This is a genomic window from Bradyrhizobium sp. (assembly GCF_030654605.1).
GTDB lineage: Bacteria > Pseudomonadota > Alphaproteobacteria > Rhizobiales > Xanthobacteraceae > Bradyrhizobium.
Genome location: NZ_JAURXB010000178.1, coordinates 1 through 43,446, shown reverse-complemented (window position 1 = coordinate 43,446; position 43,446 = coordinate 1). Strand labels below are relative to the sequence as shown.

Sequence of the window (43,446 nt, the reverse complement as noted above, 5' to 3'; positions counted from 1 at the left end):
AGCCGCCGAACCTTAAGGGAAAATTCAGTCCAGGTTCCTAATTGTCCTGTACGCGCGATCAATGGCGATTGCGGGACTGGAAGCCAACGATGGCCAATCACGTTACTCCGAGCGGTCGCGAGACTTTCTTCCCGGCATCCGAACTGATCGTCTCGAAAACCGATCTGAAGGGACGCCTGACCTACGCCAACGGATTGTTCTGCCAGATCGCCGGATATCGTGAATCCGAACTGATCGGCCAGCCGCACAGCATCATCCGGCATCCCGACATGCCGCGCAGCGTGTTTCGCCTGCTGTGGGACACCATCGAGGATCGCCGCGAAATCTTCGCCTTCGTCAAGAACATGGCCCGCAATGGCGATCACTATTGGGTCTTTGCCCATGTGACGCCGTCATTCGATGTCACGGGCGCCATGATCGGCTACCACTCCAATCGCCGGGTCCCCGATCGCGAGATGCTGGAGACGGCGATCATGCCGCTCTATGCCGAAGTGCTGAAAATCGAACGCAGTCACGTCAATGGAAAAGAGGCGCTCGCGGCCGGGTTCAAGGCCCTGACCGAGTTCGTCGCCTCGAAGAAAGTCGCCTATGAAGAACTTGTATTCTCTCACAAGAGCGCTGCTTAGCATTGCGGTCGCGATCCTCGGATCGATCGCCGCATCGGCCTTGCATCTGTGGGGCTACCAGGGCGCGGCTCTCGGCTTGCAGGCCCTGGCGGTTGCCTCGTCGGGGCTGGCGATGCTCTGGATCGTCAAGACCTCGCGCCTGACACGACAGGCGCAGGAGGTCTGCAAGCGGATCGCCGCGGGCGACTTCGAGGCGCGGGTTCTGTCGATCCCGGAGCACGACAGCCTGACCGGGCTGCTTCGGGTCATCAACGACATGATCGACGGCTGCGATGCCTTCGTCCGCGATGCGACCGCGGCGATGGACGCCGTGCATCACAACAAGTATTACCGGCGTATCCTGCCTGGCGGACTTCATGGCGCGCTGCTGCAGGGCGCAAACACCATCAACGACGCGACCGTCAGCATCGAAGCCCGCATCAGGCAATTCGAGCGCCAGACCTCCGAGCTGGAGGGCAGCGTGGGTTCGATCGTTTCCGCCCTGGACAATGGCGCGACGGAAATGAGCGGGACGGCGGCAAATCTGCGCGCCGGCGCATCGTCCACCCGCGAACGTATCAACTCGATTGCCTCGGCGTCCGGGCAGGCGGCTTCCAGCATGCAGTCGGTCGCGTCGGCGACGACGAGGCTGGCCTCGAATGCAAACGGCGTCGGCGCCGACATTCTGCGTTCCGCCGAAATCGCCGGACGCGCCGTCGAGCGCGTGGGCGACGCCGCCGGCAGCGTCAATGTGCTGAAGGATGTCGCCTCGCGCATCAGCGAGGTCGTCAAGTCGATCAACGCCATCGCCAGCCAGACCAACCTGCTCGCGCTGAATGCGACGATCGAGGCGGCACGGGCGGGCGAGGCCGGGCGCGGTTTCGCCGTCGTCGCCCACGAGGTCAAGGCGCTGGCGACCCAGACCGCGAACTTTACCGCCGAGATCGAGTCTCAGGTCGGGCAGGTGCAGTCGGCCGCCGACCGCGTCGGTCTGTCGATCACCGAAATCGGCACCGTGATCACGGAGGTCAACGATATTACCGGCAAGGTCGCCGAGACGTCCAAAGCGCAGGCACAGGCGACTGCCGAGATCGCGCACAGCATCGACAGCGCGTTCGCGGTCGTTGGCGAAATCGCCACCACCATTCAGGCGCTGGCGCAGACTGCGAAAGACACCGAGCAGCTCGCGACGTCGACCATGGCGGCATCCGGCGACGTGTCGTCGCAGTCGGGTCTTCTGACGCAGGAAATCAGAACCTATCTCGATCATGCCCGCGGCAATCTGGTCGATCAGACCGGGTCGGGCGCGGCGCGGCGGATCGTGCGCGCGGCCTGATCGCCGTTGCCACAGGCGCGACGGCTCGCGTCGTCGCTGCTGGCGAGTATCGCGCGCATTGGCTCGGCGCGCGCTGCCGCGCCGGTCAGCCGAAGCAGAAAAAGCCGACCACCCCTGCGGCGATAAACCCGGTACCGATCGCCGTCATGAGGGTGCCGAAACGGATCGCCGAATGCAGGTTCGAGGCCTGCACGGCGCGCTCCGTGCGGCGCGCATAGCCGTGGACGATGACTTCCTCGTTGAAGGCATTGTTGGCGTCGAACCCGCCGGAGAGGCCGACGCAGATCAGCAGCATGCCGAGAATGACCAGTCCGGCAAAGCCCAGGAAGCTCAGCAGCAGCATCGGCGGCAGGCCGACCAGAAAGATCGGCAGCAGCGGCAGCACGATCAATGACTCGGACGTCCGGGATCGCATCGGATCCTCCATCTGGCCGTCAACAACGGCCGGTGCGGAGTACGGATGCTGCAACATATAGCACAAATCGAGGCGGCAGCCCGCAGTAATTACACGGCCGCCATGCCGGAGCGGATTTCGGCGCGCAGTTCGTCGATCAGCTTGAGACCCTTCTTGGTCTCGATGTGCCAGAAGGTCCAGCCGTTGCAGGCACCGGAGCCCTGCGCCACCGCGCCCATGCGGTGGATCGAGCCGACCTTGTCGCCGAGCATGATGGCGCCGTCGGCGCGCACCAGAGCGCCATGGCGCTTCCTGGCATCGACCAGCTTTGTGCCGGGCGAGATCATGCCGCGCTCGATCAGTTCGGAAAACGCCACGCGGGGCGCGTCGCGCGCGGTCATGAACGGCGCCAGGGTGGCTTCCGGCAGCGGTTCGATGGCGGCGATGCGGGCTTCCGCCGCGGTCGCATAGGTCTGGTCGCGCTCGAAGCCGATGTAGCGGCGGCCGAGGCGTTTGGCCACGGCGCCTGTCGTGCCGGTGCCGTTGAACGGATCGATCACGAGATCGCCGGGTTTCGAGGATGACAGCAGCACCCGCGCCAGCAGGCCCTCGGGCTTCTGGGTCGGATGAACCTTCTTGCCGTCGGCGCCCTTGAGGCGTTCGTCGCCGGTGCACAGCGGGATCAGCCAGTCTGAACGTGCCTGCACGTCTTCGTTGGCGGCCTTCAGCGCTTCGTAGTTGAACGTATAGCCCTTGGCCTTTTCGTCGCGCGCGGCCCAGATCATGGTTTCGTGGGCATTGGTGAAGCGGCGGCCGCGAAAATTCGGCATCGGATTGGTCTTGCGCCACACGATGTCGTTGAGGACCCAGAAGCCGAGGTCCTGCATGATCGAGCCGACGCGGAAAATGTTGTGGTAGGAGCCGATCACCCACAGCGTCGCCGACGGTTTCATGATGCGGCGGCAGGCCAGCAGCCAGGCGCGGGTGAAATCGTCATAGGCGGCGAAGGACGCGAACTTGTCCCAGTCGTTGTTGACGGCGTCGACATGCGATTCGTCGGGGCGCTTGAGGTCGCCCTTCAGCTGCAGATTGTACGGCGGATCTGCGAACACCAGATCGACCGAACCTGCGGCAAGCTTCGACATCTCGGCGACGCAATCGCCTACGACGATACGAGCACTCGACTCGGACTCAAATTGTGTGCGGGGCGCCCTTGCAGACGCCCCGCGACGCGACTCAACCATGACTCAATTACTCTGACTCAGGCGACGCTGTCGGCGACGCGGGACTAAACAACCGACTGGCGGTACCTTGACGTGCCGAGGTAAACACCGGGTTATCGAGTGCGCGTATTGCGTGCGTCCCGGATGCGATTGATGGCTAGGCAATAATTGCCGGGCGGGTTATTGATTAATGGAATGGAAATTTTACCCGACTGCCGCGTTAGGTGTTGGCGAGTGCGCCGCCAGCCAGCTGGAATGAGGAAATACCGCCATGCGTTACGATGACTTCCGCCGCAGCGACAATGTCGATGACCGTCGCGACGACGGTGGCGGCGGGATGGGCGGCGGCGGCGGCATGGGGCTGCCGATGGGCGGCGGCGGGCTCGGCATCGGCACCATCATCGTGCTCGGCATCGTCGGCTATGCCCTCGGCATCGATCCGCGCATCCTGATCGGCGGCGCCGAAGTTCTCACCGGCGGCAACCAGTCGCCGTCCTACCAATCCGATCGCCGGTCCGCGCCCGCCAAGACCGGCGCGCCGACCGACGAGATGGGCAGCATGATCGCCGGCGTGCTCGGCGAGATCGACGATCGCTGGGACGAGATCTTCAAGGCCAGCGGACAAACCTACAAGGGCCCGCGCATCGTGCTGTTTCGCAACGCCACCAATGGCGGGCGCTGCGGCATGGCGCAGTCGGCGATGGGGCCGTTCTATTGCCCGCCCGACAAGCAGATCTTTCTCGACACCGCATTCTTCCGCCAGGTCGAAACCAAGTTTCGCGGCTGTTCGGGCAACGCCTGCAAGTTCACCGCAGCCTATATCATCGCCCATGAAGCGGGACATCACATCCAGAACCTGCTCGGCATCCTGCCGCGCGTGACCCGGCTGCAGCAGCAGGTCGGCAGCAAGGCGGAAGCCAATGCGTTGCAGGTCAAGGTCGAACTGCAGGCCGATTGCCTGTCGGGCGTCTGGGTCAACCGCGAGGAGAAGAAGCGCCCGGGCTTCGTCCAGCCCGGCGACATCGAAGCCGCCTTGCAGACCGCCGCCGCGATCGGCGACGACACGCTGCAGCGCCAGTCCACCGGCAGGGTGGTGCCTGACTCTTTCACCCACGGCTCCGCCGCGCAGCGCAAGCAGTGGTTCATGACCGGCTACCAGCAGGGCACGGTGACGTCATGCAATACGTTTGGCGCGGGGGTGCTGTAGCGCGAGTAGCTCGTGCCCCGGACGCTGCGCAGCATGCAATGATGCGCTGCAGAGCCGGGGCCCACGTTACGTCGCGCTTCCAGATATGGGTCCCGGCTCTGCGGAGCAGCGTGAAGGACGCTGCACCGCGTCCGGGACACGGAGGATAGAGCGCAATGTCCATCGACGAAGCAAAGACCTTCATCCCGCTCAACATCGCGGTGCTCACCGTTTCCGACACCCGCTCGCTGGCGGATGACAAATCCGGAGCCACGCTGGCGGACCGGCTGGTCGCCGCCGGTCATACGCTGGCGGCGCGCCTGATCATCGTCGACGATGTCGACGCGATCCGCATCATCGTCAAGCGGTGGATCGCCGACCCCGGCATCGACGTCATCGTCACGACCGGCGGCACCGGCTTTACCGGCCGCGACGTCACGCCGGAGGCGATCGAGCCGTTGTTCGAAAAGCGCATGGACGGCTTCTCCATCGCCTTTCACATGCTGAGCCACGCCAAGATCGGGACCTCGACGATCCAGAGCCGCGCCACCGCCGGCGTCGCCGGCGCCACCTATATCTTCTGCCTGCCGGGATCGCCGGGCGCCTGCCGCGACGGCTGGGACGGCATTCTGGCCCCGCAGCTCGACTATCGCACGCGGCCCTGCAATTTCGTCGAGATCATGCCGCGGCTGGACGAGCATCTGCGCCGGCCGAAGGCGCAGGGCGCGTCGGTGTAGTCCTTCGCACTGCGTGTCTTTCTCCCCTCCCTCCACGCGCCCTTGCGCGTGGCGGGGAGGGGTCGGGGGTGGGGGGTGTCTCATCAAACTCGCCGCGAGTCGTGTGCAAACTCGCGAGTTGTATGTGCGGATAGACCCCCCACCCCCGACCCCTCCCCGCCGCTTCGCGGTGGGAGGGGAGAAGAACCGTCATCGCCGCCGGATCGTCTTCTTCAGCAACGCCCACAGCGCCCCCCCACATATCCCGCCAAGCTTCATCGCGGAGTTGTTTGGCACGTTGCTTGTGGAACACCACTGCATTCCCCCGTGAATGCGCCGCGGGCCATCGCGACGCATCCCGGTCACAGCTCGCGCTCCCAGGTCTCGCCGATCAGATCCTGCCCAAAACTGCGGTGCGGCTCGGTGCCGACCAATACAAAACCCTGGTCCTGATAGATCTTGCGGGCGGCGACCAGAATGCTCTGGGTCCACAGCGTGATCTTGCGGTAGCCGCAGGCTTGCGCGAACGCGACGCATTCGCCGACCAGCCTTGTGCCCAGCCCCTGTCCGCGCCCGGCCGGATCGACCAGCAGCAGCCGAAGCTTGGCGATATCGTCGCTGTGTTTGACCAGAAATACCGAGCCGACCGGGACGCCATCGAGTTCGGCGATCCAGCAGCGCTCGCGCGAGGCGTCGAACGAGGTCAGGAATTTTGCCGCGATTTCGGCGACCAGCGCCTCGAACGAGGCGTCGAAACCGTATTCGCCGGCGTAGAACGCGCCGTGGCTCTGCACCACCCAGCCCATGTCGCCGGGGCGGGGGTCGCGAAGGATGGCGGGCGGCGGCGCGTCGGTGGCGCCGAGCAGCCGTTCGATGGTGGCCATCGCCGCGACCAGCCGGTCGCTGTCGCCGTGACGCAGCGCCGCCAGCATGGCGCCGACTTCGTCCTTCATGCTGCGTTCGAGCCTGGCAAAGGTCTGGCGCCCCTTTGCGGTCAACGCGAGCCGGTATTGCCGGCGGTCCGACGCCAACGGCTTGCGGGTGATCAAGCCGTCTTCGTCGAATTTCTGCACGATGCGGCTGAGGTAGCCGGGATCGAGCCCGAGTTCGATCCCGATCTGCTTGGCGGCCGCGTCGTCCCGGTGCGCCAGTTCGTACAGCACCCGCGCCTCGCTCAGCGAGAACGGGCTTTTCAGCAGCTGCTGATCGAGCACGCCGAGCTTGCGGGTATAGAACCGGTTGAAAGCCCGGATAGCTGAGACCCGGTGGTCATTGGAATCGGCTGGGGACATGGCGCACCTCGATACTTGCCATTGTCAAATAATTATTTGACTTTGGCAAGTAGTTTGAGGGCCGCCTCCCGCTTTCGTCATGGCCGGGCTTGTCCCGGCCATCCACGTCTTCCTTGTTGAAGTGAAGCCAGGACGTGGATGCCCGGGACAAGCCCGGGCATGACGAGCCTCATGGGCAGCTAGCGACTCGCCGATCCCACACGGCTTGACGCCTATGCCACCATGATCCGGCTGCGCAGCAGGGTGCGCGAGGAGCGGCCGAGCTGGCGCAGCAGCCTGGCCTCGGAGCGGCGCGCGTCCGGGGCGTAGCCGCCGAGCCGGTCGTAGTGATCGCGCGCGATCAGCAATCCCTGTTCCGCCGACGGTCCCGCGATCATCCGGGCGATGAATTTGAGCCCGTCGCGCAGGCCGGCGTCGGTATAGGGCGAGCGGGCATACCGAAAAATCCCGGCGCGGGGACGGCCGCTGCTGGAGACGCCCTGGACGAACTGGGTGGTTTCCTCGATCCAGCCGGAGTCCAGCACCGCGCCGGCGTGCAGGAACATCAGCCACGGTGAGCGCGCCTGCCGGGCGCCGGCCGCCAGCGCCGCGGCGTGCGATCCCTGAAAGGCGAGGTACCGGCAGCCCGCGACATCGGCGACGCGCTCGATCACCCCGTTGCCGGCGCGGTCGACCAGCAGCACCTCGCGCACCACCCCGGCCGCGGCGCCCGGCACCAGGGCTGCAAGCGTGGCGACAGCCGGTTGTTCGACGCCGTTGGTGGGAATGATGACGCTCAGCATGGACGTCTCTGCGATGCCTCGATGAGGGGAACGCCGCACTGTTATCACCTTGTCACACTCAAATCAGCCAGCCTGTTGCAGCATTTTGCGGCAGGCGCCGATCGCGCCGCGTGTATGTGAAATCGCTTTGGCTGTGGATGGCTGAATTTAATGTTCTTGCTTTGTTCTGTGCGACTGCTATGTTCTCGACATGAGCCGAGCATCCTCACATGCCCTCAAGCACCCGCCGGTCACGGCGCCCTCCGAGCCGGCGGGTGTACCTTCTCCTTTTCCCGAACTCGCGGTCGCGATCGAGCGCGAGCGGCGGCGTGGCCGCGGCGCGCAATCCAACTCTTCCGGCCGCTTCGAGGCCGAGGCACGGGTCGCCTTCGACGACGGCTGGCAGAGCCTCGACGATTTGCCGCCGTTCAAGACCACCGTCGCGCTCGACACCGCGCGAAAGGTCATCACCCGCAACGACTCGCCCGATATCGGCTTCGACCGCTCCATCAACCCCTACCGGGGCTGCGAACATGGCTGCGTCTACTGCTTCGCCCGGCCGACCCATGCCTATCTCGGACTGTCGCCCGGACTCGACTTCGAGTCGAAACTATACGCCAAGCCCGACGCGCCGCAGCTGCTGGAAAAGGAACTGGCGGCGCAGGACTACGAACCGCGCATGATCGCGATCGGCACCAACACCGATCCCTATCAGCCGATCGAGCGCGAGCGGAAGATCATGCGCGGCATTCTCGAGGTGCTGGAACGAACCGGCCATCCGGTCGGCATCGTCACCAAATCGGCGCTGGTGACCCGCGACATCGATATTCTGGCGCGGATGGCGAAACGCAATCTCGCCAAGGTGGCGCTCTCCGTCACCACGCTCGATCCGAAACTGGCGCGCACCATGGAGCCGCGGGCCTCGACGCCGGCCAAGCGGCTGGAGGCGCTGCGGCAATTGTCGGAGGCGGGCATTCCGACCACCGTGATGGTGGCGCCCGTGATCCCCGCGCTGAACGATTCCGAGATCGAGCGCATTCTCGATGCCGCCTTCCATGCGGGCGCCCGGGAAGCGAGCTATGTGCTGCTGCGGCTGCCGCTCGAGGTGCGCGATCTGTTTCGCGAATGGCTGATGGCGAATTATCCCGACCGCTATCGCCACGTCTTCACCCTGATCCGCGACATGCGCGGCGGGCGCGACTATGATTCGCAGTGGGAAACCCGGATGAAGGGCACCGGCCCGATGGCCTGGATGATCGGCCGCCGCTTCGAGATCGCCTGCGAAAAGCTCGGGCTCAACAAGCGGCGAGCCAAACTGACCACGGATCATTTCGCCCGGCCGAAACGCAGCGGGCAGCAGTTGAGTTTGTTTTAGGGTTTGCTCCTCCATCACCGTCGTCCCGGCGAACGCCGGGACCCATACCGCGTTGTCCCCTCGATCGTAGTGAATGGCTGACGACTTCGGCTACGACGAACGCTGGTGGTTATGGGTCCCGGCGTTCGCCGGGACGACGAGAGAGTTGAGATGCTTCCCTGAATAGCGGGAATTGCGCCGGGTTCCCGGTTGCGCCCCCGGGCGCGCTTGCGCAGGATCCCGGCATGATTCGCGACAAATCCGGAAAAGACAAACCGAAGCCGCCGAAAGGCGTGATTGCGGTGGCACCGCCGAGCTTTCGCCGCGAGCGCGCGCTGATCAAGCGCGGCGTCTGGCCGGTGGCCGGCTGCGACGAGGCCGGGCGCGGGCCGCTGGCCGGCCCGGTGGGGGCGGCTGCCGTGATTCTCGATCCCAAACGTATCCCAAAAGGCATGGATGATTCGAAGCGGCTGACCGCCGAGCGTCGCGAGGAGCTGTTCGAGGAAATCTGTGCGACCTCGTCGTTCGCGGTGGCCTTCGCGTCTCCGGCGCGGATCGATCGCGACAATATCCTGCGTGCCTCGCTGTGGGCGCTGATGCGCGCGGTGCAGGCGCTGCCGGAAGCGCCGCGGCATGTGTTCGTCGACGGCCGCGACAAGCTCAATGTCGCCTGCGACTGCGACGCCGTGATCGGCGGCGACGGGCTGGTGCTGTCGATCGCGGCGGCGTCGATCATCGCCAAGGTGACGCGCGACCGACTGATGTGTGCGCTGGCCCAGGATTGTCCGGGCTACGGCTTCGAGCAGCACAAGGGCTACGGTGTGCCGGAGCATCTGAAGGCGCTGAGCCGGCTCGGACCGAGCGTCCATCACCGCCGTTTCTTCGCTCCCGTGGTGGCCGCGCGGGAAAAACATCACCCGTCAGCCGTCGAACCCGACCTTCTGAGCGGCGAAATGCCGGTCAGCGCCGAGGTGGCGGTCGCAGTATAGACCTCGAATCGGACAATCGGGGTTGCTGCCCATGCTTCGAGACGCGGCCAAGAGGCCGCTCCTCAGCATGAGGTTAACTTGCTGAAACACAACAACCTCATGCTGAGGTGCGTGCGGCGCGAGCGTCTCGAAGCATGGGCTGCAAGCGACTCGCCGATTTGACATGATCGGTACGAGCGCCAGTTGCCTCGGCGGCTGACGCGCTCTATCAAACGTTCGGGATCGAATGGGCCGGCGGATCGGGCCGGGGCGGGCATTTCGGACGTTTCATGCGTTTCACCTCCCTGATTATCGAACTGATCCGCGCCCGGCCGCGGCTGATCGTCTTGCTGGTGGTGCTGGCGCAGGCCGCGATATGGCTGATCCTGCCGCTGCTGCTCTATCGAAGCCCGCCCGACGACCTCGCCACGGTGCTGGCGTTCGGCCGCGAGTATCGCGTCGGCACCGATCTCGGGCCGCCGCTGGCGTTCTGGCTGGCCGATATCGCGTTCCGCGCCGCCGGCAACCACATGTTCGGCGTCTACCTGCTGGCGCAGCTCTGCGCGATCACGACCTTCTGGACGCTGTTTCTGCTGGCGCGCGCCATTGTCGGCGGACAACAGGCGGTGCTCGCGGTGCTGCTGACGCTGACGGTCACGGCCTTCAGTTCGCCCGGCGTCGATTTCGGCCCGCTGGTGCTGGCGCGCCCGCTATGGGCGCTGCTGCTGCTGCATTCCTGGCAGTTGATCGGCCAGAACCGGCGCAATGCCTGGTTCGCCTGGTCGATCGAAGCCGGGCTGTTGCTGCTGACCACCTCCGCCGCGACAGGCCTGTTGCTCCTGATCGCGGGCTTTGCACTCGCGACAAGGCGCGGGCGGCGCATGCTGAAATCGTTCGATCCGTTGTTCGCGCTGCTCGTGATCGTCGTGCTGGTGCTGCCCTATATGATCTGGCTGATCCGCGCCGACATGCTGGCGTTGCCGTCATGGCCCGGTATCGCGGATCTCAAGGGCAGGGCGCTGCACTGGGCGACTTTGCTCGGCGGGCTGCTGCTGGCGGTTTTCGGAATCCCGCTGCTGGCGGCGTTCAACTCCGGCTGGTTTGCGCGCAACCCCGAGGAGGCGCCGATCATCTTTCGGCCGCCGGTCGATCCGCTGGCGCGGGATTTCGTCTATTTCTTCGCCATCGCGCCCGCGCTGGCCGGAAGCCTGATCGCGGGCCTGTTCGATCTCGACCGCGTCGTCGGCGGCGCCGGCGTCGCACTGCTGATGTCGGGACTGGCCGCGATCGTCGTGTACGGCGATCTGATCCAGCTGCGGCGGCAGCGCATGCTGCGCTCGGTCTGGGCGCTCATCGTCATCGCGCCCGCGGTGGCGACCATCGCGGTGACGCTGTTCCTGCCGTGGACCGGCAGCGCCGAGGTCTCGACTTCCATGCCCGGGCGCGCCATCGCGCATTTCTTCGCCGACAGTTTCGAGCGGCGCACCAATCAGCGGCTGCGGTCGGTGGCCGGCGACCCGCAACTGGCGAAGCTGATCTCGCTGGACAAGTCGCGTCCGCATCTGTTGCTCGACGCGGCGCCTCAGCGCACGCCGTGGCTGACGCCGGCAAAATTCAACGAAACCGGCGGCGTCGTGGTCTGGCGCGCCTCCGACACCTCAGGCACCCCGCCGCCCGAACTGGCGCAGCGGTTTCCCGGCCTGGTGCCGGAAGTGCCGCGCGCGTTCGAATGGCTGATCACCGGCCGCCAGCCGCTGCTGCGGATCGGCTGGGCCATCGTGCGGCCGAAGGGGTCGTAGCGCTCCAGCCAGTGTCCTCATGGTAAGGAGGCGCTCTCCCGGCAGCGCGCTTGCGCTGTCCGATTGCGCCGTCTCGACCCATGAGAGCCCGTATCTCCCATCCTTCGAGACGGACGCCCTTAATCACACCTGCGGCCTCAGTTGCTCACGAGCGTGAGCGTGACATCGTTGCCCGTGCCGCCGACGTAGCTGATGCTGAAGACGGGCTGGGATGCCTGATCAGGATTGAGGCCGCGGACCAGCGCCCCTTCGTTAAGGGTCACTTGAGCGGTCGTCGTCGTAGAGCCGTCGGTGCCGCTGAATTTCCCGATCACAGGATCGGCGCCGTCATTGTCGATGATGACGAAGGTGGTATTGAGCGCTGCGGCAAAGCCGGCGGCCGTGATGGGGACGAGGCGTCCGCCCACCGTGACGGATCCGGTGACGGCGGCCTGGTCCGCAGAGCTGGTGTCCACGGTGGCGAAGTAGTTGCCGCCGGTGCCGAATGTCAGCGCGCCGTTCATGGTGAGCGTGCCGACGGTGCGGAGCAGGGGACCTGGATCGAGCCGGGCCCCGTTGTCGATGGTCACCGCGCCCACAGTGCCCGTGCCCATGACGAAGGGTCCTGAGTTCGTCTCCACGCCTGGATCGGTGCCGCCGATGATGGGCGAACTGGTGTGCGTACTCAGGAAGATGGCGTAACCGTTCTGGACGAGCATCGGGTTGGTGAACGTGGTCGGCTGGAGAAACCGCGCGGCGCCGTTGATCAGGCGCAGACCCCCGGAGCCGGTGATCGAGGTGTCGATCTGCACCGCTTGTTCGGCGATGTTGTCGGAAGGGGCGAAGGAGGCCTGCAAGGCGCTGGTGGGCGACGTGGTCGTGATCGGACCGGTGAAGGTCACGAAGAACCCTCCGACCGTGGACAACGTGCCGCCGTTGAGCGTAATCGGTTCCGGGACGATGCCGCCCAGACCCGACGGGCTCGCGGCGCCAGCGGTGGCCACGATCTCGAGCGTGCCGGCGCCGTTGATGGTCGTTCCCGCGGCCGCAGTTCCCAGATTGCCGAACAGCCGCATCCGTCCTTCGTTGACCGTGATCGATCCCGTGAACTGTTGCGAGTCGAACAGGTCGAGCAGGATGCTGCCGCTCTTGATCAGGTTGCCGCCGCCGGGCTGCAAACTGATCCGGGTGGCGGTAACGCCGTTGCCATCCACCGTCACGGCTCTGTTGTTGGCGTTGATCCCGAGGGCGACCAGCAGCATGCCTGTGGCGTTGTTGTTGTTGTTCCGGATGAAGATCGCGTTGTCGGCAGTCACTCCGGCGACGGTATTGGTCCTGTTGACGGTGTTGTTCGGCGTAAAATCGTTCTGTGTGATGCCCGTTTTCAGCCGGAACGAGCCGCCGCCGATCGCGTAGCTGTTGCTGTTGATCGTGATTGTATCGATCACGGCGTTGGTCAGATCGTTCGTGGCATTGGGATGGTGCTCCAGGCCAGTCAGGTCGGGGAAAACGAGACGATCGCCCGCCGCCGGCTCCACCGGCCCGCCGCCGGTCCATGACGCGCTGTCCGACCAGAGGCTGGAGTTCGAAAGCTTCCAAGTCAGCGTGGCGGGCTGGGTGCGCGGGCGCAGCACCACATCGTTGCCCCCCACGCCACCGCGATAACTGATTTCCATCGCCACCGCATCAAACGACACCAGGCCGCCTTCGGGCAGTCCTGCGAAGGTACCCGACACGAAACCGGGGCTGGTCTTGGAAATGAGGATGATCTCGCGTTTCACGAAATCGGCGGCGCCGATCGGACGGGAGTAGTCCGTATCCAGCGTGATGCCATCGAGATTTGCCGCACCCGTGAGCACCAGCTGGTCCTGTCCGGTGAGTTGACCGCTCTGGTTGGCGCCGACATTGAACTTCAGCACCGAGGCACTGGTAGCCGTCAGGCCAGTGACCGTCATCGTGCCGAACGCGCTGTTTGAGTCACCCGGCGACATCGTGCCGCCCGCCAGCACGACGTTGGGCACGGTGCCAACGCCTTCGAGAACGCCAGCCTGCACCGTTGTCGTGCCTTGGTAGGTGCTGGCGCCATTCATGACGAGCGAGCCTCCGCCAGTCTTTACGATTTTGGAGGTGGTGCCGGGGCCTGAGATGACGGCGGAGGCGATTTTCGCCCCAGTGTTCACCGAGAACGTCGCCGTCCGCCCCAACAGCGAGATATTGGCCAGTCTGAGCTGCCCGGAGGATGAACTGAACACGACACCAGGGAAAATCTGGATCAGGCAACTCACCTCGTTGTTTCCCGCGCTGGTGATGCCCCCGCCCAGGTCCATCGTGTTGCCCTGGATCTTCCAACTGCCGCCGGCGAACGCGATTCCGTTCACGTCCGTGCCAGGCGCCAGGTCAAAATTCACCACAGAGACCGAGGGGCTGGAACTGGACGCGGGAAATTTTGCTGAATCTCCCTGGCGGAATTTCACGACGCCGTCCCAGTTGCGATTCTCGTTCCAGTTGCCGCCGGTGCCGTTGCTCCAGTCCTTCGCGGCGGCCATGGTGCTGGCGCCCGTCGCCAGCGCGGCAGCGGCGGCAAGCGCGAGGAGGATCTTGTGCTGGTTCGTCGCTTTCATAGTTGCACCTGAATCCCTTATCCCGGATTCTCCAGCCGGGATTTCACAGATGACTCCTGAACCATCAGGAATAGTCGGGGTTTTCCAGGTTCCATGCAACTCAAAAGTGCAGTTCGGACGGCTGTCACCCCTCAGGATGACTGCGGCTTGGCCTGCTCCAGCGCCTTCGCGATCGCGCGCAGATCCAGCCACGCCATCTTCTTGTAGGACGGTGAACGCAGCAGATAGGCCGGATGGAACGTCGCGAGCGCGCGGATCTTGCGCGTGCCGGTGTCGTAGTCGAACCAGCGTCCGCGGGTTTTCATGATGCCCTCGCGGGTCGACAGCAGGGTTTGCGTGGAGGGATTGCCGAGCGTCACCAGCACGTCCGGATTGACCAACTCGATCTGGCGCTGGATGAACGGCAGGCAGATTTGCGTTTCCTGCGGCGTCGGCGTGCGGTTGCCGGGCGGGCGCCAGGGAATCACATTGGCGATGTAGGCGCTGGAGCGGTCGAGCCCGATCGCCGCCATCATGCGGTCCAGCAATTTGCCGGAACGGCCGACGAAGGGCAGGCCCTCGAGGTCTTCCTCGCGGCCGGGCGCCTCGCCGACGAACATGATGCGCGCCGACGGGTTGCCGTCGGCGAACACCAGCCGCGTCGCGGTGGATTTCAGCGCGCAGCCGTCGAACGTCTCCATCAGCGCCCGCAAGGCTTCCAGCGACGGCGCGGTGCGCGCGGCTTCCCGCGCCGACCGGATCGCGGCCTCCGGCGCCGCCGGCTCGGCGCGCGGGGCGGGGGTCGTGGCGGCCGCGGCCGGCAGGGACCTGACCGCCGGCTGGGCCGGCGCCGCTTCGCGGGCGGCCGGCATCAGGTCGGGGTCGGACAGCCGGTTGACCGGCTCGTCCGACAGCGCGCAGTCGACCCCGGACTCCAGGTAAAAGGCGAGCAATTGCTGAACGGTAGGGGGGCTCTCGGGCGTCATGGCTGTTGTCTGCGACATCCGGGCTAATCTAGGCTGTCTCGTGCCGTTGCGAAACGCATTTCGGTGGTTGTTCTCCGCTCAAAAATCGGAAACAACGGGGGCGTTTAGAGGCGTTCTCAACCGGCCGGGACCAGATCATGAGCACCGAAGAATTACCGCCGCGCGAATCCATGGAATTCGACGTCGTGATCGTCGGCGCCGGGCCGTCCGGGCTGGCCGCCGCGATCCGGCTGAAGCAGCTCAACGCCGATCTCACCATCGTGGTGGTGGAGAAGGGTTCCGAGGTCGGCGCGCATATTCTGTCCGGCGCGGTGATCGATCCGGTGTCGCTCGACAAACTGGTTCCGGACTGGCGCGAGGATGCCGATTGTCCGCTGAAGACGCAGGTCAAGACCGACAAGTTCTTCTGGATGACCGCGGGCGCCGCGATCCCGCTGCCGGGCTTCGCAATGCCGCCGCTGATGAACAATCATCACTGCTATGTCGGCTCGCTCGGCATGGTGTGCCGCTGGCTGGCGCAGAAGGCCGAGGCGCTCGGCGTCGAGATCTATCCGGGCTTTGCCGCGGCGGAAGTTCTGTACGACGAAAAGGGCGCGGTGCGCGGCATCGCCACCGGCGACATGGGCGTCGGCAGGGACGGCAAGCCGAAGGATTCCTTCACCCGCGGCATGGAGCTGCTCGGCAAATACACGCTGTTCGCCGAGGGCGCCCGCGGCAGTCTGACAAAGCAGCTGATCGCGAAATTCGCGCTCGACGCCAAGAGCGAGCCGCCGAAATTCGGCATCGGCCTCAAGGAAGTCTGGCAGATCGATCCGGCCAAGCACCAGAAGGGCCTGATCCAGCATTCGTTCGGCTGGCCGCTCAACAATTCGACCGGCGGCGGCTCGTTCCTCTATCACTATGACGACAATCTGGTGGCGGTCGGCTTCGTCGTGCATCTCAATTACGACGATCCGTATCTGTCGCCGTTCGACGAATTCCAGCGCTTCAAGACCCATCCCGCGATCCGCACGCTGTTCGAAGGCGGCAAGCGGCTGGCCTACGGCGCGCGCGCCATCACCGAGGGCGGCTACCAGTCGGTGCCGCGCCTGACCTTCGCCGGCGGCGCGCTGGTCGGCTGCGCCGCGGGATTCGTCAATGTGCCGCGCATCAAGGGCGTGCACAATGCGATGGGCACGGGCATGCAGGCGGCCGAACACGTCGCGGCTGCGCTCGGCGCCGGCCGCAGCAATGACGAACTGGTCGAATACGAGAACAGCTGGCGCGATTCGGCTGTCGGCAAGGACCTGCACCGGGTCCGCAACGTCAAGCCGCTGTGGTCGAAGTTCGGCACCATCATCGGCGTCGCGCTCGGCGGCATCGACATGTGGTGCAACACGCTGGGCTTCTCGCTGTTCGGCACCCAGTCGCACGCCAAGCCCGACCGCAAGACGCTCGATCCGGCCAAGGCGCATGCGCCGATCCCGGGGCCGAAGCCGGACGGCAAGCTCACCTTCGACAGGCTTTCGTCAGTGTTCATGTCCAATACCAATCACGAGGAGGACCAGCCGGTTCACCTCAAGGTCGCCGACATGAACCTGCAGAAAACCTCCGAGCATGATGTCTATGCCGGCCCGTCCAACCGCTATTGCCCGGCCGGGGTCTATGAATGGGTCGAGGAGGCGTCGGGTCCCCGCTTCCAGATCAACGCCCAGAATTGCGTCCATTGCAAAACCTGCGACGTCAAGGATCCGAACGGCAACATCACCTGGGTTCCGCCGGAGGGTGGCGGCGGCCCGAATTACGAGGCGATGTGACCACGATTGCGTGAGTCGGCGGCCGGCCGCGCGGCCACCGGCCACGATACCGCCACACTGAAAGCGTTTTCAGGCCAAGCTAGCCATGAAGCCGGTCTGCAGGGCGATTACAGGGGCTTCCTGCCAATCGATTCGCCACCCCGTATCCTTGCGGTTCAACGCCAAACGCGGCATTGTCGCTTGCCTTGATGCCGCCGGCTGGGTTCGCATCCGAGACGATCCTTGAAATCCCTGGAGCTAGGCAAACCCTGATGTTTTCCAATCGTTTCAATCGCCGGATACTCGCTGCACTCGCCGTCACCGCGCTGGCCATGCTGGCGGCGCCCGGCTCGCTGTCGGCGCAGACGCCCGATCATCCCACCGGCACCGCGGCCCAGTTCCCGACCAAGAGCGACCTCAAGTCGCTGACCACCTCCGGCAGCTATCTGGCCGCCCGTCACGCCAGCGTGGAGCGCGACGCCTCCTCGGCCGCGGCGTTCTACCGCTCGGCGCTGCGCAGCGATCCCAAGAACAACGAGCTGCTGGATCGCGCCTTCATCTCTTCGCTGGCGGACGGCGATATCGACGAGGCCGTCAAGCTCGCCGACCGGATTCTGACGATCGACAAATCCAACCGCGTCGCCCGCCTCGTGGTCGGCGTGCGCGACCTGAAGCAGAAAAAATACGCCGCCGCGCAGCTCAACATCAATCAGTCGATCCGCGGACCGATCACCGACCTGGTGGCGACGCTGCTGTCGGGCTGGGCCAGCTACGGCGCCGGCGATACCAAGACGGCGGTCGCCAATATCGACAAGCTGAGCGGTCCGGAGTGGTATCCGATCTTCAAGGACCTGCATTCCGGCATGATCCTGGAACTCGCGGGCAAGGAAAAGGAAGCCGGCATCCGTCTGGAGCGCGCCTACAAGCTCGACGATTCCATGCTGCGGGTGGCGGACGCCTATGCGCGCTGGCTGTCGCGCGGCAAGGACCCGGCGGCGGCCACTGCGGTCTATGCGGCATTCGACAAGAAGCTGGCGCGGCATCCCCTGGTGCAGGAAGGCCTGCGCGACACCCGGGCCGGCAAGAAGCTGACGCCGCTGGTGGAGACGCCGCAGAGCGGCGCCGCCGAGGCGCTGTACGGTATCGGCGCCACGCTGACCCGCCGCGGCGGCGAGGACCTCGCGCTGGTCTATCTGCAGCTCTCGCTCTATCTCGCGCCCAATCATCCGCTGGCGCTGCTGTCGCTGGCCGATCTCTACGAGTCGGTGAAGAAGCCGCCGATGGCGATCAAGGTCTACGAGCGCATGCCGGCCGCCTCGCCGCTGAAGCGCAATGCGCAGATCCAGCTCGCCACCAACCTCGACGCCGCCGACCGCAGCGACGAGGCGATCAAGATCCTGAAGGCCGTCACCGCGGAAGATCCCAAGGATATCGAAGCCATCATGGCGCTCGGCAATATCGAGCGCGGCCGCAAGCGCTTTGCCGACTGCGCGCAGACCTACAGCAATGCCATCGATGTGATGCCGGCCAGCGCCGAGAAGGGCGCCTGGGTGACCTATTATTACCGCGGCATCTGCTTCGAGCGCTCCAAGCAGTGGAGCAAGGCGGAAACCGACATGCGCAAGGCGCTGGAGCTGCAACCCGAGCAGCCCCACGTGCTGAACTATCTCGGCTACTCGTGGATCGATCAGGGCATCAATCTCGACGAGGGCATGAAGATGATCAAGCGCGCCGTCGAGCAGCGCCCGGACGACGGCTATATCGTGGACTCGCTCGGCTGGGCCTATTACCGCATCGGAAATTACGAGGACGCGGTGAAGAACCTCGAGCGCGCGATCGACCTCAAGCCGGAAGATCCGACCATCAACGACCATCTCGGCGACGCCTATTGGCGCGTCGGCCGCACCCTGGAGGCCAAATTCCAGTGGGCCCACGCCCGCGACCTGAAGCCCGAGCCGGACGAACTGCCGAAGATCGAGGCCAAGATCGAAAACGGGCTGCCGGAAGACACCTCGTCGGCGGCCTCCGCGGACAAGAAAAAAGAAGACGGCAAGGGTGGTTAGAGCGCGGTTAGTGCGCGGTTGAGCACGGCTGATCGAAGGGCTGGGTCGGTTATGCCGGCGTTAATGCAAGAGTTGATTCAAGAGGGGCGTGCCAAGGTCAACCTGACCCTGCGGGTGGTCGGGCGGCGCGTCGATGGCTATCACGACCTCGAAAGCGTGGTGGCGTTCGCCGATTGCGCCGACAGCCTGAGCCTGACGCCGGGCGCCGGCCTCCATCTCGCGACGTCAGGGCCGCTGGCGCAGGCCTGCGGCGAGCCTGAAGACAATCTGGTGTTCAAGGCGGCGCAGCTGCTCTCCGAGCGCGTGCCGGGCCTCGTGCTCGGCGATTTCACCCTCGACAAAATGCTGCCGGTTGCCGCCGGTATCGGCGGCGGTTCGGCGGATGCCGCAGCCGCCCTGCGGCTCTTGGCGCAAGCCAACGGCCTTGCGCTCGACGATCCCCGCCTGATCGAGGTGGCGCGGCTGACCGGCGCCGACGTGCCGGTATGCCTCAACTCCAACGCCTGCGTCATGACCGGGGTCGGCGAAACCCTGATGCCGCTGAGCCTGCCGAAGATGCCCTGCGTGATGGTCAATCCGCGCGTTCCCGTCGCCACCGCCGATGTGTTCAAGGCGCTCGGCCTGCGCAACGGCCAGCTACTGGTCGGCGCCACCGACGTGCTGCGGACGCCGGGCTGGCCCGAGGACGGCGCGTCGCTCGAAGACTGGGTCGAAGCGCTCGCCGCCGTTTCCAACGATCTCGAAGAGCCGGCCATGCGCATTCAACCCGTGATCGGCGAAGTGCTCGCAGCACTCAGCGCCAGCAACGGCGCCTGGCTGGTGCGGATGTCGGGATCGGGCGCGACCTGCTTTGCGATCTACGAGAACACCGCCGACGCCAGGCGCGCGGCGCAGCAGATCCAGACCGACCATCCCGGCTGGTGGGTGCATGCGGGCATCCTGAGTTAGCTCGACCACGCCCGCTGCCATCCTTCGAGACGCCCGTCTTCGCTGCGCTTCGCCGGGCTCCTGAATGTGCGGCAATGAAAATTGCCTCATGGTGAGGAGCGCGTCTTCCGGACAGCGCTTGCGCTGTCCGCGCGCGTCTCGAACCATCCGGCACGCTGTCCGAGCTACCCTACGGCATGGTCGCTAATGCGACCTCGCCAAACAGAATGCCACCACCTGCTCCAGCGCGGTCTTCATCGGCGAGGCCGGGAACAGCGCCAGCGCATCGACCGCCATCGCGCCGTAATGCTGGGCGCGGTTGATGGTGTCTTCCAGCGCGCGATGCTTGGCCATCAGCCCGATGGCGTGATCGAGATCTCCCTCGGCGATTTCGCCGCGCTCCAGCGCCTTGACCCAGAACGCGCGCTCACTGTCGTTGCCGCGGCGGAACGCCAGCACCACCGGCAGCGTGATCTTGCCTTCGCGGAAATCGTCGCCGATGTTCTTGCCGAGCTTTGCGGCCTTGCCGCCGTAATCCAGTACGTCGTCCACCAGCTGGAAGGCGATGCCGAGATTCATGCCGACCGAGCGGCAGGCGGTCTGTTCCGCCTTCGGGCGGTTGGCGATCACGGGGCCGACCTCGCAGGCGGCGGCGAACAGCTCGGCGGTCTTGCCGCGGATCACGGCGAGATATTCGTCCTCGGTGGTGGCGGTATTCTTCGCCGCCGCCAGCTGCATCACTTCGCCTTCGGCAATGGTGGCCGCGGCCGATGACAGGATATCGAGCGCGCGCAGCGAGCCGACCTCGACCATCATCCGGAACGCCTGGCCGAGCAGGAAGTCGCCGACCAGCACGCTGGCCTCGTTGCCCCACAGCATGCGCGCGGACAATTTGCCGCGCCGGAGCTCGCTTTCGTCGACCACGTCGTCATGCAGCAGCGTGGCGGTATGCATGAACTCGACCGCGGCGGCGAGCTTGATATGGCCGTCGCCGGAATAGCCGGTGAGGTTGGCCATCGCCAGCGTCAGCATCGGGCGCAGCCGTTTGCCGCCCGAGGAAATCAGGTGGTTGGCGACCTCCGGGATCATGGTCACTTCCGAGCCGGTCCGCGACAGGATCGTCGCGTTGACCCGCTCCATGTCGGCGGCGACGAGCCCGACCAGCTCATCTATCGTCGCGTTCGATGGGCTCTCGAAGGGTACAATAACCGCCACGCTGGTCTCCACATTTGCCCAATTCGGACTACCTTTGAGCTATAACAATAGAAACTGCTGTCGTATGCGGCAAGGGCCGCTGGAGTGCAGGTAAAGGCCAGGTAGCGGTTGACACGCCCCCGGCCACCCTGCAGCGGATCGGCAAAGGAGCGCCACAATTGCGGGAACTGGTTCGGACCAACGATATCGTGCTGGTTTCGGCGGTCGGCGCGCTGCTCGACGGCGCCCGTATCCACCATCTGGTGCTGGACCAGAACATGAGCGTGCTCGAAGGCTCGATCGGCATGCTGCCGCGCCGCATTCTGGTCCACGAGGACGATCACCGCGAGGCGCGGCAGATCCTCAGCGATGCCGGCCTCGCCCACGAGCTGCGGGCCGATGACTGATTCCGCCAAGACCTTGACCGAGACTGCCTTGACCGGGAAAGCCTTGCCGCAAGACGTCACCGAGGATGCCTTTCTCGGCGGACAATTGCGGCTGCGTCAGCCGCGATCCGGCCACCGCGCCGGCCATGACGCCATGCTGCTGGCTGCGGCGACGCCGGCTCGCCCTGGTCATCGCGTGGTTGAATTCGGCGCCGGCGTCGGTGCCGCGGGGCTCGCGGTTGCCAGCCGCGTGGCCGGCATAAAACTCGTGCTGGTCGAGATCGATGCCGGTCTCGCGGGGCTGGCACGGGAAAATGCCGCCGCCAATGCGATCGCGGCCGAGACCATCGTGCTGGATGTGGCGTCCACCGCCGCGGCGTTTGCCGGCGTCGGGCTTGGACCCGACAGCGTCGACGTCGTATTGACGAATCCGCCGTTCAACGATGCCTTCAGGCACCGCGCCTCGCCGGACAAGGCACTGGCCCATGTGGCGGATGCCTCGACGCTGGAAAGCTGGATCCATGCGGCACGGCGGATCCTGAAGTCCGGCGGTGTGCTGAGTTTGATCTGGCGCGCCGACGCAATTGCGGAGGTGCTGGCGGCGCTGGATCGCGGCTTCGGGAGTCTCGCGATCCTGCCGGTTCACGGCGACGCCGCAAGACCTGCGATTCGTGTGGTGGTTCGCGCGGTCAAGGGCGGCAAGGCGCCGACGCAAATCCTGGCCGGCCTGATGCTCAATGATGAATCAGCGGTGCCCGATAAGGGGGTACAGGCTATCCTGACGGGGAAGGGGGTACTGCCGTTGGCAATACCCTGATAGTGCGGTCTCGGTTGCTCAAGCTTTGAGCACTACTGCGGAAGCGTTTCCGAGCGTTGATCCGGCGCCGAAGTAAAGTGAATCGCCGTCAAAAGTGCGCCAATCAGCATCACCAGCAGATAGATCTTCATGTCTTTCTCCACTGCACCGTTGCAGCCTGATAACCAGCACAAAGCCAACGGCGTTCCAGCCCCTGCAATGACATCGGCATGATAAAATATGGTTAACTTTGAGGTAAACGCATGACCGAACCAACGGAAACACGCGGCGGTATCGCTGTTGTGATCGACCGGCTGATGCAACTGGTTCCGGCGCGTCTGCGGCGAGGGGCGGCCGTCGTGCCGGTGGTGCGGCTGTCCGGTGTGATCGGCGCGGTGACACCGCTGCGGCCGGGCATGTCGCTGGCCGGCGTTGCCAGGACGCTGGAGCGCGCCTTTGCCATGAAGCATGCCAAGGCGGTGGCGCTGGTGATCAATTCGCCCGGCGGATCGCCGGTGCAATCACGACAGATTTACCTGCGGATCCGGCAACTCGCAGCGGAAAAGAAATTGCTGGTGCTGGTGTTCGTCGAGGATGTGGCGGCGTCCGGCGGCTACATGATCGCCTGCGCGGGTGACGAGATTTTTTGCGATCCTTCATCGATCCTGGGCTCGATCGGCGTGGTCGGCGGCACCTTCGGCTTTCAGGAGCTGATCAGAAAGATCGGCGTCGAGCGGCGGCTGTATACGGCCGGCGCCCACAAGGCGATGCTCGATCCGTTCCTGCCGGAAAACCCCGATGACGTCGCGCGGGTGAAGGCCTTGCAGCGCGAGATCCACGCTATCTTCATCGCGCTGGTCAAAGAGAGCCGTGGCAGCCGCCTGAAGGGCGCCGACGACGTGCTGTTCTCGGGCGAATACTGGGCCGGCGAAAGCTCGGTTTCGCTCGGCCTCGCCGACGCCATCGGCGACCTGCGCTCGACGCTGCGCGCCCGCTACGGCGACAAGGTGCTGACGCCGGTGGTGGCGCCCCCCGGCGGAATGTTGTCCGGCCTGCTGGGCCGCAAATCGGCCGGCGCCGGAGCCCTGGCGTCGCTGGAAGGTGTCGGCGGGCTGCCGGACGAACTGATTTCCGCGCTGGAGACAAGGGCAATTTGGGCCAAATTTGGGTTCTGAAGACGGAATGCCCCGCGCCATTTGGCCCCGGACAATGCGATTGCGGCCGGGGCCTGCTTGCGCGAGACTGTCGTCAGGGGCTGACTAATGAACGACGAGGATCGACCGATGCCACCGCTGATCGCATTTGCTGGCGCCCTGGGTAGTCTGGCCGTGGTCCGCTGGGCGTACCGTACCGCCAAGCGGGTCAACCGGGAATTGGAAGAGGCGCGGCTGGCACGGGTCGCCGAGACCGTCAGTGTCAACGACATTCCGACGCTGCGGCGGGATCCCGCCACCGGCGCCTACCGGCCGGGGTGATGTAGCCAAAGACCCTCGTGTCCCGGACGCGGTGCAGCGTGCAACGCTGCTCCGCAAAGCCGGGACCCATGATGTCGGTGGGGATGTGTGGACCCCGGATCAGCAGCGCATCGCTGCGCGCTGCGCAGCATCCGGGGAACGCCGCTGTAGCGTGGCTACCCCCCAAAAAACACTTGCGCCGGCCTCGGGTGGGGCACCACCCTTGAGGACCGGCGAGCAAGCCTGGAGGACAGTTCGTTGTAACGGACGCTTCAGGGCCTTGCGTTCACGATCCCATCGAGATCGATCACGAACTCCGGCGCGCCATTGCTCGGAAGGCTAATCGTTTGGCCGCCCCGGGGTTCCCGGGATTGCCTTGATTCCCCGCTTCCCCGCCGATACGGTCCGCGCTCTTCTCAGACCCCCTCGCGAGACCGATTCTGACGATGGACGCCATTCCCGCCCACATGCGCCCGGAACGCTCGTTCCAGGGCTTTATTCTGGCTCTGCAGCGGTTCTGGGCCGATCAGGGCTGCGTGATCCTGCAGCCCTATGACATGGAAATGGGCGCCGGCACCTTCCATCCGGCCACCACGCTGCGCGCGCTGGGGCCGCGGCCGTGGAAGGCCGCTTATGTGCAGCCCTCGCGCCGGCCGAAGGACGGCCGCTACGGTGAAAATCCCAACCGGCTGCAGCACTATTACCAGTTCCAGGTGATCATCAAGCCGTCGCCGCCGGACCTGCAGGAGCTCTATCTGAAGTCGCTCGCCGCGATCGGCATCGACTCCGCGCTGCACGACATCCGCTTTGTCGAGGACGACTGGGAAAGCCCGACGCTGGGCGCCTGGGGGCTCGGCTGGGAATGCTGGTGCGACGGCATGGAAGTCAGCCAGTTCACTTATTTCCAGCAGGTCGCCGGCGTCGAATGTTCGCCGGTCGCCGGCGAACTGACTTACGGGCTGGAGCGCCTTGCGATGTATGTGCAGGGCGTCGACCGCGTCTACGATCTCAATTTCAATGGCCGCGAGGGCGCCGAAAAAGTGACCTACGGCGATGTCTTCCTGCAGGCCGAGCAGGAATATTCGCGGCACAATTTTGAACACTCCGACGCCGACATGCTGTTCAGGCAATTTTCCATGGCCGAGGAAGCCTGCAGGAAATATCTCGACGCCGGATGGAAAGACGGCAAGCGCGAAGCGCACCAGATGGCGCTTCCGGCCTTCGACCAGTGCATCAAGGCCAGCCACGCCTTCAACCTGCTCGACGCCCGCGGCGTGATCTCGGTGACCGAGCGCCAGAGCTACATCATGCGCGTGCGCGAACTGGCCAAAGCCTGCGGCGAAGCCTGGGTGCATACCGAAGCGGGCAGGGCGGCGTGATTTTTACCCTCCCCTGGAGGGGGAGGGTCGCTCGCCCATGCATGGGCGAGCGGGGTGGGGTGAAAGTGGTAGCGATATGGCAAGGAAGCCAATCAGCGACTTCAAGCGCAAAACAGCAAACCGGCTGCGCGCAAACACAACGACCGCCGAGCAAATTCTCTGGCGGCATTTGCGAAGACTGGAAGTGAAGGGAAGTCATTTCAGGAGGCAGGTGGTCATCGGACCCTACATTGCCGATTTCGCCTGTCCCGCGGAACGGCTCATCGTCGAGGTCGATGGATCGCAGCACGGAGATGATGAGGGGCTTCGCCGCGACGATATCAGGACGCGCTGGCTGCAATCGGAAGGCTATCGAGTGATACGATTTTGGAACAACGATGTGATGAGCAGGACCGACGCTGTGCTTGAGACCATCCACGACCTCATCACTGTCACCCCACCCCGCCTACCCCAGACGATGCAAGGCATCGTCGGGGTAGGCGACCCTCCCCCTCAAGGGGAGGGTAAGTAAGATGCCCGATCTTCTCCTGGAACTGTTCTCCGAAGAAATTCCCGCGCGCATGCAGGCGAAGGCGGCTGACGATCTGCGCCGGATGGTGACCGACAAGCTCGTCGCCGAGGGCCTGGTCTATGAGGGTGCAAAAGCGTTCGCGACGCCGCGGCGGCTGACGTTGACGGTGCACGGCATTCCCGCGCGCCAATCGGATTTGAAGGAAGAGCGCAAGGGCCCGCGCGTCGGCGGCCCCGACGCGGCGGTGCAGGGCTTCCTGAAAGCCACCGGGCTGAAGTCGCTCGACGAAGCCAAGATCCAGCACGACCCCAAGAAGGGCGATTTCTACATCGCGCTGATCGAAAAGCCCGGCCGCGCCACGCTGGACGTGCTCGCCGATATCCTGCCGGTGATCATCCGCACTTTCCCGTGGCCGAAGCAGATGCGCTGGGGCGAACGCTCCGGCAGGCCCGGCGCGCTGAGCTGGGTGCGGCCGCTGCATGCCATCGTCGCGACCTTCGGGCTCGAAACCGAAACACCCGAAGTGGTGAAATTCGCCATCGACGGCATCGAGGCCGGCCAGACCACCTTTGGTCATCGCTTCATGGCTCCGGCCGCGATCCCGGTGCGCCGTTTCGAGGATTACGAGGCGAAACTGCTGGATGCGAAAGTGGTGCTCGACCCGCAGCGCCGCAAGGACGCCATCCTCACCGACGCCAAAACCCTGGCGCAGGCCCAGAACTTCGAGCTGGTCGAGGACCAGGTGCTGCTCGACGAGGTTTCCGGACTGGTCGAATGGCCGGTCGTGCTGATGGGCTCGTTCGATCCGGAATTCTTGTCGATCCCGGGCGAAGTGATCCGCGCCACGATCCGCAATAACCAGAAGTGTTTTGTGGTGAGCGATCCCAAAACCGGAAAACTCACCAACAAGTTCATCCTCACCGCCAACATCGAGGCCAGCGACGGCGGCAAGGCCATCATCGCCGGCAACGAGCGCGTGATCCGCGCGCGGCTGAGCGACGCGAAGTTTTTCTATGAGACCGATCTGAAGACAAAGCTGGAAGACCGGCTGCCGAAATTCGAGAACATCGTGTTTCACGAAAAGCTCGGCACCCAGGGCGAGCGCATCAAGCGGATCGAGCGGCTGGCGGCAGAGATCGCACCGCTGGTTGGGGCCGATGTCGAGAAAGCCAAGCGCGCGGCGCGCCTCTGCAAGGCGGACTTGCTGACCGAGGTGGTGGGCGAATTCCCCGAGTTGCAAGGCTTGATGGGCAAGTATTACGCGCTGGCGCAGGGCGAAGATGCTTCCGTCGCCGCCGCGAGCGAGGAACATTATAAGCCGCAGGGGCCGACTGATCGCGTGCCCACCGAAGCGGTGAGTGTCGTAGTAGCGCTGGCGGACAAGCTCGACACGTTGGTTGGGTTCTGGGCGATCGATGAGAAGCCGACGGGAAGCAAAGATCCGTATGCGTTGCGCAGGGCGGCGCTTGGGACCATCAGATTGATCGTCGAAAACAGCATCCGTGTTCGCTTGATCCCGGTGACCGATAATCACATATCGGGGTTCGGTAACGCCAAGGGATTGAAGGACTGGAATGGTCGGCAAGTCGAACAGAAATGCATCGACCTTCTCTCCTTCTTTGCCGATCGTCTCAAGGGCCAGTTGCGCGAGCAAGGCGCGCGGCACGATCTTGTCGATGCCGTGTTTGCGCTCGAGGGGCAAGACGATCTGCTGATGGTGGTTCGCCGCGTCGAAGCCCTCGGCAAATTCCTCGATACCGATGACGGCAAGAACCTGCTCGCCGGCACCAAGCGCGCGGCGAACATCCTGCGCATCGAGGAGAAGAAGGACGGCAAGGCCTATGACGGCGAGCCGGATGCCGCGCTCTATTCGCTCGACGAGGAAAAGACGTTGGCGAAAGCGATCGATCAGGTGACGGCGGAAGCCAGCGACGCGGTGGCAAAAGAAGATTTCGCCGCGGCGATGAGTGCGATGGCTAAACTGCGTCCGGCGGTGGATGCGTTCTTTGACAAGGTCAAGGTCAACGACGACGACGCCAAGGTGCGCGAGAACCGCCTGAAGCTGCTGAACGAAATCCGCGCCGCCACGCGGGCGGTGGCGGATTTTTCCAGGATACAGGATTAGCTCGTGCCCCGGACGCAGCGCAGCGCGCCGCTCTTGCGGCGTGGTGCGCTGCTGAGCCGGGGCCCATGCGGCGGTGTTGGTGCCGTGGGTCCCGGCTCTGCGGAGCAGCGTGAAGAACGCTGCACCGCGTCCGGGACACGGACCCCAAATGACGGCGGAGACCCGACGGGCAAATCACTTCCGATTAGCCGAAATCGTGTCAAGTCCCTAGCGAAAAAATATTTCTGTTTTCCAGAAGCTGGGATTGGATTATACAATCAGCCATCCCGTCCCAACCAGAGGGGGCGTTTCGCGAACGTCACGGACGTCGGAGCGGGGTTGCGGTGGACGTGGCGGCGCGCGAGACGGGCGATGCCGATGCGGATGGCGAAGTCGTGTGGTTCCGACACCCCAAAGGCTGGTGTCAAGTTCGCGCTCACGCGCGGGCAACGGTGGCAAAAGTGCAGGGCTCACCGAGGAGAGCGCGTATAAGCCTTCAACCACTGCGCAGGGAAAGCCGGATGCCTCCGCTTCACCTGTATGCTCGTGTGCCGCCTATCTCTACCCCATTGCACACGAGACCGCGGGTGCAGCGCGCACCCGGCTTTCCCTGCACCCTCTGACCGGAGGGTGGAGGAAAATTGATGGCAAACCTCGGGCGAGACGCGCCGCGAGATCGCGAAACTGCGTTTGTTGAATTGAAACGGAATCTGTCATCCGTCGTCCCTGCGAACGCAGGGACCCATACGCCGCGGCTTTACGGCGAGAAGTAGGTGTCAGATATCTTCTGTAACAACGGACGCCGGTGGCTATGGGTCCCTGCGTTCGCAGGGACGACGGATGAGAGATGGTGCGCCAAACTCAGTCGTACCAAAATCAAAAAGCCCCGCCCGGTGGGGGAGACCGGACGGGGCCTTTGATGTCCGGAAAGCGCCGCTGCGGCCGTCCGGACATGTCGTTCAGGCGACTGAACCCTTAATCGACCACCTGAACGATACGGCGGGTGCGCGGTTCGACCAGCACGGTCTGGCCGTTCACCACGGTGTAGCGATACGTGGTCTGGCCGAAGGTCTGCGGCACGTCGTAATAGGTGATGCCGGCTTCCGGCAGCACGCCGCCCACCACCACGCGATCGGGGATGGTGAAGGTCGGCACCCGCTCGCGAATGACATATTCGCGGAAGGCCGGACGCCGATCGACACTGATGCCGTCGGATTCGGTGATGACCACGGTGTTGCCGCGCGCGGCGCCCGTGGTGATTCCGCTCTGCGCCTGCGTCGCGATCGGTGCGCCGATGGCGCCGATGACGGCAGCAACGGCCAATATCCTGTTCCGCATGAGCAACTCCTTCTGGCTGATGCACGCTGGCTTTGCACAGCACGCAATCCGTACCCAATTCGTTGCGCGCGGCATCGTTCCTGGAAAAAGCACGGTTTCCCAGCTGCAGTTTTCGGCAGTTTCCGGAGGTCGCGGAACCCATTGAGGTCACAGGCGTCTCCTATCGTGGAACCCTGCGAGGGGCTAAAATACGGTCGTCGATTCGACCCCCGCCAGCATCACACCGGAGAGATTCATGACCATCACTGCTGCCCATATTCAGCCCATCGTGGCGCTCATAGCTGGCGTGCTGATTCTGATCATGCCGCGCTTCCTCAATTTCGTGGTCGCGATCTATCTGATCTTCATCGGTTTGGCGGGTCTCGGCCTGTTCAAGCTTCTTAAGTAGGGTTCAAACCGGGAACTCGCGCCTTGCGCAGGGCGGCCCAAAGTGGTGTAAGGCGCGCATCTCCCTCCCATCAGCGGATTGTTTGTAAGCCATGGCCAAAGCCGCATCCAAGCTGAAGAAAACCGCAGCGAAATCAAAGCCCTCCTTGCCCGCCCGGGCGAAGGCCGCGCCGCCCGTCAGCGCCCGCAATGCGCTGAAGAAGAGCCCGGCCAAGCCGGCGCCGAAGGCCGCGAAAAAGCCTGCTAACGTCAAGTCGACGGCCAAGCCCGCGGCTGTGGCAAAATCCGGCAAATGGGTGTTCACCTTCGGTGACGGCAAGGCCGAAGGCAAAGCCGGCCTGCGCGACCTGCTCGGCGGCAAGGGCGCCAACCTCGCCGAGATGGCCAATCTCGGTCTGCCGGTGCCTCCCGGCTTCACCATCCCGACCTCGGTCTGCACCTATTTCTACGCCCACGACAAATCCTATCCCGCCGCCCTGAAGACGCAGGTCGAAAAGGCGCTGGACCATGTCGGCAAGCTGACGGGCAAGGCGTTCGGCGATACCAAAAATCCGTTGCTGGTGTCGGTGCGCTCCGGCGGCCGCGCCTCGATGCCGGGCATGATGGACACCGTGCTCAATCTCGGTCTCAACGACAAGACCGTGGAAGCGCTGGCGGAACTCTCGGGCGATCGCCGTTTCGCCTATGACAGCTATCGCCGCTTCATCACCATGTATTCGGATGTCGTGCTCGGCTTCGAGCATCATCATTTCGAGGACATCCTCGATACCTTCAAGGATAGCCAGGGCTACACGCTCGACACCGACCTGACCGGCGACGACTGGGTCGAACTGGTCGGCCGCTACAAGGAAGCGGTGGCGCGCGAGACCGGCAAGGATTTCCCGCAGGATCCGCACGCGCAATTGTGGGGCGCGATCGGCGCGGTGTTTTCATCCTGGATGAACGCGCGCGCGGTGACCTACCGCCGGCTGCACGACATTCCGGAATCCTGGGGCACCGCGGTCAACGTGCAGGCCATGGTATTCGGCAATATGGGCGAGACCTCGGCGACCGGCGTTGCGTTCACCCGCAATCCCTCGACCGGCGAGAGCAAGCTGTACGGCGAATTCCTGATCAACGCGCAGGGCGAGGACGTGGTGGCGGGCATCCGCACGCCGCAGGACATCACCGAATATGCGCGCAAGGAATCCGGCTCCGACAAGGCGTCGATGGAAACCGCGATGCCCGACGCGTTCAAGGAACTGACCAGGTTCTACACGCTGCTGGAAAAGCATTACCGCGACATGCAGGACATGGAGTTCACGGTCGAGCAGGGCAAGCTGTGGATGCTGCAGACCCGCGGCGGCAAGCGCACCGCGAAAGCGGCACTGCGCATCGCCGTCGAACTCGCCAATGAAGGTCTGATCTCGAAGAAGGAAGCGGTGTCGCGGATCGATCCCGCCTCGCTCGACCAGCTGCTGCATCCGACCATCGATCCCGGCGCCAAGCGCGATGTCATCGCCACCGGCCTGCCGGCTTCGCCGGGTGCCGCCTCCGGCGAAATCGTGTTCTCATCCGACGAAGCGGCCAAGCTGCAGGCCGATGGCCGCAACGTCATTCTGGTGCGGATCGAAACCAGTCCCGAAGACATTCACGGCATGCACGCCGCCGAAGGCATCCTGACGACTCGCGGCGGCATGACCTCGCATGCGGCGGTGGTCGCACGCGGCATGGGCAAGCCCTGCGTCTCCGGCTGCGGCTCGATCCGCGTCGATTACGGCCGCGGCACCATGAGCATCGGTACGCGCACCTTCAAGACCGGCGACGTCATCACCATCGATGGATCGCTGGGCCAGGTGCTGGCCGGCCGGATGCCGATGATCGAGCCGGCGATGTCCGGCGAATTCGGCACGCTGATGGGCTGGGCCGATTCCTTCCGCAAGCTCGGCGTTCGCGTCAACGCCGACACCCCCGACGACGCGCGCACCGCGATCAAATTCGGCGGCGAGGGCATCGGGCTGTGCCGCACCGAGCACATGTTCTTCGAGGAAACCCGGATCCGCACCGTGCGTGAGATGATTCTCGCCGAGGACGAACAGACCCGTCGTGCCGCGCTGGCCAAACTGCTGCCGATGCAGCGCGCCGATTTCGTCGAGCTGTTCGAGATCATGAAGGGCCTGCCGGTGACGGTCCGGCTGCTCGATCCGCCGCTGCACGAGTTCCTGCCGCACACCCAGGCCGAGATCGAGGAAGTCGCGCGCGCGATGAACACCGATCCGCGGCGCCTCGCCGATCGCGCCCGCGATCTCGCCGAGTTCAATCCGATGCTCGGCTTCCGCGGCTGCCGCCTCGCCATCGCCTATCCTGAAATCGCCGAGATGCAGGCGCGCGCCATCTTCGAGGCCGCGGTCGAAGCGGAAAAGCGCACCGGCAAGGCGGTTGGTCTCGAGGTGATGGTGCCGCTGATCGCAACCAAGACCGAGTTCGACCTGATCAAGGGCCGGATCGATTCCACCGCGCAGTCGGTGATGAAGGAGACCGGCAAGAAGCTCGCCTATCAGGTCGGCACCATGATCGAGTTGCCGCGCGCGTGCCTGATGGCCGGCGACATCGCCAGGACCGCCGAGTTCTTCTCGTTCGGCACCAACGATCTGACCCAGACCACTTACGGCATCAGCCGCGACGATGCCGCGAGTTTCCTCGGCACCTATGTCGCCAAGGGAATCCTCGAGATCGACCCGTTCATCTCGGTCGATCGCGACGGCGTCGGCGAGTTGGTGAAGATCGGCGTGGCGCGCGGCCGCAAGACCCGCCCCAATCTCAAGGTCGGCATCTGCGGCGAGCACGGCGGCGATCCGGCTTCGGTGGCGTTCTGCCACGAGATCGGGCTGGACTACGTGTCCTGCTCACCCTACCGCGTGCCGATCGCGCGGCTGGCCGCAGCGCAAGCCGCCCTCGGCAAGCCCGTCGCCAGCCAGGCCTGAGGCCTTCGGCGCGGGGACTTATAGAGACGTCGTCATGCCCGGGCTTGTCCCGGGCATCCACGTCTTTGGGCCATGCGTCGAAGCGAAGACGTGGATGGCCGGAACAAGTCCGGCCATGACGATGTGGAACTGCTGCTCCCGTAGTGATGCGGGGACAAAACAATCACACGCGGCCGTTAATTTGTTCATCAACTTCGTTGACGCGACGTTTACCATTTTCGTCGGGCGCCTGTTTACCAAGCTTTTCGAAGCCATTGCGCAACCTGCAACGTTCCCTTGCGTGTATCGCGTCTGCAACCCTGATTAACGCCCCGGCAACCTAAATTCGATACCAACAAAAAAGATCGAATTTTACGGATGTACTGAAATTCGATTTTGTGTGTGTAAGCGTTGCGTGAGCGTAATCGATGTCAGTAGTGCGTAACCGGCCGAAGGGCGCGCGTTTTGCGCCCTTCGGTCTGGGTCTTTGCATCTTCGCATTGATCCCGACCGAGCTAGGATACCAGGATATCGCATCACTGCTGGCAAGGCAGCCCGGTGTCGCCGAACGCTGGCAGAAGCGCGTCTCCTCCGCCGCCAGCAATATCCAGCTCGCCACCTACAGCTTCGGCCGCCCGATCGGCACCGCCACGCCGCAGACCGTGAGCTATCGGCTGGCCCGTCTCGACAATCAGGGCATCGACATCACGGGCTCGGTGACGCGCAATCCGATCGTGCAGGCGCCGCCGCGCTATCAGGTGTCCGATTTCCCGCGGGTCGACCGTACCCTGAAGGGTGACCGCCTCGTCACGGTCACGCCCGAACCGACTGCGCCGGCGCCCGCCGGGGGCGCGCCCGCGCAGGAAGATCCATCGACTTCGAATGCATCCGTCAAGGGCGCCAAAACCGCCGATGCTGTCCCGGATGCCGAGCCTGCAAAACTCGATCCGGAACTCGCGGCCGCGCTGAGCGCGCCGCCGCTGGCGCATTACGATGTTGCGATGTCGCTCGAGGCCCAGCCGCTCGACGAACTGAAAGCCCCGTCCAGCGCCGTTACGGCAGTCGAACCGGCGCCGGCGCGCGACCATTTCTCGTTCAAGACCTCCAGCCTGTTTTTCGGAAGCTCCTCGCTCGGTTCGGCCGAGAGCATGGAGCGCTGGCAACCCGGCGAAGAGCCGATGATCGTGCTGCCGCGTCCGCCCGATCCGGACCTGAAGGTGATGGCGTCGCTGCCGCCGCCGGCCGACGAGCCGTCGAAGGTTGTCGAGAGCGGCGAGAGCATTGCCGCCAAGGGCGAAGTCAATTCCGACAACCAGCGCGTCAAGACACCGGCCGAGCGCCTCGGCCTCCTGGACGAAAAGTCACGCGCCAGGTCGGAAAAATGCCTGACGGAAGTGATCTATTTCGAGGCGCGCGGCGAAGCCGTGCGCGGCCAGATCGCGGTGGCACAGGTGGTGCTGAACCGCGCCTTCTCCGGCAAATACCCCGATACGGTGTGCGGCGTGGTCTACCAGAACAAGCACCGCCATCTCGCCTGCCAGTTCACCTTCGCCTGCGACAACAATCCCGACGTGGTGAAAGAGCCCGACATGTGGGACCGCGCCAGGAAGATCGCCAAAGCGATGCTCGACGGCCAGCTCTGGCTGCCGGAGGTGGCGAAATCGACCCACTACCACGCCTATTGGGTGCGCCCGTCCTGGGTCAGCGAGATGAAGAGAATGTACAAGACCGGCGTGCATACCTTCTACCGGCCGCGCAACTGGGGCGACGGCAGCGAGGCGCCGAGCTGGGGTACCACGGCGCAAACCGCGGAAATCTCGGCGAAGCTCGCCGAAGCCGCGCAAAGCTCCGCCGAGCTGGCCAGCGCGAAGCGCTAGTCGTCATTGCGAGGAGCGCAGCGACGAAGCAATCCAACTTGCTGCGACAGACTGGATTGCTTCGCTGCGCTCGCAGTGACGGCCCTCACGCATCGATATCCAGCGCGACGTCGAAGTTCGGCGCGGAGTGCGTCAACGCGCCGGCCGAGACATAGTCGACGCCGGTCCTGGCGATGTTCGCGATCGAGTCCAGCGTGACGCCGCCGGAGGCCTCGAGCACGACGCGTCCGCTGGCGAAACTCACAGCGTCGGCCAGCGTGGCCATATCCATATTGTCCAGCAGCACCACGTCGGCGAGGCCGCTGTCGAGCACCTCGCGCAACTGTGTCAGCGTATCGACCTCGATCTCGACCTTGACGAGGTGTCCGATGTGGGCCCGCGCACGCTCGAGCACCGGCCGCACGCCGCCGGCGACCGCGATGTGGTTGTCCTTGATCAGGATCGCATCGTCGAGCCCGAAGCGGTGATTGAAGCCGCCGCCGCAGCGCACCGCGTATTTCTCCAGCGCGCGCAGCCCCGGCGTGGTCTTGCGGGTGCAGCAGATCCGCAACTTGGTGCCGGCGGTACGGCGCACGTAATCCGATGTCAGCGTGGCGATGCCGGAGAGCCGGCCGACGAAATTCAAGGCGGTGCGCTCGCCGGCCAGCATGGCGCGCGCCGGCCCCGAAATCGTCAGCACGTGCACACCCGACGCGACGGTCTCGCCATCGCGAAAATGCGCCTCGATGCCGATATCCGGCGACAGCTTTTGGAACGTGGCAACCGCCAGCGGCAATCCGGCAATGATGCCCGACTGCCGCGCGATCAGGATGGCGTGCGCCATGGTCGCCTCCGGAATGGTGGCGATCGAGGTGATATCGCCGGCGCGGCCGAGGTCCTCGTCGAGGGCGCGCTGCACGGCCTCGTCGATGGCGAGCGGCGACAGAAAGGCTTCCGGATTGAGCAGTGAGGCGGGTGTTGTCACGAAGGGTACTCCAATCAGGCGGTGATCTGCTGCGGGATTCGCGGCGCGGCGTCCGTCCTCCTCCCCGTTCCCGCGCGGGGACGACATTGAACTCAGTTCTTCAGATTGATCATCCGCTCGACCGAACGCCGCGCCCGCTCGGCAATCACGGGATCGACGGTGACCTCCTCACGCAGGTAGATCAGGCTGTCCAGAATCTTCGGCAGCGTGATCCGCTTCATGTGCGGGCACAGATTGCACGGCCGCACCATTTCGACGCCGGGCAGTTCGGCCCTGACATTGTCCGCCATCGAGCATTCGGTGATCATCACCACGCGCTTTGGACGATTGCTGCGAACCCAGTTGATCATGTGCGCGGTCGAGCCGGTGAAGTCTGCCTCCGCCAGCACGTCCGGCGGGCATTCCGGATGCGCGATGATCTGCACCGAGGGATCGGCCTCGCGATAGGCGCGCAACTCGTCGCCGGTAAAGCGCTCGTGCACCTCGCAGGCGCCCTTCCAGGCGATGATCTTGACGCTGGTTTTCGACGCGACATATTTCGCCAGATACTGGTCCGGCAGAAAGATCACGCTCGGCGCACCCAGGCTCTCCACCACCTCGACCGCGTTGGACGAGGTGCAGCAGATATCGACCTCCGCCTTGACGTCGGCCGATGTGTTGACGTAGGCGACCACGGGCACGCCCGGAAAACGCTCGCGCAACAGCCGCACGTCGGCGCCGGTGATGCTCGATGCCAGCGAGCAGCCGGCGCGCTGGTCCGGGATCAGCACCGTCTTGTGCGGGTTCAGGAGCTTCGAGGTCTCGGCCATGAAGTGCACGCCGCACTGCACGATGATGCTGGATTTCACCTTGGTGGCTTCGATCGCCAGCTGCAGCGAATCGCCGCCGATATCGGCGACGCAATGGAAGATCTCCGGCGTCTGGTAGTTATGCGCCAGGATCACCGCGTCGCGCGTCTTCTTCAGCTCGTTGATCGCCTGGACATAGGGCGCCATGAACGGCCACTCGGCCGGCGAGATCACCTTCTTCACGCGCTGATAGAGATGCGCGGTGTTCCGTTCGACCTCGGGCGTCCATTCCAGCGATGGCACCGGCAGCGCCCGGGCCCGCTCGCCGGCGGTCACGCGGCTGCGCGCCTGGGCGGCGGGATGGCCGTGGACCGGGCTTCCGAAATCCTCAGGACCGTAGATTCCAGCGATCGGCATGGGGGCCTCCCTTTGTGATCAATATATACTCAATATGAGCATATATGGGTTCTGAGAAATCCGGCCACGAGAGGCCGGCGTTTTCGAAAGCGGCGTAACGTTTAGTTCGGACCGAACCCCCACCGCGCAGAGCGTTCGGCTCGTCCCGGGGAAATCACCTTATTCTCATTGCGAGCAAAACAAACATAGCATCCCTTTCATGCCATCGCCAGATGTCCGGACGGCCAATTCTTCATTTCTGCCCGACGCGATTCGCATCGCTGCAATGCAGGGCGTGATTTTCCGGATCGGGCGATTGGGGTTTTCATGCGAATGCATTAACTCCGTGTCATGAGCTCGCCGGCCTCGCCGGTTCGAAGCCGATCATCGGAGGAATTACATGACGACCAGCGCAGCCGACCTCCGCCCTTCCCAAGGCATCGGCTGGCGGACGCCGCTGGTAATCATCATCTGCGGTTGCGCGATCGCGCTGCTGAGCTTCGGGCCGCGATCCAGCGTCGGCTTTTTCATTCAGCCGATGGGCCGGGATCTTTCCTTGGGCCGCGACGTCTTCGGCCTCGCGCTGGCGCTGCAAAACCTGTTGTGGGGGCTGGGCCAGCCCGTTGCCGGTGCGATCGCCGACCGCTTCGGTGTCATGCGCGTGATGGTTGTCGGCGCGCTGCTGTATGCCGGTGGCCTGTTGATGATGCGCTATGCCACCACGCCGCTGTCGCTGGATATCAGTGCCGGCGTCCTGATCGGCTTTGGGCTTTCCGGCTGTTCGTTCAACCTCGTGCTCTCGGCCTTCAGCAAGCTGCTGCCGACCGAAAAGCGCGGCATCGCGCTCGGCGCCGGCACCGCCGCCGGGTCGTTCGGGCAGTTCCTGTTCGCGCCGTTCGGCGTCGCGCTGATCGACAATTTCGGCTGGCAGTCGGCGCTGATCGTGTTCGCGGGCCTGATGCTGCTGATCCTCCCGCTGTCGCTGGCGCTGGCGACCCCGCCCGCGACATCAGCCAATGTGCCTGTCGTGGAACAGCAGTCGTTCAGGACGGCGCTGGCCGAAGCGTTCGGCCATCGTTCCTACGTTCTGCTGGTGCTGGGTTTCTTTACCTGCGGCTTCCAGCTCGCCTTCATCACCGTGCATCTGCCGGCCTATCTGTCCGACCGCGGTGTCACCGCGCAAACCGGCGGCTGGGTGATCGCCGCCATCGGCCTGTTCAACATCATCGGCTCGCTGGGCGTCGGCTGGCTGCAGAACCTATTTCCCAAGCGTTACATCCTGTCGGTGATCTATCTCACCCGCGCGCTGTCGATCGTCGCCTTCATCTCGTTCCCGATCACCACCTTTTCGGCGATCGCGTTCGGCGCCGTCACCGGGCTGACCTGGCTGTCGACGGTGCCGCCGACCTCGGCGCTGGTCGCGCTGATGTTCGGCACCCGCTGGTTCGCCACGCTCTATGGATTTGCCTTTGTCAGCCATCAGGTCGGCGGTTTCCTCGGCGTATGGCTCGGCGGCATCGTGTTCGAGCAGTTCGGGTCCTACACGCCGATCTGGTGGCTTTCGGTGCTGTTCGGCGTGCTGTCGGCGCTGATCAACCTGCCGATCGTCGAGGCGCCGGTGGCGCGCCCAGTTGCGCAACCGGCCTGATGAGGTAAACATCCCCGATCAAGAGTTTGGGGAGAGTTTACGTTGGCAACGTTCAAGGCGATCAGGATCGACAAGGCGGAAAAGGGCACCACCGCCGCGCTCACGCAATTCGACGAAGCCGAATTGATGGAAGGCGACGTCACGGTCGCCGTCGAATATTCGACGCTTAACTACAAGGACGGCCTGGCCGTCACCGGCAAGGCGCCGGTGGTGCGGCGTTTTCCGATGATCGCGGGCATCGACTTCGCCGGGACCGTCGCGCAGTCGTCGCATCCGGCGTGGAAGGCCGGCGACAAGGTGGTCTGCACCGGCTGGGGCATGGGCGAGACCCATCTGGGCAGCTACGCCGAAAAGGCGCGAGTCAAGGGCGACTGGCTGGTGCGGCTGCCCGAGGGAATGTCGCCACGCGACGCCATGGCGATCGGTACCGCCGGCTTGACCGCCATGCTCGCGGTGCTGACGCTGGAAAAGCATGGCCTGACCCCCGGGGATGGCCCCATCGTCGTCACGGGCGCCGCGGGCGGCGTCGGCTCGGTCGCCACCGCCCTGCTGGCGAAACTCGGCCACCACGTCATCGCCTCGACCGGCCGGATGTCGGAAGCCGGTTACCTGAAGGGCCTCGGTGCGGCCGAGGTGATCGACCGCGCGGAGCTGTCGGGACCGGCCAAGCCGCTGGCCAAGGAGCGCTGGGCGGGCGGCATCGACAGCGTCGGCTCGACCACGCTGGCCAACCTGCTCTCGATGACGAAATACCGCGGCGCCATTGCCGCCTGCGGCCTCGCGGCCGGCATGGACCTGCCGTCCTCGGTGGCGCCGTTTATTTTACGTGGAGTGTGCCTTCTCGGCATCGATTCCGTGATGTGCCCGATCGAGCTGCGCAGGGTTGCCTGGAGCCGCCTCGCCAGCGATCTGGATCATGGGAAACTTGCTGAAATTACTCATGAAATTGGGTTGGATGAAGTCATCGCCGCCGGCGCGAAAATCCTCGCCGGCCAGGTCCGCGGTCGAATCGTGGTAAAGATTCTCTAATGGCGTTCAGACTTTACCAACCAAGCTGCTCCAATGTTGCCACGGTTGGTATGGTAAGCAGCGGGTAAAGAGTGATCAGGCGGTTACCCGCGGCTCAAGGTCAGGTTCGGAGTTGCAGCATGCTTGCGCGTTTCGTGTTGGGGGTTGTCGCGGCTGGTGCGGTCATCGCGCCCGCCCTGGCCGGGCAGATGAATGCCGATGAGGCCCGCAGATTTGTAGCCGGCAAGGTTTTCGCCTTTACCTGCTTCGACGGCACCCGCGGCTCCGGCCGTATCCTTGACGACATGGGGGCGGCTGGCGCCGTGCAGTTTTCCGGCGCCACCCGGGTGCGCCACATGCGGCTTCCCGGCAATACGCTGCAGGTTCGTGGCCAGGCCGTCTGCGCCTCGATCAAGGGTATTCCGTTCGAGCCCTGCTTCAATCTCGAGAAGAAAGACGAGCGCAGCTTCCGCGGTTCGGTCTCGGGCATGGGGTTCGCCTATTGCGATTTCCGCCATCAGGGCGCGGCCCAGATGCTGATGGCCCGCGCGGTGGCCCGGCCCCGCTCGCTGCACGCACCGGCCAACGCCCGCTCGGCGGACGCATCGCGCAGCGACATCACGGCGAGCGTCGAAACCCCGAAGGTCGAGAGCGCCAAGCTCGAGCCGGTCAAATCCGCGGCCACTTCGGAAACGGCGAAGTCCGAAGGCGCCGCCGAACTGCGCCGCTCGACCGACTGATACGTCACCGGCGTCATCCATCGCGCCTTCAGGTTCGCCGCCCGGTTGGTTGCCGGGACGCCGACGGCACCCTGCTGCACGTCATGCCGTAGTCATACGGAGCGACGTTTTCATCCGTTAGTAGCGACTCCCGAGCCATTTTTGTCCATCTTCGGCAGGCTGTGGGGGCGGCCCAAAAAAACTGGGTGCTAGAATGTCGCTGTATTTTTTCCGGATTAGCCATGGCCGCTATTCGGGCGCTTCCGATCTCGGAACTGAATTCGAGAGCCGCGAAGACGCCTGGGCCGAGATGACCAAGGTCTGCGGCAATCTGCTCGGCGGCATCTCACGCAGTCTCAAGCAAAATGCAGAATGGCGCATGGAGCTGCTGGACGAAGCCAAGAACCCGGTATTTCGAGTCCGCCTGGTGGCGGAGTCGGTGGGGTAGATCCAGCGCGCTGCGGCGACGGCCTTTTTCGCCATCGCTTTAGCGACTTTCCCGTCTCAGCGGCGCATTTCCGGCCCTGACCGTTCTCCCGTAGTTTTGCGGGGACGAAAATTTATATTCATGAGAGGCCTTCAAGGTCTTTCTCGATCGAGAGCAATCGTCGCTCTCATTCAAATGCAATTTCAGTCTCCTTTTGCGCCAATGAGCGGATCAACGTGAGAATTATATGGTGATCCGCCCCGATCGATATTCTCTTGCGCGTTGTGGCAAGATTTGAGTGGGGTGTCGTTGCGCGGTCTAAGTCACTGCTAACGCAAGTCAGATAATGTGTTGTTGACGCTTGACATGGTCGCGGTCGGAGAAAATCGACAGAGCACGCTGACATCATAGAGACATCACCCTGAAGCTCTGAGCTGCGCTGAAAGCGCGGCGGACATTTCATCCTCAGAGCATGAAAATCTCATCGTTCGCAACCAGACGAAGAACCCCTTTCTGCAATCACACCAATCCGGAGAACACGAATGTCGATTGATCGTCGAATGCTGTTGCGTGGCGCGCTGGCCTGCGCCTGCTGCGCCAAGGCGGGGCTAGCCATGGCATCGGACGCGCCGGCGCATGGCGGCGCGGCAGTGGCTCACTGGAGCTACGAAGGCGACGGCAATCCCGAGAAGTGGGGCGAGCTGCAATCCGATTTCAAGATGTGCCAGCTCGGTCTGGAGCAAACCCCGATCGACCTCGGCAACGGCATCAAGGGCGACGTCGGTTCGGTCGATTATGATTACAAGCCGCTGCCACTCCGCATCATCAACAACGGCCATACGATCCAGTTCAACGCCGATCCCGGCAGCGCCTGCGTCATCGGCGGCGCGCGTTATGAACTGCTGCAGTTTCATATGCATCACCCGAGCGAGCACCTGCTGGCGGGAAAAGGCTTCGATCTGGAATGCCACTTCGTGCACAAGTCTGGCGCCGGAGCGCTCGCGGTGACCGGCGTGTTCATCCGGCCGGGTGCGGCGAACACGGCCCTGAAGGCATTCTTCGAGCAGATGCCAGCCAAGGCGGGGCCGGAGGTCAAGGTTGCGGGCTCGATCGATATCGCGGGCATTCTGCCGAAGGCAGGCGGCTATTTCCGTTACATGGGTTCGCTGACGACGCCTCCCTGTTCGGAAGGCTTGACGTGGACGGTCCACAAGGAGCCGGTCGAGGCGTCGGTCGAGCAGATCCAGAAGTTCGCCGCACTGTTTCCCAAAAACGCCCGTCCGATTCAGCAGCGCAATCGCCGCTTCGTGATCGACGCGTCCTGATCTCCTAGATTCTCGAAATTGAAGGAATAGCACTGTGAGCCAGTCTTCATCATCCGCCAGCGTCGCGTCGTCCGGCCTGTTCGGATTCTTCACCAACCGCAAAATCAACACCAAGATCGCGATCGGATTTGCCTGTATCCTCACCATAACGGGCGTGATTTCCGCCATTTCCTATCTGGAGTTCGGGAAAATCGATCGGGACTTCTCCGACTACTCGCGAAAAGTGACCAATGGTGCCGTCATCAGTGACATCGATCGACAGTTCCTGGCGTTCCGGCGCTATGCCGGTGAGGTCTCGGAAAATATCGAGGAGAACTTCGCCGCCGCTGACAAGACTCGCAAGATCGTGCGCGAGCGTCTCGACCAGGCATTGAAAAGCATCAAGGATCCCCAGCGTCTTGCGAAGGTGAAGGAGATGTCCGATCAGTTCGATATCTATTCAAAGAATTTCGACAAGGTCGTGCCGATGCAGCGTGAGCAGGCAAAACTCGTGAAGGATGTGCTCGATCCGATCGGACAGAAGTTGCGTCTCGATCTGGAGCGGTTGCAGAAGAACGCTGCCGCCCAGGCCGGCAACAGCAATACGGTGATCCTTGCCGGCGAGGCCATCAAACTGCTCATGCAGGTGCGCCTCAGTTCCGACAAGGCTCTTGCTCGCCATGACGAGGCCTTCGTCAAGGTCGCCGAAGTCGCGTTCGTGGATATGAAGCGTGTTCTGGCGTCATTCGATGCGGCGATCATCAATCCTGACGTACGCAAGCAATTCGATGAAATCAGGTCGAACGCCGACAAGTTCCACGATGCCTTCGTCAAGGCCATGCACGACTCCAAGGAAATTGGCGGGCTCATGAACGGCGAGATGCGAAAAGCTGCCCGTGTGATCGCCGCCGATGCCGCTTCAATCAAGGACAGCGTGGTCGCCGAAGAACACAAGATCGAGCAGGAGGTAACCAGCCTGATTGCGTGGGCCAACACGATGATTGTCTGGGTTGCGGCCGGCAGCCTGGTGCTCGGCATGGTGCTCGCATGGCTGATTGGACGGGCGATCTCCAGGCCGGTGGTCGGGCTTTGCGCCGGGATGCGCGAACTCGCCGAAGGCAATTTCCAGGTCGTGCTGCCCGGTCTCGGTCGTGGCGACGAGGTTGGGGACATGGCGCAGGCCGTCGAGACCTTCAAGGTGAAGGCCGAGCAGAAGGCCCGCGACGAGGCAGAAGCCAAGATGAAGCAGGATCAGATCGCGGCGCAGCAGCGCAAGGCCGATATGATCAAGCTCGCCGATGGCTTCGAAAGCGCGGTCGGCGAGATCATCGAAACCGTATCCTCGGCTTCGACCGAACTCGAGGCTTCTGCCGGTACGCTCACATCCACCGCCGATCGTGCCCAGGAACTGACGACCGCCGTCGCTGCCGCTTCCGAGGAAGCTTCCACCAATGTGCAGTCGGTGGCCTCCGCCACCGAGGAACTGTCATCCTCGGTCAACGAGATCAGCCGCCAGGTCCAGGAATCCTCGCGGATGGCCAACGAGGCCGTTCACCAGGCCCGCACCACCAACGACCGGGTCGGCGAACTGTCGAAGGCGGCCGCCCGCATCGGCGACGTGGTCGAACTGATCAACACCATCGCGGGCCAGACCAACCTGCTGGCGCTCAATGCCACGATCGAGGCGGCGCGCGCCGGCGAGGCCGGTCGCGGCTTTGCCGTCGTGGCTTCCGAAGACAAGGCGCTGGCCGAGCAGACCGCCAAAGCGACCGGCGAGATCGGCCAGCAGATCAGCGGCATCCAGGCTGCGACCCATGAATCGGTTGACGCCATCAAGGAGATCAGCGGCACCATCGAAAG

At 64.2% G+C, this 43,446-nt stretch carries 36 protein-coding genes; 26 read left to right on the top strand and 10 right to left on the bottom strand.

The window, feature by feature from the left end:
- The first annotated feature begins 89 nt into the window (after positions 1-89).
- Entirely contained in the window at positions 90-626 is a 537-nt protein-coding gene (locus Q7U29_RS16510; protein ID WP_304743251.1) for a PAS domain-containing protein, read from the top strand.
- Complete coding sequence (locus Q7U29_RS16505) at positions 589-1,941, top strand: methyl-accepting chemotaxis protein (RefSeq protein WP_304743250.1); 1,353 nt, start codon at positions 589-591, stop codon at positions 1,939-1,941. The genes Q7U29_RS16510 and Q7U29_RS16505 overlap by 38 nt, the downstream gene beginning before the upstream one ends.
- A gap of 85 nt (positions 1,942-2,026) precedes the next feature.
- Here the strand turns inward: Q7U29_RS16505 and Q7U29_RS16500 are convergent, their stop codons facing one another.
- Both Q7U29_RS16500 and Q7U29_RS16495 read right to left on the bottom strand, forming a co-directional pair.
- A complete protein-coding gene (locus Q7U29_RS16500) occupies positions 2,027-2,356 on the bottom strand; it encodes a hypothetical protein (protein ID WP_304743248.1) in 330 nt (109 codons plus the stop codon).
- Positions 2,357-2,445: 89 nt separating this feature from the next.
- Positions 2,446-3,579 (bottom strand): site-specific DNA-methyltransferase, encoded by a 1,134-nt coding sequence (locus Q7U29_RS16495; RefSeq protein ID WP_304743246.1) that lies wholly within the window; start codon positions 3,577-3,579, stop codon positions 2,446-2,448.
- Between the two features lie 250 nt (positions 3,580-3,829).
- Between Q7U29_RS16495 and Q7U29_RS16490 the strand changes: the two genes are divergently transcribed.
- A complete protein-coding gene (locus tag Q7U29_RS16490) occupies positions 3,830-4,765 on the top strand; it encodes a neutral zinc metallopeptidase (protein ID WP_304743244.1) in 936 nt (311 codons plus the stop codon).
- Positions 4,766-4,920: 155 nt separating this feature from the next.
- Positions 4,921-5,481, top strand: coding sequence for a molybdenum cofactor biosynthesis protein B (gene moaB / locus Q7U29_RS16485; RefSeq protein ID WP_304743242.1), 561 nt, complete (start codon positions 4,921-4,923; stop codon positions 5,479-5,481).
- A gap of 341 nt (positions 5,482-5,822) precedes the next feature.
- Here the strand turns inward: moaB and Q7U29_RS16480 are convergent, their stop codons facing one another.
- A complete protein-coding gene (locus Q7U29_RS16480; RefSeq protein WP_304743240.1) occupies positions 5,823-6,752 on the bottom strand; it encodes a helix-turn-helix domain-containing GNAT family N-acetyltransferase in 930 nt (309 codons plus the stop codon).
- A gap of 212 nt (positions 6,753-6,964) precedes the next feature.
- Complete coding sequence (locus tag Q7U29_RS16475) at positions 6,965-7,534, bottom strand: glycosyl transferase (RefSeq protein ID WP_304743238.1); 570 nt, start codon at positions 7,532-7,534, stop codon at positions 6,965-6,967.
- Between the two features lie 190 nt (positions 7,535-7,724).
- On the opposite strand from Q7U29_RS16475, the gene Q7U29_RS16470 reads away from it, so the two are divergent.
- The 3 genes from Q7U29_RS16470 (at position 7,725) to Q7U29_RS16460 (ending at position 11,634) form a co-directional block, all read left to right on the top strand.
- On the top strand, positions 7,725-8,888 hold the full coding sequence (locus Q7U29_RS16470) for a PA0069 family radical SAM protein (protein ID WP_304743236.1): 1,164 nt from the start codon (positions 7,725-7,727) through the stop codon (positions 8,886-8,888).
- Positions 8,889-9,112: 224 nt separating this feature from the next.
- On the top strand, positions 9,113-9,856 hold the full coding sequence (locus Q7U29_RS16465; RefSeq protein WP_304743234.1) for a ribonuclease HII: 744 nt from the start codon (positions 9,113-9,115) through the stop codon (positions 9,854-9,856).
- Positions 9,857-10,125: 269 nt separating this feature from the next.
- Positions 10,126-11,634 (top strand): glycosyltransferase family 39 protein, encoded by a 1,509-nt coding sequence (locus Q7U29_RS16460; RefSeq protein ID WP_304743232.1) that lies wholly within the window; start codon positions 10,126-10,128, stop codon positions 11,632-11,634.
- 137 nt (positions 11,635-11,771) lie between these two features.
- On the opposite strand, the gene Q7U29_RS16455 is transcribed toward Q7U29_RS16460, so the two are convergent.
- Positions 11,772-14,234 (bottom strand): autotransporter-associated beta strand repeat-containing protein, encoded by a 2,463-nt coding sequence (locus Q7U29_RS16455; protein ID WP_304743230.1) that lies wholly within the window; start codon positions 14,232-14,234, stop codon positions 11,772-11,774.
- A gap of 131 nt (positions 14,235-14,365) precedes the next feature.
- Entirely contained in the window at positions 14,366-15,199 is an 834-nt protein-coding gene (locus tag Q7U29_RS16450; protein WP_304743255.1) for a uracil-DNA glycosylase family protein, read from the bottom strand.
- A gap of 137 nt (positions 15,200-15,336) precedes the next feature.
- Here Q7U29_RS16450 and Q7U29_RS16445 point away from each other — a divergent pair, with 137 nt between their 5' ends.
- The 3 genes from Q7U29_RS16445 to Q7U29_RS16435 all read left to right on the top strand — a co-directional run bounded on the left by Q7U29_RS16445 (position 15,337) and on the right by Q7U29_RS16435 (position 19,985).
- The gene (locus Q7U29_RS16445; RefSeq protein ID WP_304743229.1) at positions 15,337-16,995 is read left to right on the top strand and encodes an electron transfer flavoprotein-ubiquinone oxidoreductase; all 1,659 of its coding nucleotides are present in this window, start codon (positions 15,337-15,339) and stop codon (positions 16,993-16,995) included.
- Positions 16,996-17,246: 251 nt separating this feature from the next.
- Positions 17,247-19,037, top strand: coding sequence for a tetratricopeptide repeat protein (locus Q7U29_RS16440; RefSeq protein WP_304743227.1), 1,791 nt, complete (start codon positions 17,247-17,249; stop codon positions 19,035-19,037).
- Between the two features lie 63 nt (positions 19,038-19,100).
- A complete protein-coding gene (locus Q7U29_RS16435) occupies positions 19,101-19,985 on the top strand; it encodes a 4-(cytidine 5'-diphospho)-2-C-methyl-D-erythritol kinase (protein WP_304743225.1) in 885 nt (294 codons plus the stop codon).
- Positions 19,986-20,168: 183 nt separating this feature from the next.
- On the opposite strand, the gene Q7U29_RS16430 is transcribed toward Q7U29_RS16435, so the two are convergent.
- A complete protein-coding gene (locus tag Q7U29_RS16430) occupies positions 20,169-21,179 on the bottom strand; it encodes a polyprenyl synthetase family protein (protein ID WP_304743223.1) in 1,011 nt (336 codons plus the stop codon).
- A gap of 158 nt (positions 21,180-21,337) precedes the next feature.
- On the opposite strand from Q7U29_RS16430, the gene Q7U29_RS16425 reads away from it, so the two are divergent.
- From Q7U29_RS16425 to glyS, 7 genes are all read left to right on the top strand, one after another.
- Positions 21,338-21,565 carry a DUF2007 domain-containing protein gene (locus Q7U29_RS16425; RefSeq protein WP_304743221.1) on the top strand — a complete coding sequence of 76 codons (228 nt, stop codon included), beginning with the start codon at positions 21,338-21,340 and terminating at the stop codon, positions 21,563-21,565.
- Positions 21,558-22,361, top strand: coding sequence for a tRNA1(Val) (adenine(37)-N6)-methyltransferase (locus Q7U29_RS16420; RefSeq protein WP_304743219.1), 804 nt, complete (start codon positions 21,558-21,560; stop codon positions 22,359-22,361). Before Q7U29_RS16425 ends, Q7U29_RS16420 begins: the two co-directional genes overlap by 8 nt.
- 242 nt (positions 22,362-22,603) lie before the next feature.
- A complete protein-coding gene (locus Q7U29_RS16415; protein WP_304743217.1) occupies positions 22,604-23,515 on the top strand; it encodes a S49 family peptidase in 912 nt (303 codons plus the stop codon).
- A gap of 108 nt (positions 23,516-23,623) precedes the next feature.
- Positions 23,624-23,815 (top strand): hypothetical protein, encoded by a 192-nt coding sequence (locus Q7U29_RS16410; protein WP_304743253.1) that lies wholly within the window; start codon positions 23,624-23,626, stop codon positions 23,813-23,815.
- 425 nt (positions 23,816-24,240) lie between these two features.
- Complete coding sequence (locus tag Q7U29_RS16405; protein ID WP_304743215.1) at positions 24,241-25,173, top strand: glycine--tRNA ligase subunit alpha; 933 nt, start codon at positions 24,241-24,243, stop codon at positions 25,171-25,173.
- Between the two features lie 76 nt (positions 25,174-25,249).
- Positions 25,250-25,684: an endonuclease domain-containing protein gene (locus Q7U29_RS16400; RefSeq protein WP_304743213.1), complete on the top strand. Its 435-nt coding sequence runs from the start codon at positions 25,250-25,252 to the stop codon at positions 25,682-25,684.
- A 1-nt stretch (position 25,685) separates the two neighbouring features.
- On the top strand, positions 25,686-27,809 hold the full coding sequence (gene glyS / locus Q7U29_RS16395; RefSeq protein WP_304743212.1) for a glycine--tRNA ligase subunit beta: 2,124 nt from the start codon (positions 25,686-25,688) through the stop codon (positions 27,807-27,809).
- 954 nt (positions 27,810-28,763) lie between these two features.
- On the opposite strand, the gene Q7U29_RS16390 is transcribed toward glyS, so the two are convergent.
- Positions 28,764-29,126, bottom strand: a complete 363-nt coding sequence (locus tag Q7U29_RS16390) for a DUF1236 domain-containing protein (protein WP_304743210.1) — start codon at positions 29,124-29,126, stop codon at positions 28,764-28,766.
- 235 nt (positions 29,127-29,361) lie between these two features.
- On the opposite strand from Q7U29_RS16390, the gene Q7U29_RS16385 reads away from it, so the two are divergent.
- The 3 genes from Q7U29_RS16385 (at position 29,362) to Q7U29_RS16375 (ending at position 34,332) form a co-directional block, all read left to right on the top strand.
- Positions 29,362-29,514 carry a DUF3096 domain-containing protein gene (locus tag Q7U29_RS16385; protein WP_304743208.1) on the top strand — a complete coding sequence of 51 codons (153 nt, stop codon included), beginning with the start codon at positions 29,362-29,364 and terminating at the stop codon, positions 29,512-29,514.
- Positions 29,515-29,605: 91 nt separating this feature from the next.
- On the top strand, positions 29,606-32,476 hold the full coding sequence (ppdK, locus tag Q7U29_RS16380) for a pyruvate, phosphate dikinase (protein WP_304743206.1): 2,871 nt from the start codon (positions 29,606-29,608) through the stop codon (positions 32,474-32,476).
- 407 nt (positions 32,477-32,883) lie between these two features.
- A complete protein-coding gene (locus tag Q7U29_RS16375; RefSeq protein WP_304743204.1) occupies positions 32,884-34,332 on the top strand; it encodes a cell wall hydrolase in 1,449 nt (482 codons plus the stop codon).
- Between the two features lie 85 nt (positions 34,333-34,417).
- Here Q7U29_RS16375 and nadC read toward each other — a convergent pair whose 3' ends face one another.
- Positions 34,418-35,296, bottom strand: coding sequence for a carboxylating nicotinate-nucleotide diphosphorylase (gene nadC / locus Q7U29_RS16370; RefSeq protein ID WP_304743202.1), 879 nt, complete (start codon positions 35,294-35,296; stop codon positions 34,418-34,420).
- Between the two features lie 92 nt (positions 35,297-35,388).
- Positions 35,389-36,501, bottom strand: coding sequence for a quinolinate synthase NadA (gene nadA / locus Q7U29_RS16365; protein WP_304743200.1), 1,113 nt, complete (start codon positions 36,499-36,501; stop codon positions 35,389-35,391).
- A 379-nt stretch (positions 36,502-36,880) separates the two neighbouring features.
- Here nadA and Q7U29_RS16360 point away from each other — a divergent pair, with 379 nt between their 5' ends.
- The 6 genes from Q7U29_RS16360 to Q7U29_RS16335 form a co-directional block, all read left to right on the top strand.
- Positions 36,881-38,128 carry an MFS transporter gene (locus Q7U29_RS16360; RefSeq protein ID WP_304743198.1) on the top strand — a complete coding sequence of 416 codons (1,248 nt, stop codon included), beginning with the start codon at positions 36,881-36,883 and terminating at the stop codon, positions 38,126-38,128.
- A 42-nt stretch (positions 38,129-38,170) separates the two neighbouring features.
- Positions 38,171-39,157: an MDR family oxidoreductase gene (locus Q7U29_RS16355; RefSeq protein WP_304743197.1), complete on the top strand. Its 987-nt coding sequence runs from the start codon at positions 38,171-38,173 to the stop codon at positions 39,155-39,157.
- Between the two features lie 119 nt (positions 39,158-39,276).
- Positions 39,277-39,876, top strand: a complete 600-nt coding sequence (locus Q7U29_RS16350; RefSeq protein WP_304743195.1) for a hypothetical protein — start codon at positions 39,277-39,279, stop codon at positions 39,874-39,876.
- A gap of 193 nt (positions 39,877-40,069) precedes the next feature.
- On the top strand, positions 40,070-40,303 hold the full coding sequence (locus Q7U29_RS16345; RefSeq protein ID WP_304743193.1) for a hypothetical protein: 234 nt from the start codon (positions 40,070-40,072) through the stop codon (positions 40,301-40,303).
- 521 nt (positions 40,304-40,824) lie between these two features.
- Entirely contained in the window at positions 40,825-41,607 is a 783-nt protein-coding gene (locus tag Q7U29_RS16340; protein WP_304743191.1) for a carbonic anhydrase, read from the top strand.
- A 34-nt stretch (positions 41,608-41,641) separates the two neighbouring features.
- Positions 41,642-43,446, top strand: a 1,805-nt coding sequence (locus Q7U29_RS16335) for a methyl-accepting chemotaxis protein (protein ID WP_304743189.1), incomplete at its 3' end; no start/stop codon positions are given.

Coding starts and splice junctions, on each gene's coding strand:
- Q7U29_RS16510 (WP_304743251.1), top strand. CDS start 90: ATGGCCAATCACGTTACTCCGAGCGGTCGCGAGACTTTCTTCCCGGCA.
- Q7U29_RS16505 (WP_304743250.1), top strand. CDS start 589: ATGAAGAACTTGTATTCTCTCACAAGAGCGCTGCTTAGCATTGCGGTC.
- Q7U29_RS16500 (WP_304743248.1), bottom strand. CDS start 2,356: ATGCGATCCCGGACGTCCGAGTCATTGATCGTGCTGCCGCTGCTGCCG.
- Q7U29_RS16495 (WP_304743246.1), bottom strand. CDS start 3,579: ATGGTTGAGTCGCGTCGCGGGGCGTCTGCAAGGGCGCCCCGCACACAA.
- Q7U29_RS16490 (WP_304743244.1), top strand. CDS start 3,830: ATGCGTTACGATGACTTCCGCCGCAGCGACAATGTCGATGACCGTCGC.
- moaB (WP_304743242.1), top strand. CDS start 4,921: ATGTCCATCGACGAAGCAAAGACCTTCATCCCGCTCAACATCGCGGTG.
- Q7U29_RS16480 (WP_304743240.1), bottom strand. CDS start 6,752: ATGTCCCCAGCCGATTCCAATGACCACCGGGTCTCAGCTATCCGGGCT.
- Q7U29_RS16475 (WP_304743238.1), bottom strand. CDS start 7,534: ATGCTGAGCGTCATCATTCCCACCAACGGCGTCGAACAACCGGCTGTC.
- Q7U29_RS16470 (WP_304743236.1), top strand. CDS start 7,725: ATGAGCCGAGCATCCTCACATGCCCTCAAGCACCCGCCGGTCACGGCG.
- Q7U29_RS16465 (WP_304743234.1), top strand. CDS start 9,113: ATGATTCGCGACAAATCCGGAAAAGACAAACCGAAGCCGCCGAAAGGC.
- Q7U29_RS16460 (WP_304743232.1), top strand. CDS start 10,126: ATGCGTTTCACCTCCCTGATTATCGAACTGATCCGCGCCCGGCCGCGG.
- Q7U29_RS16455 (WP_304743230.1), bottom strand. CDS start 14,234: ATGAAAGCGACGAACCAGCACAAGATCCTCCTCGCGCTTGCCGCCGCT.
- Q7U29_RS16450 (WP_304743255.1), bottom strand. CDS start 15,199: ATGACGCCCGAGAGCCCCCCTACCGTTCAGCAATTGCTCGCCTTTTAC.
- Q7U29_RS16445 (WP_304743229.1), top strand. CDS start 15,337: ATGAGCACCGAAGAATTACCGCCGCGCGAATCCATGGAATTCGACGTC.
- Q7U29_RS16440 (WP_304743227.1), top strand. CDS start 17,247: ATGTTTTCCAATCGTTTCAATCGCCGGATACTCGCTGCACTCGCCGTC.
- Q7U29_RS16435 (WP_304743225.1), top strand. CDS start 19,101: ATGCAAGAGTTGATTCAAGAGGGGCGTGCCAAGGTCAACCTGACCCTG.
- Q7U29_RS16420 (WP_304743219.1), top strand. CDS start 21,558: ATGACTGATTCCGCCAAGACCTTGACCGAGACTGCCTTGACCGGGAAA.
- Q7U29_RS16415 (WP_304743217.1), top strand. CDS start 22,604: ATGACCGAACCAACGGAAACACGCGGCGGTATCGCTGTTGTGATCGAC.
- Q7U29_RS16410 (WP_304743253.1), top strand. CDS start 23,624: ATGCCACCGCTGATCGCATTTGCTGGCGCCCTGGGTAGTCTGGCCGTG.
- Q7U29_RS16405 (WP_304743215.1), top strand. CDS start 24,241: ATGGACGCCATTCCCGCCCACATGCGCCCGGAACGCTCGTTCCAGGGC.
- Q7U29_RS16400 (WP_304743213.1), top strand. CDS start 25,250: ATGGCAAGGAAGCCAATCAGCGACTTCAAGCGCAAAACAGCAAACCGG.
- glyS (WP_304743212.1), top strand. CDS start 25,686: ATGCCCGATCTTCTCCTGGAACTGTTCTCCGAAGAAATTCCCGCGCGC.
- Q7U29_RS16390 (WP_304743210.1), bottom strand. CDS start 29,126: ATGCGGAACAGGATATTGGCCGTTGCTGCCGTCATCGGCGCCATCGGC.
- Q7U29_RS16385 (WP_304743208.1), top strand. CDS start 29,362: ATGACCATCACTGCTGCCCATATTCAGCCCATCGTGGCGCTCATAGCT.
- ppdK (WP_304743206.1), top strand. CDS start 29,606: ATGGCCAAAGCCGCATCCAAGCTGAAGAAAACCGCAGCGAAATCAAAG.
- Q7U29_RS16375 (WP_304743204.1), top strand. CDS start 32,884: ATGTCAGTAGTGCGTAACCGGCCGAAGGGCGCGCGTTTTGCGCCCTTC.
- nadA (WP_304743200.1), bottom strand. CDS start 36,501: ATGCCGATCGCTGGAATCTACGGTCCTGAGGATTTCGGAAGCCCGGTC.
- Q7U29_RS16360 (WP_304743198.1), top strand. CDS start 36,881: ATGACGACCAGCGCAGCCGACCTCCGCCCTTCCCAAGGCATCGGCTGG.
- Q7U29_RS16350 (WP_304743195.1), top strand. CDS start 39,277: ATGCTTGCGCGTTTCGTGTTGGGGGTTGTCGCGGCTGGTGCGGTCATC.
- Q7U29_RS16345 (WP_304743193.1), top strand. CDS start 40,070: ATGTCGCTGTATTTTTTCCGGATTAGCCATGGCCGCTATTCGGGCGCT.
- Q7U29_RS16340 (WP_304743191.1), top strand. CDS start 40,825: ATGTCGATTGATCGTCGAATGCTGTTGCGTGGCGCGCTGGCCTGCGCC.